36 protein-coding genes and 1 pseudogene (1 of these 37 cut by a window edge) are annotated in these 56,052 nt (G+C 74.0%); 16 read left to right on the top strand and 21 right to left on the bottom strand.

The window, feature by feature from the left end; genetic code table 11:
• Positions 1 to 299, bottom strand: a pseudogene (locus tag E4U92_RS05685) (2-oxoacid:ferredoxin oxidoreductase subunit beta); the annotation flags it as partial.
• A complete protein-coding gene (locus tag E4U92_RS05680) occupies positions 289 to 2,154 on the bottom strand; it encodes a 2-oxoacid:acceptor oxidoreductase subunit alpha (RefSeq protein ID WP_137299137.1) in 1,866 nt (621 codons plus the stop codon). The gene E4U92_RS05680 and the pseudogene E4U92_RS05685, both read right to left, overlap by 11 nt.
• Before the next feature lie 399 nt (positions 2,155 to 2,553).
• Here E4U92_RS05680 and E4U92_RS05675 point away from each other — a divergent pair, with 399 nt between their 5' ends.
• The 3 genes from E4U92_RS05675 to E4U92_RS35795 all read left to right on the top strand — a co-directional run bounded on the left by E4U92_RS05675 (position 2,554) and on the right by E4U92_RS35795 (position 6,444).
• Positions 2,554 to 3,123 carry a TetR/AcrR family transcriptional regulator gene (locus E4U92_RS05675; RefSeq protein WP_137299136.1) on the top strand — a complete coding sequence of 190 codons (570 nt, stop codon included), beginning with the start codon at positions 2,554 to 2,556 and terminating at the stop codon, positions 3,121 to 3,123.
• 305 nt (positions 3,124 to 3,428) lie between these two features.
• Complete coding sequence (locus E4U92_RS05670) at positions 3,429 to 5,174, top strand: MFS transporter (RefSeq protein WP_137299135.1); 1,746 nt, start codon at positions 3,429 to 3,431, stop codon at positions 5,172 to 5,174.
• A 247-nt stretch (positions 5,175 to 5,421) separates the two neighbouring features.
• Complete coding sequence (locus E4U92_RS35795) at positions 5,422 to 6,444, top strand: DMT family protein (protein ID WP_168725039.1); 1,023 nt, start codon at positions 5,422 to 5,424, stop codon at positions 6,442 to 6,444.
• A 161-nt stretch (positions 6,445 to 6,605) separates the two neighbouring features.
• Here E4U92_RS35795 and E4U92_RS05660 read toward each other — a convergent pair whose 3' ends face one another.
• The 7 genes from E4U92_RS05660 to E4U92_RS05630 all read right to left on the bottom strand — a co-directional run bounded on the left by E4U92_RS05660 (position 6,606) and on the right by E4U92_RS05630 (position 27,834).
• Positions 6,606 to 7,322: a TetR/AcrR family transcriptional regulator gene (locus tag E4U92_RS05660; RefSeq protein ID WP_137299134.1), complete on the bottom strand. Its 717-nt coding sequence runs from the start codon at positions 7,320 to 7,322 to the stop codon at positions 6,606 to 6,608.
• Positions 7,323 to 7,611: 289 nt separating this feature from the next.
• Entirely contained in the window at positions 7,612 to 9,687 is a 2,076-nt protein-coding gene (locus tag E4U92_RS05655; protein WP_137299133.1) for an NAD(P)/FAD-dependent oxidoreductase, read from the bottom strand.
• A gap of 350 nt (positions 9,688 to 10,037) precedes the next feature.
• Positions 10,038 to 11,705: an NAD(P)/FAD-dependent oxidoreductase gene (locus E4U92_RS05650; RefSeq protein WP_137299132.1), complete on the bottom strand. Its 1,668-nt coding sequence runs from the start codon at positions 11,703 to 11,705 to the stop codon at positions 10,038 to 10,040.
• Between the two features lie 108 nt (positions 11,706 to 11,813).
• Positions 11,814 to 17,237, bottom strand: a complete 5,424-nt coding sequence (locus tag E4U92_RS05645) for a type I polyketide synthase (protein WP_137299131.1) — start codon at positions 17,235 to 17,237, stop codon at positions 11,814 to 11,816.
• Positions 17,237 to 26,035: a type I polyketide synthase gene (locus E4U92_RS05640; protein ID WP_137299130.1), complete on the bottom strand. Its 8,799-nt coding sequence runs from the start codon at positions 26,033 to 26,035 to the stop codon at positions 17,237 to 17,239. Before E4U92_RS05640 ends, E4U92_RS05645 begins: the two co-directional genes overlap by 1 nt.
• A 126-nt stretch (positions 26,036 to 26,161) precedes the next feature.
• On the bottom strand, positions 26,162 to 27,523 hold the full coding sequence (locus E4U92_RS05635) for an NAD(P)/FAD-dependent oxidoreductase (RefSeq protein WP_137299129.1): 1,362 nt from the start codon (positions 27,521 to 27,523) through the stop codon (positions 26,162 to 26,164).
• 53 nt (positions 27,524 to 27,576) lie between these two features.
• Positions 27,577 to 27,834 carry an acyl carrier protein gene (locus tag E4U92_RS05630; RefSeq protein WP_067230218.1) on the bottom strand — a complete coding sequence of 86 codons (258 nt, stop codon included), beginning with the start codon at positions 27,832 to 27,834 and terminating at the stop codon, positions 27,577 to 27,579.
• 266 nt (positions 27,835 to 28,100) lie between these two features.
• Here E4U92_RS05630 and E4U92_RS05625 point away from each other — a divergent pair, with 266 nt between their 5' ends.
• Complete coding sequence (locus E4U92_RS05625) at positions 28,101 to 28,799, top strand: 4'-phosphopantetheinyl transferase family protein (protein WP_137299127.1); 699 nt, start codon at positions 28,101 to 28,103, stop codon at positions 28,797 to 28,799.
• A gap of 104 nt (positions 28,800 to 28,903) precedes the next feature.
• Entirely contained in the window at positions 28,904 to 29,626 is a 723-nt protein-coding gene (locus E4U92_RS05620) for a thioesterase II family protein (protein ID WP_137299126.1), read from the top strand.
• A gap of 57 nt (positions 29,627 to 29,683) precedes the next feature.
• On the opposite strand, the gene E4U92_RS05615 is transcribed toward E4U92_RS05620, so the two are convergent.
• Positions 29,684 to 30,697, bottom strand: a complete 1,014-nt coding sequence (locus tag E4U92_RS05615) for a LacI family DNA-binding transcriptional regulator (protein WP_137299125.1) — start codon at positions 30,695 to 30,697, stop codon at positions 29,684 to 29,686.
• Between the two features lie 325 nt (positions 30,698 to 31,022).
• Between E4U92_RS05615 and E4U92_RS05610 the strand changes: the two genes are divergently transcribed.
• The 4 genes from E4U92_RS05610 (at position 31,023) to E4U92_RS05595 (ending at position 35,894) form a co-directional block, all read left to right on the top strand.
• Positions 31,023 to 32,333, top strand: a complete 1,311-nt coding sequence (locus E4U92_RS05610) for an ABC transporter substrate-binding protein (RefSeq protein ID WP_137299124.1) — start codon at positions 31,023 to 31,025, stop codon at positions 32,331 to 32,333.
• Positions 32,334 to 32,421: 88 nt separating this feature from the next.
• Complete coding sequence (locus E4U92_RS05605; RefSeq protein WP_137299123.1) at positions 32,422 to 33,408, top strand: carbohydrate ABC transporter permease; 987 nt, start codon at positions 32,422 to 32,424, stop codon at positions 33,406 to 33,408.
• Between the two features lie 12 nt (positions 33,409 to 33,420).
• The gene (locus tag E4U92_RS05600; RefSeq protein WP_137299122.1) at positions 33,421 to 34,344 is read left to right on the top strand and encodes a carbohydrate ABC transporter permease; all 924 of its coding nucleotides are present in this window, start codon (positions 33,421 to 33,423) and stop codon (positions 34,342 to 34,344) included.
• A gap of 110 nt (positions 34,345 to 34,454) precedes the next feature.
• Positions 34,455 to 35,894 carry a GH1 family beta-glucosidase gene (locus tag E4U92_RS05595; RefSeq protein ID WP_137299121.1) on the top strand — a complete coding sequence of 480 codons (1,440 nt, stop codon included), beginning with the start codon at positions 34,455 to 34,457 and terminating at the stop codon, positions 35,892 to 35,894.
• A 60-nt stretch (positions 35,895 to 35,954) separates the two neighbouring features.
• Here E4U92_RS05595 and E4U92_RS05590 read toward each other — a convergent pair whose 3' ends face one another.
• The 5 genes from E4U92_RS05590 to E4U92_RS05570 all read right to left on the bottom strand — a co-directional run bounded on the left by E4U92_RS05590 (position 35,955) and on the right by E4U92_RS05570 (position 42,081).
• Entirely contained in the window at positions 35,955 to 36,479 is a 525-nt protein-coding gene (locus tag E4U92_RS05590) for a flavin reductase family protein (RefSeq protein WP_137299120.1), read from the bottom strand.
• A gap of 79 nt (positions 36,480 to 36,558) precedes the next feature.
• The gene (locus E4U92_RS05585) at positions 36,559 to 38,028 is read right to left on the bottom strand and encodes an amino acid adenylation domain-containing protein (protein ID WP_137299119.1); all 1,470 of its coding nucleotides are present in this window, start codon (positions 38,026 to 38,028) and stop codon (positions 36,559 to 36,561) included.
• The gene (locus tag E4U92_RS05580) at positions 38,025 to 39,158 is read right to left on the bottom strand and encodes an acyl-CoA dehydrogenase family protein (protein WP_137299118.1); all 1,134 of its coding nucleotides are present in this window, start codon (positions 39,156 to 39,158) and stop codon (positions 38,025 to 38,027) included. Before E4U92_RS05580 ends, E4U92_RS05585 begins: the two co-directional genes overlap by 4 nt.
• Positions 39,159 to 39,240: 82 nt before the next feature.
• A complete protein-coding gene (locus tag E4U92_RS05575) occupies positions 39,241 to 40,650 on the bottom strand; it encodes a citrate/2-methylcitrate synthase (protein WP_137299117.1) in 1,410 nt (469 codons plus the stop codon).
• Positions 40,651 to 40,749: 99 nt separating this feature from the next.
• On the bottom strand, positions 40,750 to 42,081 hold the full coding sequence (locus E4U92_RS05570) for a cation:proton antiporter domain-containing protein (RefSeq protein ID WP_137299116.1): 1,332 nt from the start codon (positions 42,079 to 42,081) through the stop codon (positions 40,750 to 40,752).
• A gap of 252 nt (positions 42,082 to 42,333) precedes the next feature.
• On the opposite strand from E4U92_RS05570, the gene ccrA reads away from it, so the two are divergent.
• The 5 genes from ccrA to E4U92_RS35790 all read left to right on the top strand — a co-directional run bounded on the left by ccrA (position 42,334) and on the right by E4U92_RS35790 (position 47,593).
• On the top strand, positions 42,334 to 43,707 hold the full coding sequence (ccrA, locus tag E4U92_RS05565; protein ID WP_137299115.1) for a crotonyl-CoA carboxylase/reductase: 1,374 nt from the start codon (positions 42,334 to 42,336) through the stop codon (positions 43,705 to 43,707).
• Between the two features lie 116 nt (positions 43,708 to 43,823).
• Positions 43,824 to 45,581, top strand: a complete 1,758-nt coding sequence (locus E4U92_RS05560) for a 3-hydroxyacyl-CoA dehydrogenase family protein (protein ID WP_229861973.1) — start codon at positions 43,824 to 43,826, stop codon at positions 45,579 to 45,581.
• Positions 45,582 to 45,677: 96 nt separating this feature from the next.
• Positions 45,678 to 45,917 carry a hypothetical protein gene (locus E4U92_RS05555; protein ID WP_137299114.1) on the top strand — a complete coding sequence of 80 codons (240 nt, stop codon included), beginning with the start codon at positions 45,678 to 45,680 and terminating at the stop codon, positions 45,915 to 45,917.
• Positions 45,914 to 47,416 carry a glutamate-5-semialdehyde dehydrogenase gene (locus tag E4U92_RS05550; protein ID WP_137299113.1) on the top strand — a complete coding sequence of 501 codons (1,503 nt, stop codon included), beginning with the start codon at positions 45,914 to 45,916 and terminating at the stop codon, positions 47,414 to 47,416. Before E4U92_RS05555 ends, E4U92_RS05550 begins: the two co-directional genes overlap by 4 nt.
• Positions 47,417 to 47,431: 15 nt before the next feature.
• Entirely contained in the window at positions 47,432 to 47,593 is a 162-nt protein-coding gene (locus E4U92_RS35790) for a hypothetical protein (RefSeq protein ID WP_168725038.1), read from the top strand.
• Between the two features lie 91 nt (positions 47,594 to 47,684).
• Here the strand turns inward: E4U92_RS35790 and E4U92_RS05545 are convergent, their stop codons facing one another.
• From E4U92_RS05545 to E4U92_RS37000, 4 genes are all read right to left on the bottom strand, one after another.
• Positions 47,685 to 48,401 (bottom strand): DUF4328 domain-containing protein, encoded by a 717-nt coding sequence (locus E4U92_RS05545; protein ID WP_137299112.1) that lies wholly within the window; start codon positions 48,399 to 48,401, stop codon positions 47,685 to 47,687.
• 313 nt (positions 48,402 to 48,714) lie between these two features.
• Positions 48,715 to 49,926 (bottom strand): glutamate 5-kinase, encoded by a 1,212-nt coding sequence (gene proB / locus E4U92_RS05540; protein WP_137299111.1) that lies wholly within the window; start codon positions 49,924 to 49,926, stop codon positions 48,715 to 48,717.
• The gene (locus E4U92_RS05535) at positions 49,923 to 51,248 is read right to left on the bottom strand and encodes an alpha/beta fold hydrolase (RefSeq protein WP_137299110.1); all 1,326 of its coding nucleotides are present in this window, start codon (positions 51,246 to 51,248) and stop codon (positions 49,923 to 49,925) included. Before E4U92_RS05535 ends, proB begins: the two co-directional genes overlap by 4 nt.
• Positions 51,245 to 51,802 carry a WhiB family transcriptional regulator gene (locus E4U92_RS37000; protein ID WP_179956561.1) on the bottom strand — a complete coding sequence of 186 codons (558 nt, stop codon included), beginning with the start codon at positions 51,800 to 51,802 and terminating at the stop codon, positions 51,245 to 51,247. The genes E4U92_RS05535 and E4U92_RS37000 overlap by 4 nt, the downstream gene beginning before the upstream one ends.
• Positions 51,803 to 52,370: 568 nt before the next feature.
• Between E4U92_RS37000 and E4U92_RS05525 the strand changes: the two genes are divergently transcribed.
• The gene (locus E4U92_RS05525) at positions 52,371 to 53,429 is read left to right on the top strand and encodes a beta-ketoacyl-[acyl-carrier-protein] synthase family protein (protein ID WP_168725037.1); all 1,059 of its coding nucleotides are present in this window, start codon (positions 52,371 to 52,373) and stop codon (positions 53,427 to 53,429) included.
• A gap of 309 nt (positions 53,430 to 53,738) precedes the next feature.
• Here E4U92_RS05525 and E4U92_RS05520 read toward each other — a convergent pair whose 3' ends face one another.
• Positions 53,739 to 54,464 (bottom strand): TetR/AcrR family transcriptional regulator, encoded by a 726-nt coding sequence (locus E4U92_RS05520; protein WP_137299108.1) that lies wholly within the window; start codon positions 54,462 to 54,464, stop codon positions 53,739 to 53,741.
• Between the two features lie 415 nt (positions 54,465 to 54,879).
• A complete protein-coding gene (locus tag E4U92_RS05515) occupies positions 54,880 to 55,506 on the bottom strand; it encodes a TetR/AcrR family transcriptional regulator (RefSeq protein WP_137299107.1) in 627 nt (208 codons plus the stop codon).
• A gap of 146 nt (positions 55,507 to 55,652) precedes the next feature.
• Here E4U92_RS05515 and E4U92_RS05510 point away from each other — a divergent pair, with 146 nt between their 5' ends.
• A protein-coding gene (locus E4U92_RS05510) for a 3-oxoacyl-ACP synthase III family protein (protein WP_229861975.1) crosses the window boundary here: on the top strand, positions 55,653 to 56,052 show its 5' end (the start). Its footprint extends 665 nt past the window's final position; only the first 400 of its 1,065 coding nucleotides appear in the window; its start codon is at positions 55,653 to 55,655; its stop codon lies off the right edge, out of view.

Genomic DNA, 56,052 nt, shown 5'->3' with positions numbered 1-56,052 from the left:
ACCGACAGGTCGGTTCGGGAGGTGGCCAGGCCGGTGGCGATGGCGGGGGCGCGGCCGTGGATGGAGTGCATGCCGTAGGTGTTCATGTAGTACGGGAAGCGGGAGGAGCAGCCGATGCCGGAGACGAAGACGATGTTCTCGCGGGCCAGGCCCAGTTCGGGCATGAAGCCCTGCACGGCGGCGAGGATTGCGTAGTCGCCGCAGCCGGGGCACCAGCGCACTTCCTGGTCGGACTTGAAGTCCTTCATCGACTGCCGGGCTTCCGCCTTCGGCACGAGGGTGAGTGCCTCAACGGGCATGGAGGGCCTCCTTGAGAACCTGCGCGAGCTGTTCCGCCTTGAACGGCATGCCGTTGACCTGTGTGTGCGACCGCGCGTCGACCAGGTACTTCGCCCGGATCAGCCCGGCGAGCTGGCCGAGGTTCATCTCGGGTACGACCACGCGCTCGTAGCGGGCGAGTACTTCGCCGAGGTTGTGCGGGAAGGGGTTGAGGTGGCGCAGGTGGGCCTGCGCGATGGATTCCCCGGCCGTGCGCAGCCGGCGTACCGCGGCGGTGATGGGCCCGTAGGTGGAGCCCCAGCCCAGGACCAGGGTGCGGGCGCCGTGCGGGTCGTCGACCTCGACGTCGGGTACGTCGATGCCGTCGATCTTGGCCTGGCGGGTGCGGACCATGAAGTCGTGGTTGGCGGGGTCGTAGGAGATGTTGCCGGTCCCGTCCTGCTTCTCGATCCCGCCGATGCGGTGTTCGAGGCCGGGGGTGCCGGGGATGGCCCAGGGGCGGGCCAGGGTGTGGGGGTCGCGCAGGTAGGGCCAGAAGACCTCGGTGCCGTCCTCCAGCGTGTGGTTCGGTCCCTGCGCGAACTGCACCCGCAGGTCCGGCAGTTCGTCCAGCTCCGGGATGCGCCAGGGTTCGGAGCCGTTGGCGAGGTAGCCGTCGGAGAGCAGGAAGACCGGCGTGCGGTAGGTCAGGGCGATGCGGGCGGCCTCCAGGGCCGCGTCGAAGCAGTCGGCCGGGGTCCTCGGCGCGACCACCGGGACCGGGGCCTCACCGTTGCGGCCGTACATCGCCTGCAGCAGGTCCGCCTGCTCGGTCTTCGTCGGCAGGCCCGTCGAGGGGCCGCCGCGCTGGATGTCCACGATCAGCAGCGGCAGTTCGAGGGACACAGCGAGGCCGATGGTCTCCTGCTTGATGGTGACGCCCGGGCCGGACGTCGTCGTGACCGCGAGCGACCCGCCGAACGCGGCGCCCAGGGCGGCACCCACCGCGGCGATCTCGTCCTCGGCCTGGAAGGTGCGCACGCCGAAGTTCTTGTGCCGGCTCAGCTCGTGCAGGATGTCCGAGGCCGGGGTGATCGGGTACGAGCCCAAAAACAGCGGCAGGTCGGCCTGGCGCGAGGCGGTGATCAGCCCGTATGCGAGGGCCAGGTTGCCGGAGATGTTGCGGTAGGTGCCGACCGGGAACGCCTGCGCGGCCGGCGCCACCTCGTAGGAGACCGCGAAGTCCTCCGTCGTCTCACCGAAGTTCCAGCCCGCGCGAAAGGCCGCGATGTTCGCCTCGGCGATCTCCGGCTTCTTCGCGAACTTCGTCCGCAGGAACCTCTCCGTGCCCTCCGTGGGGCGGTGGTAGAGCCAGCTCAGCAGCCCCAGCGCGAACATGTTCTTGCTGCGCTCGGCCTCCTTGCGGCTCAGCCCGAAGCTCTTGAGCGCCTCGACCGTCAGCGTCGTCAGCGGCACCCGGTGCAGGTGGTAGCCGTCCAGCGAGCCGTCCTCCAGCGGGGAGGCGGCGTAGCCGACCTTCTGCAGGGCCCGGTTCGTGAACTCGTCGGTGTTGACGATGACTTCGCCGCCGCGCGGGACGTCGGCGATGTTCGCCTTCAGCGCGGCGGGGTTCATGGCGACCAGGACGTTCGGCGCGTCCCCGGGGGTGAGGATGTCGTGGTCGGCGAAGTGCAGCTGGAAGGACGACACCCCGGGGAGGGTGCCGGCGGGGGCGCGGATCTCGGCGGGGAAGTTGGGGAGCGTGGCGAGGTCGTTGCCGAACGACGCCGTCTCCGAGGTGAACAGGTCTCCGGTCAGCTGCATGCCGTCGCCCGAGTCGCCCGAGAAGCGAATGACGACCCGGCCGAGCTGCTGTGTCTGATACGTCACCGGCAAGTGCCTCTCCCGTGGGCGGAATGCGTGGTGCGCGGTTCGGGTCGCGCGGTCGTCACGTGGACGAAGGGGCGGCGCCCGTCGGCGAGCGTAGGGCGATCCCGGCCGTATTTCAATGGGTGTTGAATTGCTCGGGTGAGGTGCGTCCGGGTTTGACCGTCCGGGCGGCGCGGCGTGGCCGGCTGCGGGTTTCGCCGACAACGCACCTGTTCAGGAGGGGTGTTCGGGGTGGCGGGGAAGTGTCTAAGCTTTGACCCCGGAAGTCACGGAGCGTAGAGTTCACGCCAAGGTGAATTCCTGTCTCGGAGGGGTCGCCGCGGGCGGTGCCACGCTGCGGCTCCTGGCCGATGCCGGGCGTGCACGCGTCCTGCGGGGGACTCGGGAACGAGAGGAAGTTCCGCTGTGGCAGAAGCGAAAGGCTTGTCCGACACCCGGCAGGCGATCATGAGGTCCGCCGCGGACCTGTTCGCCGAACTCGGCTACCGCAACACCTCGATCCGGGCCATCGCGGCGGACGCCGGCTGCGACCCGGCGCTCGTGCCGCACTACTTCGACTCCAAGGAGGCGCTCTACAGCGCCGTCATCGCCGACACCGTGCGGCCGGCCGAGGTCCTGCGGGAGGCGCTGCGCCGCGGGGACGCCGGGGCGGCGGAGTGGCTGCTGCGGCACGCGGTCGCCGACTGGGAGGACCCCGAGCAGGGACGGCGCATCCTCGGGGTGCTGCGCTCGGTGCTGGACCTGCCGGTCGCCAGGGAGCGGATGAGCCGAGCCCTGCTGCCCCGCGAGGTCGCCGACTCGGGCGCCGACGAGGTCCGGGTCTGGCTGGTCAGCAGCCTGTTCATCGGCATCATGACCTCCCGTCACATGGGGTTGCTGGACGAGACGTTGTTCAAGGAGGGCGGCGAGGGGGCCGTCGACGCCCTGGCGCCCGTGGTGGAGGCGCTGCTCGGTGCGGGCGAGCCCGACGTCTGAGGTGGCGCCGCCCGTTGGTCGGGCGTCGGTGTGGAACGTCCTGGCGGGCGGGGAGGGGCATCCTCCCCGCCCGTCGTGCGTCGTGCGTCGTGCTCCCGCGGTGTGTCGTCGGCCGGGCTCCGGTCCGGCTCCGCCTGCTCGGTCGGCTCAACTCAGGCCCACCCCGCTGATGTGAACGGACGTTCGGTGTCCGGATCGTGTCCTCATCGGCTTGCGGCGCATAATTCATTGCTCGTAGACTTCATTGGAGAGTGAAATAGCCGGACGGGCGCTGCCGAGAGGGGCAGCGGGCCCAAGGAGGAAACATGGAATCGATCGACGTGGGCGCCAAGGCGGCCGACCCGCCCGGCACTTCGCCCGGTCCGGCTGCGGCCTATGCCGCTCGCTGGGTCGTCCTCGCGGTCACACTGTCCGCGATCTTCATGCAGATGCTGGACACGACCATCACGATGGTCGCCCTGCCCTCGCTCCAGAGTGATCTCGGAGCCACCTTCGCCGAGATCCAGCTCGTCGTCGCCGTCTACTCGCTCGCCTTCGCCTGCACCCTGGTGACGGGCGGGCGGCTCGGCGACATCCACGGCCGCCGCAAGGTCTTCCTGATCGGCATGCTGGGCTTCACCACCGCCTCGGCGCTGTGCGGCGCGGCCCCGAACTCGACCTTCCTGATCGTCTCCCGGGTGTTCCAGGGCCTGTGCTCCGGCCTGATGTTCCCCCAGGTGCTGTCGATCCTTCAGGTCACCTTCTCCAAGGAGGAGCGCCCCAAGGCCCTGGCGATGTACGGCGCTTCGGTCGGCCTGGGCACCGTCCTCGGGCCCGTGCTCGGCGGCTGGCTGATCGACCTGGACATCATGGGCACCGACTGGCGGGCCATCTTCTACGTCAACCTGCCGGTCGGGCTGGTCGCCCTGGTGTTCGGCCTGGTCAAGATCCCCGAGTCATCGGCCGCCGGCGCCCGCCGGCTCGACGTCACCGGTGCGGGCATCCTCACCGCCGGCCTGTTCAGCCTGATCCTGCCCCTGGTCATCGGCCGGGAGCACGACTGGCCGGGGTGGAGCCTGGTGCTGCTGGTGCTCAGCCCGCTGCTGCTGGCCGAGTTCTTCGTCTACGAGAACAAGCTGTCCAAGCTGGCGGACCGCTCGCCCCTGGTGCCGACGAGCCTGTTCCGGGAGCGGTCGTTCACCGTGGGGCTCCTCATCAGCGTGGTGTTCTTCGCGGGCATCCCGTCGTTCTTCATGACGTTCATCATGAGCCTGCAGATCGGCTTCGGTTACACCCCGATCTCCGCCGGCCTGGTCAGCCTGGGCTTCGCCGCGCTCATCGCGATCGGCTCCGCCCGGTCCGCCGCGGTGGTCAAGAGGCTCGGCACCAAGACGCTCGCGCTCGGCACGGGCCTGCTGCTGGTCGGCATGTCCGGCGTCATCGCCACGGTGCACTGGGCCGGCACGGACCTGCACGGCTACCAGCTCGTGCCGTCGCTGATGGTGGCGGGACTGGGCGGCGGCTTCTTCCTCGCGCCGTGCACCGGGATCATCCTGGCCGGCATCCGCTCCCGCGAGGCCGGTTCGGCGTCCGGCATGGTGGCCACGGTGCAGCAGGTCGGCATCGCCATCGGCATCGCCGTCGCGGGCATCCTCTTCTACGGCCTGCTCGGCTCCAACGCCGACGGCGCCAGCGACACCGCGGTGCCCCGGCTCCGCTCCGACCTGGCGGCCGCCGGGGTGCCGCAGGACCAGCAGGGGCAGATCACGCAGGGGTTCCAGACCTGCTTCCACGACAAGATGAACCAGAAGGACCTCACCCGGACGCCGGCGAGCTGCGCGCGCATCAACAAGGAGCTCGCGACCAGTCCGATGCCGGCGGACGTCAAGCACAAGGTGCAGAACGCGGTGCTCGCCAAGGCCGTGCCCGAGGCCCGCAAGGCCAACTTCTCCGACAGTTTCGAGCAGGTCGTGTACTGGCAGATCGGCTGCTTCGGCCTGTCCTGCCTGCTCGTCCTCGCCCTGCCGAAGATCCGACCCGAGGACGTCCAGGACGTCCCGGGCGGGGCGTGAGCGCCGGCGGACCGTGCCCGCCCGCACGTGCCGGGGTGCCTCGTCGGCGGGGCACCCCGGCACGGGTGTGCGAGGGGTTGTGGGGCACCCGCAATACGGCGAGTCCGTCGGGCGCGGGTGCGCCGCGGCCCGTCGTGCACCGTCCCGGCCCGGCGTCCTGGCCGCCGTGCCGGCCGTCCCTGTTCCGCGCCCCCTTCCCTCCGGTGAACCGGTGAACCGGTGAACCGGTGAAAGGACGCTGAGGCCCGTGATGGCCGTTCTGCTGCTCGGTACGGTGTCGGCGCTCGTGTACGCCGCCGCGGCCGTCGCCCAACGCGGTGCCGCCGCGCGGACCGCGCTGCCCGGGGCGCGCGGATACCGGCGCTCGGGCATCTGGTGGACCTCCCTGCTGCTCAACGCCCTCGGCGCGCTGCTGCACACGACCGCCCTGCGCTACGGCAGCCTCGTCGCCGTGCAGATGCTCGGCGTGCTCACGCTGGTCGCGGCGCCGGTGCTGTCGGCCGCCCTGCTGCGCAGCCCGATGAGCGCGGAGCAGTGGCGGGGGACGGCGCTGACGGTGGCCGGGGTCGCCGGGCTGCTGGTGCTCACCCGCTCGGCCGGCTCCGACCGGGCGCCCGACACGGGCGCGCTGCTCGGTGCGGTCCTGCTGACCGCCGGTGTCCTCGGCGTGACCACGGCGGCGGCCGGGGTGACGCGGCGCGGTCCGGCGTCGAGCCTGTGGTACGCGGCGGCGGCCGGCGTCGCCTTCGCGGCGGCGTCCGCGCTGGCGCAGGTCGCCGTGCTGGAACTGGCCGACGGAGACGGGCTGTTGCGGCGGGCCGGTGGCGGTCTGCCGTGGCCGGCGGTGCTCGCCGGGGCGGGCGTCCTCTGCCTGGCACCCGCGGGACTGGCGCTGTGCCAACTCGGCTACCGGGGCGGGCTGGAGGCGCCGCTGGCCACCGTCACCCTGGTCAACCCGGTCTTCGCCACGCTCATCGGCGTGGTCTTCGGGGACCGCTACCCGACGGACCCGGGCACCGCCCTCGCCGCGCTCGTCGCGGCGGTCGCCGCGGGGCGCGGGGTGTGCGTCCTGGCCCGGGCGGAGGCCCGGGAGGGCGACCCGGGGGAGCCGCAGCAGCGGGAGTCGGGGCGAGTGCGGGGCGGTGGCCTCCGGGAGATCCCCGCGCCTGCTGCCGAGTCGGCCGCGGGTCACTTCACGGAGTCAGCCGCCGGCTCCCGTACGAGGGCGGGTTCGGGGGCCGACAGGGCGGCGGCGCCGGGCTCTTCCTGAGCGCCGGGCCGAGTACTCCTAGCGCAGGCCGGACACCCCCGTCCGCCCGTCCGCCCGTCCGACCGCCCGACCGCGCGTCCGCCGGGCTGCGTCGGCTGGGCCCGAGCCCCGTCGGCGCGTTGTGGCCGCCCAGTCGTCACGTCGCCCTGACGTCAGCCCCGTCAGCCCTCTTCCGTGCCCCGCGCCCCCTCCTCCTGGGCGGCCCGGTCGAAGTGGACCTCCAGGGACGGGGTGAGCCAGTCCATGAGTTCGTCGAAGTCCAGCGAGGCCAGCGGCTCCACCTGGAGCACGTAGCGGAGCATGACCAGGCCGGCGAGCTGGGCGGAGACCAGGGAGGCGAACGCCGGTGCCCGGTCGGCGTGTTGCGGGACGATGCGACGCAGGCACGTCGCGAAGGCGTCCTCGATGCGCTCGCGGAAGACGTGGGCCACGGCCTCGTCGGACAGTCCGGCACGGTAGACCGCCACCATGGCCGGCCGGGTCGTGGCGTCCTCCCAGTAGGACAGGAAGGTGCGCGCGACCCAGGCGCCGGGGCCCTTGGCAACGCTGTCGAGATTCTCCTCGCCGAGGGAGTCGAAGAGGGCGGCCATGTCGACGCGGGCGGCGACGGCGTCCTGGAAGACGCCCTCCTTGTTGCTGAAGAAGTGGTGGATGAGCGCCGGGTCGACGCGGGCCTGTTTGGCGATCCCGCGCATGGTGGTGCCCGAGTAGCCCTTGGTGGCGAAGAGTTCCAGCGCGGCGTTGAGGATCTGTTCCCGTGTGTCGCTCTGCCCCGGCCGGCGTCCGCCGCCACGCGTCGGCCGTCGCCCGCGACCCCGGGCGCCGCGGCCGCGCGGGGCGTCGCGGTGCGGGTCGGGGATCCCGCCTTCCGAGCTCATGGGGGCCCTCCGACATCTAGCTCCGACAGCTAATTCATGGTGCGCGGAAATCTACGCTATCAGCATCTCACATGCGGTGACTGCCAGGTAGGGAGCATTCCGGTGGGCCACGCGGGTGTCCAGGAGCGCGTCGGGGCGGCTGGCCGGATCCCGACCGCCCCCCGCGCCGTGGCGGGCGGAAACCGCCCCCGGACGCGGCCGGGGCCGCCGTCCCGCGCGTCCAGATGGTGACGCGCGCAACGGCGGCCCCGGTGCCCCGGCCGGCCCCTGTTCCGTGCCGACCGGTCGGTCAGCGTTCGACGCTGGGCAGCACGGTGGCGCCCGGGGTGAGGACCCGCTGCACCATGTGCGGTGCCCGCCGCTTCGCCCACAGCAGCACCTTGAGCCGCTTGAGGGGGGTGAAGTTGTAGTAACGGTCGGCCGGGTCGCCGAAGCCGAACAGCGGGGGGACGAACGAGGCCGTACGCAATTGGCCGAAGATCCGCTCCGCCGCGGCCCCCGGTGCCAGCCGCTGGTCGGCGACCTGGCGCAGCAGGCGGTCCGTGTCGTCGAACAGGGCGACGAAGCCGGCGTAGACCGGGAACCACAGGCCGGCGCCCCGGTGGCGGCCCAACTCCCGCCACTGGTCGGGGCGGTCGCCCGTCGCCAGGGCGTCGTTGCGGGCGCGCTTGAGGGACAGGGCCGCGAACATCGAGTGCAGCAGCCACACCCGGCAGAAGGCGTTCCACAGCCGGAAGTCGCCGGTCGCGGTGAGGGCGGAGCGCAGCAGCCGCTCGCCGTGCTCGATCAGCGTCGCCTGGAAGACCTCCAGCGGCCGGAACCGCTCCGTCGACCAGTCGCCGTCGCGGGCCGCCGCGATCAGGTGCGCGGCCGCCTCGTGGACGAGCTCCGCGGTCAGGGTCACGTCCCGGGAGAGCGTGAAGTCGCAGCGCACGGCGGAGCGGTCGAGGACGACGAAGCCGTCGCCGACGGCGCGGGTGGCCGCGTACTGCCAGGACTCGGCGCTCGCCCACGGGCGCACGGCGCTCGCCTCCGCGAACTGCCAGGCCAGGTCCGGGAACTGCCGGACCAGGTGCTGGAAGTCCTCCTCCGGCGAGGCCGACCGCTGCGGCCACTGCTTCGCGTCGAGGCTCACCGCGACGCTCGTCAGCGCGCCCTCCCCGGTGCGGTCCTCGCCGAACGGCACCAACTGCATCCAGCCGCCCGGGAAGACGACCTGCGTGGTGCCGCCCGTCCAGGGCGTGCCCCCCGCGCCCGGGTCCACGCGCCGCTCCAGCGGGCGTACGCCCCTGAGGTGCGCGGTCAGCACCCGCGAGGAGTGCCGCAGCGGACGCAGCGCCGGCTCGGGGCCGAGGCGGTCGAGGAGCGGGGCGTCGGGGCCGGACATGTCGACGACGAACTCGGCGCCCAAGGCGCTGCCGTCGGCCAGCTCGACGACGAAGTCGCCCGCCTCGCCGGTGACGTCGGTGAGGACCGGACGGTTCGGGGCCGCCTTCGCGCCGTGGCGCAGGGCCAGTCGGTGCACCCACGCGTCGACGTCGGGCCGGTACAGGTGCGACTCGCCGTGCTCGCTCGGCACGTTGAACTGCACGACCTGGTGCGGGCGCACCCGGCTGCCGGGGCGGGCGTAGACGAAGCCGATGCTGCGCTTCACGCCCGAGGTGCGGCGCACGTCGTCCGGCAGCTCGCCGAAGTGCCCGAGCGCCGACAGCTCGGGCACACCGTAGCGCCGGGCGAGCAGTTCGAAGACCTCCGCGGTGTACGGCACCGTCGTCTCGCCGGCCGGGACGTCGGCGTCGTGCGGCGAGTCGACGAGCACGGTGTCGATCCCGGCCCGGGCCAGGATCGCGGCCAGCATGCCTCCGCCGAGGTGCGCGCCGAGCACGGCGACCTTGTGCCGGGGCACGGACCGGGCGGTGCCGGGGGCCCGGTCCGGACGCGGGGCGCCTTCGGAGGCCGGTGCGGTACCGGTGGCCGGCGCGGACGCCCGCGCCCCGCCCGCCGGTGGTCGGGTGCCGTGAGCCTGTGGCTCGGGGGATTCCGTCGCCATCGGACGGGGTCCTTCCTGTGGTACGGGAGCGGTCGGGCGGTCCGGTGCGGGGCCCGGGCCGGACGCGGCGAGCGCAGCGGGGCGGTCGCCGTCGGGGTGTGCGGGCGTGGGGCCGTCGCCGTGGGGGCGCGCCGGGCTCTCCGGGTCCTCGGCCGGTTCGGGCGGCAGCGCCGACTCCGCGGCGCCGACCGTCTCCGCGCCCTCGTACCAGGCGGGGCCCGGGTCCGCGGGCCCGGGGGAGCGGGGTTCGGCCGGTGCCCGGCGGGTGAGCAGGTCCTTGGGCGTCACCCGGCGGCGACCGCGCTGCGCGGGCACGCCCACACGGGCCGGTGGGCTCGCGCCCGCGGCCGCGGCCTGGCCCGCGCCGGCCCCCGGGACCGCGTCCGGGCCACCCGCACCCCGCCCGGCACTCGCACTCCCGCCGACCGGACGCCGGCCCGAGCCGGTGTCCGGCCCGGGCGGTTCGCCCGTGCGTCGGGCCGGGCCGCTGTCCGGTGCGGGCGGTCGGCCCGGACGCCGGGCCGAGCCGGTGTCCGGCCCAGTGGCTGGGTGCGGACGTTGGATCGAGCCGCCGTCCGGCCCTGTCTGTTCTCCCGGGCCCGGGCGTCGGGACGAACCGCCGTCCGGCCCGGCCCCCTTGGTGTCCTCGGACATCGCCGCACCCCTCAGCCGGTGCGGTGGAGGCGGGAGCGGAGGAAGCCGCCGAGGGCTCCGGCGACGATGGGGCCGGTGTCGGGGGCGGCCGAGCCGTGGCGGGCCCAGCGCATGGTGCGCAGCATGCGCGGCGGACTGGGGTTGTAGAAGCGGTTGTCCGGGTCGTGCAGGCCGAACGGCGGCGGCGCGTAGCCGTCGTCCTGGAGGAGGTCGAACAGCTCGCCCGTCGCCCGGTCCGGTGTCATCAGGCCGGCTTCGACGTCGCGGCACGCCGCCCACGCGGCCTCGGTGACCTTGTTGAAGCCGACGCTCGCCGGGAACAGCGCCCCCGGGTGCGGCTGGGCCTCCAGCTCGCGCCAGATGAGGTGGTCCCCGCTGCGCTGGAAACGCACCAGCGCGTCCTGGGCGTTGAGCGTGCCGAGGACCGTGCCCAGCGCCCACATACGAAACGTCGCGTTCCACATGCCGTAGTCCCGGAAGGACGTGAACGAGGACGACACCACGTCGTCGTGGGCGCGCACCAGGCCCTGCTGGAGCGTCTCCACGTGGGCGAAGCGCTCCGCGGAGAAGTCGTCGTCCTTGACGGCGTCGATCAGCCGCCAGGCCAGGGAGTTGACCACGTCGGTGGTGTTGGTCAGGCCGCGCGAGTACAGCGCGTCGACGAAGCCGGCCGCGTGCGAGGTCAGGCACCAGCGGTCGCCGACCACCTTGCTGGAGGAGTACTGCAGGCGTCCGGTCGACACCCACGGCCGGGCCGCCCGCGCGTCCTGGAACTGCGGTGCGATGGCCGGGAACCGTTCCAGGAACTGCGCGAACTCCTTCTCCGGGGCGAGGTCGGTCTTCGGGTGCTTGCGCGGGTCCAGGGTGAGGCCCACGCTGCACAGCCGGTTGGTGGCGCCCCGGTGGTTGTCGAAGGGGATGACCCACACCCAGCCGCCGTCGAACACGTGGTGCAGGGTGCCCTGGTGCCAAGGGCTGGGGTTGTCGTGCTTCAGACCCGCGGGGCAGTCGTCGTACGGCCGTACCCCGATCATGTGGGTGAACAGGGTGCGGGAGTGGGTGCGTTGCTGCGGCACCTCGTCGCGCAGCCCGAAGGTGCGGGCCAGCGGCGAGTTGTGGCCGCCCGCGTCGACCAGGTAGCGGGCGCGGATCGCGGGGCCGTCCGCCACGCCGAGGGTGACGCCGGAGCCGTCGACGTCGACGTCGGTGACCCGGGTGTTGAGGCGGGGGGTCGCGCCGTAGCGCAGCGCCACGTTGAACATGTAGGCGTCGACGTCCTGGCGGAACATGTGCGACTCGGTGGACAGGGCCACCGGGATCACGAACTGGTTGATCTCGCGCGGGTCCTGGGCGCGGCCCTCGCGGTGGTAGACGAAGCCGAAGTTGCGCTTCTGTCCCGAGTTCGACGACACCTTCGAGCGCATCGTGGAGAAGTGGCTCAGGTGCGCGATCTCCGGCACGTCGTAGCGCGCGGCGAGGATGCGCAGCATCACGGAGGTGTAGGGGATCGTCGACTCGCCCACGGCGAAGCGCGGGTGGGTGCCCGCGTCGATCAGCACGGTCCGCACACCGTGGCGGGCCAGGATGGCGGCGAGGACGGAACCGGCGATGCCGGCGCCGAGGATGGCGACGTCGTGGTCCGCCGGACCGGGCGGGCCGGACGCGGGCGTCTGCTGCATGATGCTCGTTCCTCCAGAGTCGAGGCGGATCTGTGGTGCGCGTGTGGGGGGCCTTCTGGGCGTGGGGGAGGAGCGGGCCCCGGCGCGGTGGCCGGGACCCCGGGCCGGTCAGGCGGCCGGCTGGGCGGCGGGCGGTTCGGGGGAGCCGTGGGCCGCCCCCGGTGCGGCCTGTCGCGGTGCGCCGTCCGGCGAGGGGTGTTCCTTCTCGAACAGGTCGAGCAGGAAGGCGTCCCAGTGGATGCCGGGGCAGGCGAAGAAGTCGCGGCTGCTGATCTCCAGGCGCAGGTCGTCCCGGCAGCGGCTGATCAGCTCCATCACCATCAGGCTGTCCAGGCCCAGGTCGGCGAGGCGGGTGTCCTCGGTGAGCGGCTCCAGTTCCATGCGCAGGATCGAGGAGAGCTGCGCGCGCAGGTACTCGCTCAGCGTCGCCAGCCGGTCCGCCCGGCCCAGGCCGAGCAACTTGGCGCCCAGGACGCCCGGTTCACCGTCGGCGGGCGCGTCCGCCGGCGGCGCGGGACGGATCTCCCGCAGGATCGGCCGCTCCCGGCGGGCCTCCATCAGGTCGCGGAAGAGCGTCCAGTCCGCCGAGCACACCGTGCGGTGCGCGACGTCGTCGGCGATCGCCTCGCCGAGCAGCTCCAGCGCGTGCTCCGGGTTGAGCTGGTGCAGGCCGATGGACCGCAGGAACGCCATCACCTCGTCGTCGGCGAGCCCCGACCGGGCGCCCCACGGGCCCCAGCTCACCGTCGTCGCGGCCAGACCGCGCAGCCGGCGCCAGTGCGCGAAGGAATCCAGGAAGGCGTTGGCGGCCGAGTAGCCCGCCAGGTGCTGCGAGCCCCACACCGAGGCGATCGAGGAGAACGACACGAACAGGTCCAGCTCCGCGTCGGCGGTGGCGCTGTGCAGCGCCCAGGTGCCCTCCGCCTTGGGGTGCAGGCAGCGGTCGTACGTCTTCGGGTCGCACTCGCGCAGGAACTGCGGCTCGGACAGTCCCGCCGCGTGCACCACGCCCCGCAAGGGACGTCCTGCCAGGGCGAGTTGGTCGGTGAGGGCGCGTACGGCGGACTCGTCGGCGACGTCCAGCGCCACCACCCGGACGTCGGCGCCCTGTTCCTCGATGCGGCGTACGGCGGCGATGCGCGCGGCCGTCGTGTCGTCGAGGCCGGCCTCGTCCCAGCGGGCGCGCTCCGGCAGCCCGCGCCGGCCGGCCAGGACGACGGTGCCCGCGCCGGAACGCGCCAGCCACTCGCCGACCAGCAGACCGAGGCTGCCCAGGCCGCCGGTGACCAGGTAGCTGCCGAGGTCGCTCAGGCGCGGCGCCGGCCGCTCGCCGTCCGCGGCGGGCACCGCGGCCAGGCGCGGGACCAGGATGCGGCCGCCGCGCCGGGCGCTGAGGTCCTCCACGGTCTCGGTGGCGGGCAGGGCCGCGATCTGCGCGGCCTCGTCGGCGGACCCGGCCGGGTCCAGGTCGAGCAGCCCGCCCCACAGCTCGGGGTGTTCCAGCGCCGCCACCTTGCCCAGGCCCCACAGCGGGCCGGCCGGCAGGCACAGCGCGCGCTGCTCGGGGCCGGTCCACCGGGCGCCGCGGGTCACGGCCCACACCCGGGTCGTGGCCTCCGCGGCCGCGAGTCCCTTCACCAGGGCCAGGAACACGTGCTCGCCCTCCGCGCGGGCCTGCCGCACGGCCCGGGCGTCGCAGTCCCCGGCCGGCAGGTCGAGGGCGGACAGCAGCAGGACGTGGTCGTAGGACGCGGCGTCCGCCACGGACGCCACGGCGGCCTCCGCGAGCGTCACTCGCGCGCCCCGCAGTCCGAGGTGCTCGGCGGCGCCCGCGGCCGCGTCCGTGCCGCCCAGGAGCAGCACCCGCTGCCCGGTCAGGTCGCGCTCCTGGAAGCCGGCCGGGTCCACGGGCCGCCACTCCTCCTGCCAGACGGTCTCCTCGCGCACCGTGCGCGGCACCTCCGGCGCGGGCTGGGCCGAGGCGCGCAGCCGCACGTCGCGCATCGCGATGAGCACGCTGCCGTCGGCCCCCAGGATCTCCAGCCCGCCGCGCAGGCCACCGTCCTCGTCGGCCGGGTCAAGCCAGCCGTGGACGTAGCGGCGGGTGCCCGCGGGCACCGGGGTGGGCGAGGGTGCCGCACCGGGCCGGGGGGCGTGTTCGGACTGGCGCAGCAGACCCAGCGTGAGGTCCAGCAGGGCGCCGCGCGGCAGCCGTTCGGCGGCCTGGTTGACCTCGGCGAGCACCTCGCCGCGGCCCTGGTAGACCTCGGTGAGCACCGGCTCCGCCCAGTCGGGCACCCGGACCGCGGCCGGGTCGACCGGCGCGCAGCGGGCCCGTACGGCGTCCAGGTCGCCGCCCGCGTCCGCTGGCGGGCGGCGCACCAGGACACCGCGGGCGTGCAGCCGCCAGCTGCCGCTCTCGGCGGACTCCACGCCGTGCCGGGAGAAGCACAGGAACAGCGAGCGGCCCTCGTCGTCCTGCGGCAGCACGTACACCCGGATCCGCGCGGGCCGGTGGCCGGGGTCGACGCGCAGCGGCTCGCCCACCACGAACCGGTCCACCAGCCGCGGCTGGGCGCCGGGCAGCTTCGCGGCGCCGGTCAGCGCCCAGTTGCAGAAGCCGCCCGCCGAGACCTGCCGCCGCCCGTCCGGGCCGGTCAGCGTGAACACCTCGGGCAGCTCGTCGAGGTCGGGCGAGAAGGTCGGCGGCCCGGACAGCAGGTGCCCCTCGAACAGGGCGCCCGGGGCGTCGTCCGCGGGCAGCGCCGCGGGCAGGCCCGCCTGCTCGTCGTCGTTGAACCAGTACCGCTCGCGCTGCCACGGGTAGCTCGGCAGCGCGGTGCGGCGCGGCTGTTCGGCGGCGTGCACCGCGTTCCAGTCGACCGGGACCCCGCGGTGGTGCAGGGCGCCGAGGGCCTGGCCGACGATGTGCGCGTCGTCGTGGCCGCGGCGCAGCGAGGGGATCCACGCCACGCCCTCCTCCGGCAGGCAGCGCGCCCCGAGCCCCAGCAGCACGGGCGCCGGGCCCAGTTCGAGGAAGGTGCGGCAGCCCGTCTCGTACAGGGCGGTGACGCCGGCGTGGAACCGCACGGGCGCCAGGACGTGTTCGGACCAGTAGGCGGGGCGCAGTTGCTCCGGGCCCCACTCGCGGCCGGTGACGTTGGAGACGACGGGGTACTTCGGCTCGTGGAAGGCCAGCGTCTCGGTGACCGCCCGGAACTCCCGCAGCATCGGCGCCATGAGCGGGGAGTGGAAGGCGTGCGACACCGACAGCCGGCGGTGCTTGACGCCCCGCCCGGCGAGCAGGGCGACGGCCTTGTCGACCTCCTCCCGGGGGCCCGAGAGGACCACGTCCGTCGGCCCGTTGACCGCGGCGACCGACGTGCCCGGCAGCGGGCCCGCCTCGGCGAGCGCGGCGCGCACCGTGTCCTCGTCGCACACCAGGGTCTCCATCACGCCGCCCTCGGGCAGCGCCTCCATCAGCCGTGCCCGGGCCGTCACCAGCCGGGCCGCGTCCGCCAGGGAGTGCACGCCCGCCACGCAGGCGGCGGTGATCTCGCCGAGGCTGTGCCCGATCAGCGCGGCCGGGCGGACGCCCCACGCCTCCCACATCCGCGCCAGCGCGTACTCCACGGCGAACAGCGCGGGCTGGGTGAACCCGGTGCGGTCGATCCGCCCGTCGTCGGCGCCGCCCGCGAGGACCGGGCCGAGCGGTTCGGGCAGGTGCGCGTCCAGCGCGGCCACGCACTCGGCGAGCGCCTCGGCGAACACCGGCTCGGACGCGGTCAGTCCGGCCGCCATCCCGGCGTACTGCGAGCCCTGCCCGGTGAACATCCAGCCCACCCGGCGGGCCTTGGCGCCCGTCGGGCCGTGCACGCCCACCTGCTCGGCCCGCTCCCCGGCCGCGAACGCCCGCAGCCCCTCGGCGAGTTGCCCCGCGTCACCGGTCACGGACAGGCCGTGCCGCATCCGGGCGCGGCCGATGTGCGTCGAGTAGCAGATGTCCGACAGGGTCCGCGCGTCGGCACCGCGCACCGTCTCCTCATACGCCGTCGCCATCGCCCGCAGCGCCTGCGGGGTGTTGGCGCTGAGCGTCAGCAGGCCCACCGTGCGCGGCGTGCCCGCGCGCGGCGCCGGCTGCGGGGCCTCGGCGATCACGGTGTGCGCGTTGGTGCCGCTCGCGCCGAAGCTGCTCACCCCGGCGATGCGCGGCCCCGACGGCCAGCCGGTCTTCTCCGTGGTCACCTTCAGGTTGAGCCCGTCCCACGGGACCTGCGGGTTCGGCTCGTCGAGGTGCAGGTGCCGGGGCAGCTCGCCCTTCTGCAGGGCCAGCACCACCTTCAGCATGCCCGCCGCGCCCGCGGCCGGCTCCAGGTGCCCGATGTTGGTCTTCACCGAGCCCACCAGCAGCGGCCGGCCCTGCGGGCGGCCCGGGCCCGTCACGGCGTTGAGGGCGGTCAGCTCGATCGGGTCGCCCAACTGGGTGCCGGTGCCGTGCGCCTCGACGTACGACAGCTCGGCGGGGGAGACCCCGGCGTCCTTCAGCGCGGAGGTGATGACGTTCTGCTGGGCGGCCGGGTTGGGCACGGTCAGGCCGCTGCTGCGCCCGTCGTGCTCGGTGGCCACCCCGCGCACCACCGCGAGGACGCGGTCCCCGGCGGCCTCGGCGTCCGCCAGCCGCTTCAGCACGAAGACCGCGCCGCCCTCGCCGCGCGCGTACCCGTCCGCCGAGGCGTCGAAGGTCTTGCAGCGACCGTCGGGCGACAGCGCCCGCAACTTGCTGACCAGCACGAAGCCGTACGGCGACAGCATCAGGTTGACCCCGCCGACCAGTGCCATGTCGCAGGCCCGCGAGCGCAGCGACAGCACCGCCTGCTCCAGCGCCACCAGCGACGACGAGCACGCCGTGTCGATGACCATGCTGGGCCCCTGGAAGCCGAAGGTGTACGACACCCGTCCGGCCAGGAAGCTCGGTTCGCCGATCAACTGGTAGGCGTCGACGTCGGCCATCGAGCCCTTCTGCTGCCGCATCCGCACGTAGTCGCTGGTGCTCGCGCCGAGGAACACGCCGACGCGGCTGCCCTCCAGCTCGGTGGGCGGCAGGCAGGCGCTCTCCATGGCCTCCCAGGCCAGTTCCAGCACCAGGCGCTGCTGCGGGTCCATGCCGGCCGCCTCGCGCGGCGAGATGCCGAACACCGTCGGGTCGAAGGTGTCGACCGGGCCGTCGAGGAAGTGCCCCGCCAGCGTGTACGCGGTGCCCGGATGGTCGGGGTCGGGGTGGTAGAAGCCCTCCACGGGGTGGCGTTCCTCGGGGAAGGGCGCGGTGGAGTCGTGGCCGTCGGCCAGTGACTGCCAGAACTCCTCGGGGCTCGCGCCGCCCGGCAGCCGGCAGGAGAGCCCGATCACCGCGAGCGGCTGTGGGCGCTGCAACTCCTCGACCCGCGCCCGCAGGGTGCGGATGGTGCCGAGGGAGTCCTTCAGCCGGCCGCGCAGGACGTCCTGGCTCGGCTGCTCGGCGTGGCTCTTGGTCATCAGCTCTCCTCAAGACCGAAGTTCTGTGCGTCGGAGATCTCCGCCTCCAACTGGCGCAGCAGTTCGTCGTCGTCCAGTTCGTCGAGTGCGTCGTGCGCGGCGTGCGCGACCGGGGCGTCCTCCGGTGCGGCGGTCTCCTCGGACGCCCGCACCGGGAAGCCGAGCCGTTCCAGCAGGTGCGCGGTGAGCGTCTCGGCGGTGGGGTGCTCGAAGGCGACCGTCGAGGACAGCTCCACGTCCAGCGCCCGCACCAGCCGCAGCCGCAGCGTCAGCGACATCACCGAGTCCACGCCGAGCTCGAAGAAGCCCTGGTCGGAGCGGAGTTCGTCCTCCGCGAGGCCGAGCACGGCGGCCACCTGGGAGCACACCCAGTCCAGCGTGCGGTCCCGGCGCAGCTCCGGGTCCAGGCCCTCCAGCGAGGCCACGAACTCGGTGCCGTCGACCTGGGCCGCCCCGCCCAGCACCGCCGCGAACAGCTCGCGGTGCGGGGCGTCGCCCAGCGCCGTGCGGAACAGCCCCCAGTCGATGTCGGCGACCGCCGTGTGCACGGTGTGGTCCCAGGCCAGCCGGTCCAGCGCGGCCACCAGGTCCTGCTCGGTCAGCGGGGCGATGCCGCTCGACTTCAGCAGTAACGTCGTCCGCTCGTCCAGGAGTTCACCGCCGGTGAGCGGCATCAGCTCCAGGTGGGCCACCGGCAGCCCGCCCGCCCGGCGCCGGGCCGCGAGCGCGCGCAGCGCCCAGTCGGAGGGCGCGGTCGCCCCGGTCACGGCGCCGCCCCAGGTGCCGGGCACCGAGCCCAGCAGCACGAACAGCCCCAGCGGGTCCTTCGCGGTGAGCCGGTGCAGCAGTTCGGCGGTCGCGGCCCGGTCCAGCGCCGCGTGCAGCACCTCGGTGGTCGTCTCCTCCAGCGGTACGGCCGCCCCCGGGGCGCCCGCGCACACCACGCCCGCGATGCCGGTGTCCGCGCGCAACTCCTCGACCAGTGCGGTGAGTTCCTCGCGGGTGCCGTGGGTGGCGGCTGCCCGGACCGTCAGGCCGGCGGCGCGCCAGGCGGTGAGCCGGTCGGGTCCGGGGGCCGGCTCGGGCCGCGTGTCCACCAGGACGATCCGCCGGGCCCCGGCCGCGGCCAGCCAGTCCACGACCGCGGGGGCCAGCGGGCCGTCCGCGCCGGTCACCAGGTGCCAGCGGTCCCCGGGCAGCGCCCGCCGGGTCGTCGCGGCGGGCGCCTCGGCCCGCACCAGGGCGCCGGTCCAGGCCCGCGCGTGCTCGATGCGCACGTGCTCGTCGCCGGGCGCGCCCAGCAACCGGTCGGTGAGGGTGCGCAGTTCCTCCGCGCTGCCGTGGGTGAGGTCGACGTGGCCGCCCCAGGCGTCCGGCCGGGTCATGGCCAGGGTGCGGCCGAGCCCCGCGTGGCCGCCCTGGGCACCGTCCGGGTAGCCGGTGTGCCCGGTGGGCAGCAGGGCGTTGCGGGTCACCAGCCACAGCCGCGGCACGCTGCCCCCGGCGTCGGCCAGGGCCGCGGTGAGCGCGACCGTGGCCTGCCAGCCCTCCGGGCGCGAGTCCAGGTCCTCCAGCGGCCACAGGTCCACCAGCGCGCTGGTCGGTTCGTTGGCGTGCACGGCGAGCAGCGTGTCCCAGGCGTCGCGGTCGGCCGGGTCGACCACCAGGTCGTGCGGCCCGCCGGCGGTGCCCGCCGCCGTGGAGCGCACCCGCCGTACGTCACAGCCCGCCGCGCGCAGGTGCTCCGCGACCGCGCCGGCCAGGTGGTCGGTGTCGCCGCACACCAGCCAGCGGCGGGCCGCGGCCGGGGAGTCGTCGCGCGGCGGCGCGTGGCGCTCGGCCGGCCGCCACACCATGCGGTAGAGCATGCTCTCCAGCCGGTCCGCCCCCGCATCGGCCGCGCGCGGCGGCTCGACGGGGGCCAGCCGCAGCCCGGCCAGCTCCACCACGGCCCGCCCGGCCGCGTCCAGCACCACGAGGTCCGCCTCGACCGTGCCGTCGCCGTCCGCGCGCAGCGCACCGCGCCGCACGCGCACGGTCCCGTCGACCGCCGCCCGCACCCGCACCGAGGCGAGGGCGACCGGCCGCGTCCGGGTGCCGTCGGCCGTCAACCACACGGCCAGATTGAGGAGTTGCTCGGGAAGCCGGTGGCGCGAGGCGCCGTCGGGGAGGCGTACGGCCGCCTCGGCCTCGCCCCGGCCGCTGCCCGCGGACTCGACCACCGTGCCCGGGAGCGCCTCGGACAGCTCGGCGCGCAGGGGCTCGTCGTCGGCCAGGTCCGCCCGGGCGGTGCGGGACGGCTCGCGCGGCAGCCCCTGGGCGAAGCCGTCGTCCAACTCGGCCGTCAGCGCGGCCTCGTGGGGCGCGTTCTCGGCCGTCGCCCGCAGCACCAGGCTGCCCCGCCGGGTGTCGACCACCGCCTGCAGCGCCGTCCGGCCGTCGCCGTCGGTGTCCGGGGCCGGGCCGAACCGCACCCCGCCGAGGGCGGGCGCCGCCGATCCCGTGGCGGCCGCCGCGGCGAGCGCCGCCTCCAGCAGCGCCGCCGCCGACACCGTCGTACGGGAGCCGTCGGACACCGTCTGCCACGGGCTGCGGGTGCCGTCCACCGTCACCGGAAGCAGCGCCGTCCAGGGCGCGTGCGCCGGGCGGACCGGCGCCCCGACCAGACCGGAACGGGCGTCCGGGCGGTCCGCCGGGGCCTCGGGCAGCCAGTGCTCCTTGCGCTGCCACGGGTACGGCGGCAGGTCCACGACCCGGCGCCCCGGGCCCGCGAACGCCGCCCAGTCGACCGGCACCCCGTGCGCGTGCAGCGCCCCCAGGGTGGTCAGCAGCGCGCCCACCTCGTCCTCGTCGCGCACCAGCGACGGCAGCACCAGCGGGCGCCCGGCGCCCGCCGCCGCCAGGGACTCCTCGGCGCCCGACACCAGCAGCGGGTGCGGCGAGATCTCCAGGAACGCCCGCTCGTCGGCGTCCTCGACCGCGCCCACCGCGTCCTGGAACCACACGGTGTCGCGCAGGTTGCGGCCCCAGTAGGCGGCCGTCAGCTCGGTGCCGGCCAGCTCGCCGCCGGTGACGGACGAGTAGAAGGGGATCCGCGCCGGGCCCGGCACCAGGTGGGCCAGGCCCGCCTCCAGCCGTACCCGCAGCGGGTCCATCAGCGGCGAGTGCGGCGCGACCGGCACCTTCACCCGGCGCACGAACACGTTGGCCTCGGTGAGTTCCTCGGTCAGCTCCTCCAGCGCCTCCACGTCCCCGGCGACGACCGTCGTACGGGGGCCGTTGACCGTGGCGATGCCCAGCTTGTCCTCGTACAGCACCAGGTAGGGCGCCAGTTCCTCGCGGCCCAGCCCGACGACCACCGAACCGCCCGTGCCGACCAGCGTGTCCAGCAGCCGCGAGCGCAGGCACAGGATCTCCGCGGCCTGCCCCAGCGTCAGCGCCCCGGCCGCCCAGGCCGCGGCCACCTCGCCCATGCTGTGCCCGACCACCGCCGACGGCTCCACGCCCCAGCTCCGCCACAGTGCGACCAGCCCCACCTGCACGGCGAAGATCAGCTCCTGCGGGATGCCCTCGTCGAAGGGCCGGCTGTCCGGTTCCCCGCGCAGCGACGCCAGCGGCGACCAGCCGATCCGGGTGCGCATCTCCTCCTCGCAGGCCAGCACCGCGTCCCGGAAGACCGGCTCGCTCTCCAGCAGGGCGCGGCCCATCCCGGCCCACTGGGAGCCGAAGCCGGAGAAGACGAACACACAGCCCCGGGCGGTGTCCGCGGTGCCGGTGAGCACCCCGGGGTGCTCCTCGCCGCGGGCCAGGGCGCGCAGGGCCGAACGGACCGCGACGACGTCCCGTCCCACGGCTACCGCGCGCTGCTCCAGGTGGCTGCGGCGCGCCCCGGCGGTGTACGCCAGGTCGGCGAGGTCCCGCGCGCCCGCCGTCTCCAGCAGCGTCAGGTACTGCCGGGCGGCGGCGGGCAGCGCGGAGTCGTGGGCGGCGGACAGCGGCAGCGCGAAACGCTCCGGCGGCTCGGCGGGTGCGGGGGCGGCCGGCGGGAGGGCGGCGGGCGCGGGCGGCTCGGCGACCAGGACGTGCGCGTTGGTGCCGGTGAAGCCGAAGGAGCTGACACCGGCGATCCGGCGACGGTCGGGCTCGGGCCAGGACCCGCTGCCCGCCGCGATCCGCAGGCCCAGCCGGTCCCAGTCGACCTGGCCGGTGGGCCGGGTGGTGACGCCCACGTGCGGGGCGATCCGCCCGTGGTGCACCGACAGCACCGCCTTGATCAGCCCGGCCATGCCGGCCGACGCCTCCAGGTGCCCGATGTTCGGCTTGGCCGAACCGACCACCAGCGGTGCCCCGTCGGCGCCGCCCGGGCGCAACGCGGCGGCCAGCGCCCGCAGTTCGATCGGGTCGCCCAGCGGGGTGCCGGTGCCGTGCGCCTCTGCGTAGCCCACCTCACGGCTCGTCAGCCCTGCCTGGTGCAGCGCCTGTTCGATCAGCGCCTTCTGCGCGGTGCCGTTCGGCACGGTCAGCCCGCTGCTCCCGCCGTCCTGGTTGACCGCGCTGCCGGGCAGCACCGCGTACACCCGGTCGCCGTCCGCCAGGGCGGCCGACAGCCGCTTCAGGACGACGGCGCCCGACCCCTCGCCGCGCAGGTAGCCGTCGGCCGCCTCGTCGAAGGTGCGGCAGTGCCCGGACGGCGACAGCGCGCCGCCCGCCGACACCGACACCGGGATGACCGGGCTGAGGATCACGTTGACCCCGCCGGCCACCGCCAGGTCGCTCTCCCCGGAGCGCAGGCTCTGCACGGCCAGGTGCACCGCGGTCAGCGAGGAGGAGCAGGCGGTGTCCACGGCCATGCTGGGACCGGTCAGCCCCAGGAAGTACGACAGCCGTCCGGCCGCCCCCGCGAAGGAGTTGCCCGTGCCGTAGTACAGGTCGACCTCCTCCAGCCGGCTGCCGACGTGCTGGGAGTGGTCGTTGCTGTTCATCCCGACGAACACGCCGGTGGCCGAGCCGCGCAGCTTCTCCCGGGTGGCGCCCGCGTCCTCCAGCGCCTCGTAGGCGACCTCCAGGAACAGCCGGTGCTGCGGGTCGAGGCTGCGGGCCTCGCGCGGAGAGACCCGGAAGAACGCCGCGTCGAAGCCGCGCACGTCATCGAGGTAGCCGCCGCGCAGCGAGGTCATCGTGCCGGGCGTCCAGGCACCGTCGGCGAGGAACGCCTTGCCGTCCCACCGGTCGGCCGGGACGTCGCGGATGACCTCGCGGCCGTCGGTCAGCAACTGCCAGTAGGCGTCCACGGAGGGGCTGCCGGGGAAGCGGCAGCTCATGCCGACGACGGCGATGGGGTCGTCGGCGGGCGCGGGGGCCGCGGCAGGGGCGGGGGAGAGGATGACGTCGGCGGCCGCTGCCGCCTCGGCGGTGGCGTCCTCCGGGACCGCGTCCGCCTCGGCCGCCCGCGCCTCGCGCTCCGGCACCGACGGCAGCAGGTGGTCGACGAGTTCGTCCAGGCAGGGCCGCTCGAACGGGGTCGACAGCGGAATGTCCAGGCCGAGTTCGAGACCGAGGCGGTCCACGAACTCCACGATGGTCAGCGAGTCCAGGCCCAGGTCGGCGAAACCGCGCCGGGGCGGGATGCGCCTGGCGGGGTCCTGGCCGAGGACCGAGGCGAGCACCTCGGAGGTGCGTCGCATCAGCGCACGGCGCCGCCGCTCGGGCGACACCGGGGCGGACCCGGTGCCGGTGGACGAGGCGTCCGGCCCCGGTCCGGTGGGTGTGGAGGCGGCAGCCGCGAGGGGTCCGGCACCCGCGGGGGAGCCGTCCGTTCGGGGTCCGCCGGCCGTGGGGGAGGCGTCCGCCGCGACCCCGCTCCGCCTCCCGGCGGGGTCGGCGGCGGACGCGTCGACGTCCCGGCCGGCCCCGTCGGGGGCCGGGGCCGCGGCCGGGAGGTCACCGGCGGCGAAGGGGGTGTCCGCCGGTGTCGTGGGGCCGCCCGGGAGCGGCCCGTCGATGGGGGAGCCGGTGAGGTCCACCTGCCGGGCGGGCCCCACCGGACGCCCCTCGGGGTCGAGGAGCTGGAAGGCGAGCCGGGCCGCGGGCACCGCGCCGTCGGGCACGGCGCCCGGCGCGTACTGGGTGCCGGGCGTGATGCCGGGCAGCCAGAACGACTCGTGCTGCCAGGGGTGGCGGGGCAGCTCGGTGAGCCGGCCGGGCACCAGGTCGTCCCAGCGGACCTCGGCGCCCGCGCAGTGCAGTGCGGCGAGCGAGGCGAGCAGCGCCGCCGGGCCGTCCGCGTCCCGGCGCAGCGAGCCCACGGCGACGCCCTGGCGGCGCAGCCGGCCCAGCCCGTCGTTCAGGGGCCGCACCAGGGTGGGGTGCGGGCCGATCTCCACGAAGTCGGCGCCCCGGTCGGCCAGCAGGCCCGCCACGGCCGGCCAGAACCGCACCGGGCGCAGCACGTTGGCCGCCCAGTAGTCGGCGTCCAGCACGGCGGGCGGGTCCTCGGGCGAGACCGTGGAGACGAACGACGCGGGGCGCGCAACCGGCGGCAGGTCGGCCAGCTCGGCGCGCAGCCGCTCGGCGTACGGGGCCATGGCCGGGCTGTGGAAGGCGTGGTCGCCGGGGACGAAGCGGGCGGACACCGAGCGTTCGCGCAGCAGGTCGGCGATCGCGGTCAGGTCCTCCTCGCGGCCCGCGAGGACGGTCGCGGCCGGGCCGTTGACGGCGGCGACGGTGACCGGGCGTCCGGTGCCCCCGGCGGTGTGCAGGGCCTCGTCCTCGGGCAGCGCCACGGCCAGCATCCGTCCGGTGCCCGCGGCGGCGGCCATGATCCGGCCGCGCACCACGGCCAGCCGCAGCGCGGTGCGCTGGTCGAGGGCACCGGCGCAGGCGGCGGCGGAGATCTCGCCCAGGCTGTGCCCGATCACCTCGGTCGGGGCCGGGCCGCGGGCCCGCCACACGTCGGCGAGCGCCAACTGGACGGCCACCACGGCCGGCTGGGCGAGCTCGGTGGCGGTCAGGTCGCCCTCGGCGAGCAGGTCGCGCAGCGGGGGCAGGCCGGCGTCGCGCAGGACGGCGTCGCTGCGCTCCAGCGAGGCCGCGGCGACCGGGTCGCGGTCCCACAGGTCCAGGCCCATGCCCTGCCACTGGGTGCCCTGTCCGGAGAAGACGAAGACGGTGCGGTGGCGGCGGCGCGGCTCGGCGGTGCCGGTGACGGTCCGCTCGTCGGGTTCGCCCTCGGCCAGGGCCCGCAGGGAGGCGCGCAGTTCCCCGGCGTCGGCGCCGACGACCGTGGCGCGGGTCTCGTGGTGGGTGCGCCGGACCGCGGCGGTGTGCAGCACGTCGGCCAGCGGCTCCTCGCCCTCCAGGGTGTCCGCGAGGTCGCGGGCCCGCTCGCGCAGCGCGGTCTCGGTGGAGCCCGACAGCAGCAGCACCCGGGGGCTCTCCCCGGTGGCGGCGTCGGGGGTGCCGCCGGCGGGGCTGTCGGCGGGGCCGGGGGGCGCCGGGGACAGCAGGACGTGCGCGTTGGTGCCGCTCAGGCCGAAGGCGCTGACCCCGAACAGGGTGTCCTCGCCCGCCTCGACGGGCACGGCCTCGGCGGAGATGCTCAGGCCGCCGTCCTGCCAGGCGATCGCCGGGTTGGGCGTGCCGAGGTGCAACTGGGGCGGCACCAGCCGGTGCTGGGCGGTCAGGGCGGTCTTGATGAGTGCGGCGACCCCGGCGGCGGCGTCCGTGTGACCGAAGTTGGCCTTGTGCGAGCCGATGCGCAGCGGCCGGTCGGCGGGCCGGCCGGGGCCGAACACCTGCTGGAGCGCGTACGCCTCGATCGGGTCGCCGAGCGGGGTGCCGGTGCCGTGGGTCTCGACGAACGCGACCTGCTCGGGGCTCGCCCCGGCCCGGGTCAGCGCGTCGCGCAGCAGGGCCTCCTGCGCGGAGGCGTTCGGCACGGTCAGGCCCGCGCTGCGGCCGTCGTGGTTGAAGGCGCTGGACCGGATCACGGCGAGCACCCGGTCGCCGTCGGCGAGCGCGTCGTCCAGGCGCTTGAGGACCACCACACCGCAGCCCTCGCCGCGCACGATGCCGTCGGCGGCGGCCGAGAACGGCTTGCAGCGGCCGGTCGGCGACAGCGCCTGGACCTTGCTCATGAACACCGACAGCTCGGGGCTGGCGAGGACGTTGACGCCGCCGGCCAGCGCGGTGTCGGCCTCGCCGCTCGCCAGGCTGCGGCAGGCCAGGTGCACGGCGACCAGCGACGAGGAGCAGGCGGTGTTCACCGCGAGCGCCGGCCCGTGCAGGCCCAGGGTGTAGGCGACGCGGCCGGCGGCGAAGCTGAACTCCTTGCCGCTCGCGTAGTACGGGTCGATCGTCCGGATGCCCCGGGTCTTGGAGTGCAGCAGGGTGTAGTCCATGCCGAGCAGGCCGAAGAACACCCCGGTACGGGACCCGGCCAGCCGCGGCTTGGTCTGTCCGGCGTGCTCCAGGGCCTCCCAGGACACCTCGAGCAGCAGCCGCTGCTGCGGGTCCATCTCGCGGGCCTCGCGGAAGGAGATGCCGAAGAAGTCCGCGTCGAACGCGTCGAGTCCGGGCAGGACGCCGGCCCAGCGGCAGTAGCCGGTGCCGGGCGCCGAGCCGTCCTCGCTGACGTACTCCGGTCCCCAGCGCTCGGGCGGGATCTCGCCGATGACGTCGACGCCGTCGCGCAGGACGCGCCAGAACGACTCGGGGTCGACCACCCCGCCCGGGTAACGGCAGCCGATGCCGACGAGGGCGATGGCCGGGTCGGTGCTGGTTGCGCTGCGGGCGGGCATGGGTCCCCCTTGGTGGAGTGCGACGGGCGGGTGCGTGGGTGCCGGCGGGACGGGCCGCGGCGGGCGGCCCGGGTGACGGGAGGGGCGTCCGCGTCACCCGGGACCGTCATCAGGGGACGGTGGTCCCTAGAACTTGGCCGCCGCCGAGGGGGCCTTGAGGGTGCCCAGGTACTTGTGCCAGAGGTGGTTGGGGTCGTTCTCCACCACCTCGACGATCTCCCGCATCTTGGCCAGCGCCGCGGGTTCGCCGTCGTACACGTCGCCCTGGAGCATCTTCAGCACGTCCAGGCGGTAGCGCGGGTCCTGGACGAACGCCGTGAACAGGATGTTCAGGCGGTAGTAGATCTGGATGAACTCGTACCAGTTGTTCACCGCGCCGCGCAGCGTCTTGACGTAGGTGTCGAAGCGCTCCTTGCGGAAGTCGCCGGCCTCGTGGGCGGCGATGATGTCGGCGGTGGCGAGGCGGGCGCTGTTGAGCGCGACGCTGACGCCGCTGGAGAAGATCGGGTCGACGAACCGGGCGGCGTCGCCGATCATCACCAGGGAGTCGTCGGCGATCTTGGTGAGGGCGTAGCTGTAGTCGCCCTCGGCCTTGAACGGCTTGACGCGGCGGGAGTTCTTCAGGGCGTCCTGCAGCGCCGGGCGGCTGCCGATGGTGTCCCAGAAGAAGGTCTCCAGGTCGTCCTTGGCGGCCTTGAAGCGGGCCTTCTGGGTCACCACGCCGATCGAGGTGATCGTGTCGGTGATCGGGATCTGCCAGACCCAGGTGTCCTCGAGCGGCAGGAAGTGGATGAAGATGTAGTCCGCCTGGTCCTTGTTGACGGCCAGCGCCTTGCGGTCGAAGTCGTCGAACCAGGTGTGCACCGCGTACTGGTTGAAGACCGGGTCCGGCTCCTTGACCTTGAGCTGGCCGCCCATCATCGTGCGGCGGCCGCTGGCGTCGATCACCATGCGGACCGGGACGCCGACCTGCTGGCTGCCGACCTTCGCCTGGATGACGGGGCGGTCGCGGTCGGTGAAGTCGACGCGGTTGACGCGGATGCCGTGGTAGACCTTCGCGCCGAGGCTCTCGGCGTGCTGGAGCAGGATCTGGTCGAACTTGCCGCGGTCCACGTGGAAGGTGTGGTCGCGGTCGACGCCGGCCTGGTCGCGCTCGCTGAAGAGGACCTCGGCGGCGCGGAAGTCGTGGTCGAGCCCCTGGAAGCCCAGGTGGTCGATGTCGCGGTCCTCGGCGGAGGTCCACGCGGCGCCGTACTTCTTCGGGAAGCCGGCGGCCTCCACCTTCTCCATCGCGCCGATCTCCAGCAGCACCGGGGTGGTGGCCGGCACGAGGGACTCGCCGACGTGTTCGCGCGGAAAGGTCTCGGCCTCGAACACCGCCACGGACAGGCCCGCCTTGGCGAGGTAGGAGGCGGCCGTCGAGCCGGCCGGGCCGCCGCCGATGATGCCGATGTCGTAGTCGTAGGTGGTCTCGGTTGCCTCGGACAACGTGGTCTCCTGGGTCGTGGTGGTGGGGTGGGGCGGGCGCGGCCGGCTGCGGGTCAGCGCAGGCTCAGCAGCAGATCCGTGATGGCGTTGAGGTTCTGGAAGTTGGTCCCGGTCAGCTCGGTCGGCGGGACGTTGATGCCCAGCTCGTCGCGGATGTGCGTGAGCAACTGGGCGGTGTTGATCGAGGTGAGGATCCCCCACTCGAGCAGCGGTGTGTCCGGCTTGATCTCCGTGCTGCCGGGGTCCGCCAGCAGGCGCTCCTGGACGAACTCGGTGAGCTGTTCGAGCAGTTCTTCGCGGTCACTGGCCACGGCGTACCTCCGGGGAGGGCGTTGAGGGAGGGGCCGGCGGAGAGCCCGGCACTCGTGGATTTCAACGCCTGATGATGTCATTGCCCGATGAACTCTACTAGTGTTGAATTACTCGTCAAGGGGCCAAGGCGGGGCAGCAGACGGGTGGTTGACCTCCGGGGAAGCCGGGGGAGACCGAGGGAGGCGCCCCGGAAGCCGGCCGGACCGGTCGTCGCGGGCCGGCGAGCGGCCTCACGGGGCCGGCGGACGACGACGGGAGGACCCCCATGGGCCGGGAGCGACACGGACCCCCGCCGGGCGAGGTGCACGTCCGGGTCGTACGGGAGCCGGCGGACAACGACGAACTCCACTACTGCCTGGCCCTGTTGACCGACGGCGAACGGGAACGCCGACGCCACCTCGTGCCGTCCCAGCGCGCGCTGTACGCCGCCGCCCACGCCGCCCTGCGCACCACGACGGCCGCCTGCTCGGGCCGGCCCGTCGGGCAGGTCTCCTTCCGCCGGGGTGCGTCCGGCAAGCCCTACGTCGCCGGCGATCCCGGACTGCGCGTGAGCCTGTCGCACACCGACGGGCTCGCCCTGGTCGCGGTGAGCCGGGACGGCCCCGTGGGCGTGGACGTCGAACGCCTGGTGCGGCCGGTGGACCCCAGGGGCCTGCGCCGGCAGGTGCTGTCCGACGAGGAGGCCGCGCGGTGGCCCGCGGAGCGCGACGGCCCCCTGTGCGAGGGCCTGCTGACCCACTGGACCTGCAAGGAAGCCGTCCTCAAGGCGCTGGGCACCGGCCTGGCCGGCGACCCGACCGCCGTGCGCGTCACCCCGGGCGCCCGCCGCTCCGGCCCCGTACGGCTCCACCACGCCCCCGGCCCGCCCCGGCGCTGGCGGCTGCACCTGCTCGACGTGGGCCCCGGCTACCGGGCCGCGGTGGCGGTCGCGGGCGGCGGCGACGTCGTACGGCTGCTGCCGTGACCGGCGACCGGCGCGAACCGTCCGTCGCCAGAGGGCGGGCCGCCGGGGCGGCGGGACCGCCGGCCCCGCACCCGCGCCCCCCTCACGCCCCGAAGGAGACCCTCATGAGCACACCCTCGCCCACCGCACCCACCCTCCTGTGCGTCCCCCACGCCGCCGGCGTCGCCCGCGCCTTCGCCGGGCTCGGCCAGGCGCTCGCGCCCCCCACGCGCACCGTGGCACTGGAGTTGCCCGGCCACGGGACCCGGATGCGCGAACCGGTGCGGGACGACTTCGCCGGGGTGCTGGAGGACCTGGTGCGCGCCACCGGCACCCACACCGCGCGGCCGTACGTCCTGCTCGGGCACAGCATGGGCGCCGCCTTCGCCTACGAACTGGGCCGCCACTGGAGCGCGCTGGGCCGCCCGCCGCGTGCCGTGCTGCTCGTCGGCCGCAACGGCCCCACCGCCCGGTCGCTCCTGCCCGACCTGCACGGACTGCCCGACGACGCCTTCCTGGACGGCGTACGCCGGCTCGGCGGCACCCCGCCGCAGTTGTTCGACCACCCCGAGCTGGTCGCCCTGTTCACCCCCGTGCTGCGCGCCGACTTCACCCTCTCGGAGACCTACACCCCGCTGCCCGGGCCGCCGCTCGGCTGCCCGCTGTTCGTGAGCGCGGGCACCGACGACCCGATGGTCGACGACGCCGGCCTGCGGGACTGGGAGAACCACGCCGACGGCGACGTGCACGTGGAGTGGCTGCCGGGCGGCCACTTCCTGCTGGACGACCCGGTCTTCCAGAACTACGTCGCCGGGGTGCTGCGCAGGCTGCCGCAGCCTGTCGTGTGAGGTCGCGACGCCTGGGTCCTGTCCCGGTCGGCCCCGGATCAGGATCCCGGCCAGGTCTCAGGACGACGCCCGCACCACCAGCTCCGTCGGCAGCGTGATCTGCTGCCGGTCCGCGCCGTGCCGGGTGATGTCGGCCAGGACGCGGGCCATGGTCCGGCCGAGCTCCTCCACGGGCTGGCGCACGGTCGTCAGCGGCGGGTCGGTGTGGCGGGCCAGGACGGAGTCCTCGAAGCCGACGACGGCGACGTCCTCCGGCACCCGCCTCCTCCAGCGGCGCAGTTCGGTCAGGGCGCCGACCGCCATGAGGTCGGACGCGGCGAAGACGGCGTCCAGGTCGGGGGCGCGTTCGAGGAGCGAACGCATGGCGTGCGCACCCCCCTCCTCGGTGAAGTCGGCCGTCTCGACGAGGAGGTCCGGGGCGGTGACGCCGGCTTCGCGGTGTGCGGCGTGCCAGCCCTCGAGCCGGCTGCGGCCGACGTCCATGTCCAGGGGGCCGGTGATCGTCGCCACCCGCCGCCGTCCGCGGGCCAGCAGGTGCCGTACGGCCGCGGCGGCGCCGCCGGCGTTGTCGGCGATCACGTAACTCAACTGCTCGTCCGCGCCGCGGCGTCCGGCCAGGACGGTGGGCAGGCCCATCTCCTCCAGCATCCCCGGCAGCCGGTCCCCGGAGTGCACGGAGAGCAGCAGCACCCCGTCCACCCGGCGGGTCGCCACCGACTCGGTGAGCTGGTCGCGTTCGGCCTCGTCACGGACGAGCATGAGCTGGAGCTGGGTGCGGCTCTCCGCGCACGCGCCGCTGACGCCGCGGATGATCGCGGCGAAGAACGGCTCCGAGCCGAGCCGGCTCTCCGACTCGGGGATCACCAGCGCCACGGCGTCGGTGCGGTTGGTCACCAGCCCGCGGGCGACGGAGTTGGGGACGTAGTTGAGTTCCTTGATCGCCGCGAGCACCCGGGCGCGCGCCTCGGCACTGACCAGGTCCGAGCCGTTGACGACACGGGAGACCGTCGTGCGGCCCACTCCGGCGTGGGCGGCGACCGTTTTGATCGTCGGACGGCGGTTGCCGGTCATGTGCTCCCCCCTCGCGCCGCGGCGGCAGGTCCCGCCGCGCAGGTGACCTGCGCAATTCTTGCAGATCGGCCCCCGTCGGGCGCTGTCCGGCCCAAGGGGCCGGGCCGCGCCGTGTCACGGGCGGAGCGATGAGTTGTGCGCGAGTCATTGACAGACCGGGTCCGCCCCCAGGAGTCTTCGATGCGCCGGTGGGAACGTGCCCACCCACAAGTGGGCACGTTCCCACCACCGCAAACCATCCCATAACTCATCACCACGGCTCTGCCGTGGCCCGTGCGGGACCCGTCGCCGTCGGCGGTTCGGTGCCGTCGCTAGGAGGAGACCCATGACCACATCCGGTTCGTTGCGCAGGAGGGCGGTGGCGGCGGCCGCGGCGGTCGGCGCGCTGGCGCTCGTGGTCGGCTGCGGCGGCAGCGACGACTCCGCCACCGGCGGCGGCAAGAAGGACGGCAAGGTCACCATCACCATGGGCCTGTACGGAGTGATGGGCCTGAAGGAGACCGGCCTCCTCGAGCAGTACGAGAAGGAGAACCCCGGGGTCGACATCAAGGCCGAGATCGCCGGCGACGAGCAGACGTACTACACCGCCCTGCAGACCAGACTCGCCGCCGGCAAGGGCCTGAAGGACATCCAGGGCATCGAGGTCGGCCGGGCCAAGGAGATCACCGACACCCAGGCGGACAAGTTCGCCGACTTCAGCGACGTACCGGGCCTCGACCACTTCCTGCCGTGGAAGGAGTCCCAGATCACCACCGCCGACGGCAAGGTGCTCGGCCTGGGCACCGACATCGGGCCGATGGCCGTCTGCTACCGCAAGGACTACTTCGCGCAGGCCGGCCTGCCCACCGAGCGCGACCAGGTCGCGAAGCTCTGGGAGGGCGACTGGAAGAAGTACGTCGAGGTCGGCCGCACCTTCAAGAAGGACTTCAAGGGCAAGAACGTCGCCTACATGGACGCGGCCAGCGGCCTGTTCAACGCCATGATCTACGGCAGCCCCGAGCAGTTCTACGACGAGAAGGGCGAGCTGATCTACGACAGCAACCCGGTCGTCAAGCAGGCGTGGGGTCTCGCCGCCGACGCGGCGGAGGGCGGCCTGACGGCCAAGCTCCGTCAGTTCCAGCCGGGTTGGGACCCCGGCCTGGCCAACGGCACGTTCGCCACGGCCGTGTGCCCCGCCTGGATGCTCAGCCACATCAGTGAGAAGGCCGGGCCGGCGAACAAGGGCAAGTGGGACGTGGCCAAGGCGCCCAAGGGCGCGAACTGGGGCGGGTCCTTCCTCGGCGTCGTCGAGCAGAGCCCGGTCAAGGAGGAGGCCAAGAAGCTCGTCGCCTGGCTGACCGCCCCCGAGCAGCAGGCGCACGTCTTCCAGGAGATCGGCAACATCCCGTCCTCGCGCCAGGCGCTGGACAGCCCCGAGGTCAAGAACGCCACGTCCGCGTACTTCAGCGGCGCGCCCATCGGCCGGATCTTCGGCGCGGCGGCCCAGGAGATACCCGACAAGCAGGTGCTCGGCCGCAAGGACGGCACGATCAAGGACACGTTCTCCCAGGGACTGACGCTGATCGAACAGCAGGGCACGGCCCGGGACAAGGCGTGGAACACCACCGCGGAGCGCATCGAGAAGGCGGTCGGCTGACCCCCGGCCCTCCCCGGTCTCCGGGCCCGCCCTCCGCGGGCGGGCCCGGACGGCCGGCTCACCCGTCCGCTCCCAGGAAGGAACTCCGGTGGCCACCTCCACCACCCCAGCCCTGACCGGCGACGAGCCCACCGGGCCGCCCCCGGCGGGAAGCACCCCCCGCCGGCGCGGCGCGCTCCTGCACCGGCTCGACCTCAAGGGCGCCCCGTACGCCTTCGTCGCGCCGTTCTTCGTGGTCTTCGCCGCGTTCAGCTTCTACCCGCTCGTCTACACCTTCTGGATCTCCCTGCACGACGTCGAGCTGGCCACCCTCGACGTCATGCAGTGGGTGGCCTTCGACAACTACGTCGAACTCTGGAACGATTCCCGCTTCTGGAACGCACTGCAGAACACCATCACCATCGGTGTCATCTCCACCGTGCCGCAGTTGCTGATGGCCCTCGGACTGGCCCACCTGCTCAACTACCGCATGCGCGGCTCGCTGTTCTTCCGCGTCGCCTCGCTCGTGCCCTACGCGACCTCGGTCGCCGCGGCCGCCCTCGTCTTCACGATGATCTTCGAGCGCGACTTCGGCATGATCAACTGGGCGCTCGGCTCGGTCGGGATCGACCCGGTGGACTGGGAGGCGGACAAGTGGCCCGCCCAGGTGGCCATCTCGACCATCGTGATCTGGCGCTGGACCGGCTACAACGCCCTGCTCTACCTCGCCGCCATGCAGGCCATCCCGGCCGACCGCTACGAGGCCGCCTCACTCGACGGCGCCTCCCGGTGGCAGCAGTTCACCCACGTCACGGTCCCCGGGATCCGCTCCACGATCGTCTTCACCATCGTGCTGTCCACGATCGGCGCCACGCAGCTGTTCGGTGAGCCGCTGATCTTCGGCCAGGGACCCAACGGCGTGACCGGCGGCGCGGACAACCAGTACCAGACGTTGGGACTGCTGCTCTACGAGGAGGGCTGGAAGAACTACCAGATGGGCCGCTCGGCGACCGTCGCCTGGGCCATGTTCCTGCTCCTCCTGATCGTCTTCCTCGTGCAGCGCGTCGTCCAGCGCGTCCGCTCCCGTACGTCCTGACCCGGAGTCCCCATGACCCTGCACAGTCTCCCGGCACAGAACGCCACCGCGGGCCCGGCCTCACCGGGGAAGGCGGCCCCCAGGGGCGGCCGCCGGCTGCTGCGCCAGCGCGCCGGACGCCAGCACCACGCCGGCCCCCTCACCTACGTCCTGCTCGTCGTCATGGCGGTGCTGTCGATCTTCCCGCTGTACTGGACCATGGTGGCCGCCTCGACCGACAACACCCGCGTCAGCCAGACCCCGCCGCCGTTCCTGCCGGGCCCGAACCTGTTCAGCAATTTGGCCCGCGCCTGGGACGAGGCGGCGATGGGCAAGGCGATGGTCAACAGCCTCATCGTGGCCGGGGTGATCGCCCTGTCCACCGTGCTGTTCGCGACGCTCGCCGGGTTCGCCTTCGCCAAACTGCGCTTCAAGGGGCGCAACGCCCTGCTCACACTGGTCATCGGCACCATGCTCGTGCCGCCGCAGCTCGGCGTCGTACCGCTGTTCATGATGATGGCCGAACTCGGCTGGTCCCAGCAGCTGCCCGCCGTCATCTTCCCGACCCTGGTGAGCGCGGTGGGCGTGTTCTTCATGCGGCAGTACCTGTCCGAGGCGCTGCCGGACGAACTGGTCGAGGCCGGACGCGTGGACGGGGCGCACTCGCTGCGGATCTTCTTCAGCATCGTGCTGCCCGTCGCCCGCCCCGCCATGGCCGTCCTGTTCATGATCACGTTCGTGCACGCCTGGAACGACTTCTTCTGGCCGTTCGTGGTGCTCGACATGACCAACCCGACCGTCCCCGTCGCCCTCACCCAGCTCAGCGCGGGGTACGTCCGCGACCAGTCGCTGATCATGGCCGGGGCCCTGCTCGGCACCCTGCCGCTGCTGGCGATGTTCGTCGTCTTCGGCCGCCAGATCGTCAGCGGCATCATGGCGGGAGCCGTCAAGGGCTGACCGACCCGCCACCCAAGTCGGTTCGCGCGGGGCCCTGTTGGGCCGTCCGAAGCCCTTCCCCACCGGATCGCCCGCGCCCCGTCGCACACCACCACCTCGAAAGGACTCACGTGGTCACCGCAGCACAGCAGACCGCGCCCGCCCCGGACGCCGCCCGCGCTTTCCCCAAGGGCTTCCTCTGGGGCTCCGCCACCGCCTCCTACCAGATCGAGGGGGCGGCCGCCGAGGACGGCAGGACGCCCTCCATCTGGGACACCTACGCCCGCACCCCGGGCCGGGTCCGCAACGGCGACACCGGCGACATCGCCACCGACCACTACCACCGGCGGCGCGAGGATGTCGCCCTCATGGCCGAACTCGGCCTGGGCGCCTACCGCTTCTCCCTCGCCTGGCCCCGCATCCGGCCCACCGGCCGCGGGCCCGCCGCACAGAAGGGCCTGGACTTCTACCGGCGCCTCGTCGACGACCTGCTCGACCACGGCATCCAGCCCGTCGCCACCCTCTACCACTGGGACCTCCCGCAGGAACTGGAGGACGCGGGCGGCTGGCCCGAGCGCGCCACGGCCGAACGCTTCGCCGAGTACGCGGCCCTCGCGGCGGACGCCCTCGGCGACCGGGTGAAGACCTGGACCACGCTCAACGAACCCTGGTGCAGCGCCTTCCTCGGCTACGGCTCCGGCGTGCACGCCCCCGGCCGCACCGACCCGGTGGCAGCCCTGCGCGCGGCCCACCACCTCAACCTCGCCCACGGCCTGGCCACCCGGGGGCTGCGCGACCGCCTCGGCGCCGACGCCCAGGTCTCGGTCACCCTCAACGTCCACCACGTCCGCCCGCTCACCGCGTCGGAGGGCGACGCGGACGCGGTCCGCCGGATCGACGCGCTCGCCAACCGGGTCTTCACCGGCCCGATGCTGGCCGGCGCCTACCCGGAGGACCTGTTCAAGGACACCGCCGGGCTGACCGACTGGTCCTTCGTCCAGGACGGCGACCTGGCGCTCATCCACCAGCCGCTGGACTTCCTCGGCGTCAACTACTACACGCCGACCGTGGTCTCCGAGGCCGACGGCAGCGGCACCCACACCTCCGACGGACACGGCAACAGCGCCCACAGCCCCTGGCCGGGAGCCGACCGGGTGGCCTTCCACCAGCCGCCCGGTGACACCACCGCGATGGGCTGGGCCGTCGACCCCAGCGGCCTGTACGACCTGCTGCGCCGGCTCACCGCCGACTTCCCGGGCCTGCCGCTGGTCATCACCGAGAACGGCGCCGCGTTCGACGACTACGCCGACCCCGAGGGCCGGGTCAACGACCCCGCCCGGATCGCCTACCTCCGCGGGCACCTCGCCGCCGTCCACCGGGCGATCCAGGACGGGTCGGACGTGCGCGGCTACTTCCTGTGGTCCCTGCTGGACAACTTCGAGTGGGCCCACGGCTACAGCAAGCGTTTCGGCGCGGTGTACGTCGACTACCCGACCGGCACGCGCATCCCCAAGGCCAGCGCCCGCTGGTACTCCGAGGTGGCCCGCACCGGCGTGCTCCCGGGCGCCTGAGACACCGGTACGGCTCACCCTCCGACCCGCGCGACGTCGGAGGGTGGGCCGGCGGGGCGTTCAGGCCGCCGGCTGCACCTCGGAGAACTGGGCCCGCCAGTACGCCAGCGGCGTGCGGGCCGCACTCACGTCGCCGTGGACCAGGCGGCCGACCAGGATCTGGTGGTCGCCCGCCAGGTGACTGCTCGTCAGCACGCACTCGGCGTGGGCGACGGTGGCGGGCAGGATCGGCGCACCCGTCCGCTTGCCGGGGCTCCACGGCACGTCCGAGAAGCGCTCGGGAACCGGCGAGGCGAAGGTGCGGGCGGTGTCCTCCATGCCGGAGGACAGGAAGTTCACCGCGAAGGCCGAACTCTCGTGGATGGCCTCCAGGGTGGCGCTGGGGTGCTTGACGCAGACCAGCAGCAGCGGCGGCGACGCCGAGACGCTGCACACCGCGCTGCACGTCAGACCGCGCGGCTGGCCGTCGGCCGTCACGCTGGTGACGACGCTCACCCCGGTGGGCAGCGAGCCCATCACGGAGCGGAACGTCGACAGGTCCACCTGGTCCAACAGGGTTTCGACGGGCTGGTGTCGGTCGGACATCACAGGATCCTCACGGGTCAGGCCGAGTCGGGCCAGGGGGTCGCGGACGGAGAGGGCGGGCGCCGTGGGCACGGCACGCTCACCCGACGCTCGTGATGCGTTCGACGAGGGCCGGACGGTCCGTCTTGCCGTTGGCCGTCAGCGGCAGCTCGGGGACGGTGTGCACCGCGTCGACCACCATGTACAGCGGCAGCCGGTCCGCGCAGTCCCGCTTGAGCTCCAGCAGCCCCGGGCCGCTCGGGCCCTCGGGCACCACCACCGCGTGGATCTTGGCGTCGAGGCCGCTGCCGACGACCACGCAGGCGGCGGCGGCGACCTTCGGGTGGGCGCTCACCACGGCCTCGATGTCGCCGAGTTCGATGCGGTGGCCGCGCACCTTGACCATGTGGTCGCGCCGGCCGACGTACTCCAGCATCCCGTCGGGGCCCATCCGGCCGATGTCGCCGGTGAAGTAGGCGCCCTGCTGCGGCTCACGGCCCCAGTAGCCGAGCATCACGGTCGGACCGCTCACCACGATCTCGCCCTCGCGGGCGCGCGGTGGGTGCAGCCGTATCCGGTCGCCGGAGGCCGGGGCGCCGATCGGCAGCGGGCGGGTGCTGCCGAGGTCGCGGTCGGTGACCTCGTAACTGGTGCACACATTGGTCTCGGTGGGCCCGTACCAGTTGAACATCCGCACGTCCGGCCACGCCTTGCGCAGCTCGTGCACCTGCTGGACCGGGAACGGCTCCCCGGCGAAGACGCACACCCGCAGCGCCTCGGGCGGATCGCCGGCCAGCAGGTCACCGCGCTGCATCATCAGGATCAGCGCGGACGGCACCGAGTACCAGACGCTGATCCGCTCCCGCTGCAACAGCGCGACGAGCTGCGGCGGGTCGTAGGCCAGGCCCTCGGGGACCAGCACCACCGACGCGCCCGCGTGGAAGGCGGCGTACAGGTCGAAGACGGACAGGTCGAAGTTGAACGGGGCGTGGTTGGACAGCCGGTCCGCGGCCGTCACGCCCACCTCGGCGACCGCCCAGGTGACGAAGGCGAGCGCGTTGCGGTGGCTGATGCACACGCCCTTCGGCTCCCCGGTCGAACCGGAGGTGTAGAGGATGTACGCCGGGTCGTCGGGCTCGTTGGCGTGCACGGGCGGCGCCGCCGAGGCGGGTGCCTCCTCGCGTACCGCGTCGAACGCGGCCAGCGGCAGGTCCGCCTCCCAGCCGGACGCCTCGGCCCGCCGGATGCCGTCGGCGTCGGCGACGACCAGCGTCGGAGAGCAGCCCGCCGCGATCCGGCGCACCCGCGCCGCGGGGTTGTTGGCGCTGACCGGGACGTACACCGCGCCGACGCGCAGCGCGCCCTGCATGAGGGCGATGGCGTCGAGCGTCTTGTGCGTCCACAGCACGACCCGGTCGCCGGGGCGGACCCCGCGGCGGTGCAGGGCGGCGGCGTAGCGGTCGGCGAGTTCGTCCAGCTCCCGGTAGCTGGCGACGCCCTGGGCCGAGCGGACGGCCGGCGCGTCCGGGGCACGCCGGGCGGAGTCGATGACGAGCTGGTGGAGCCTCACAGTCCCATCTCCTTCACGATGAGTTGGCGTTGGATGTCGGAGGTCCCGGAGAAGATCGTGCTGGGCACGGCGTCGCGCAGGGCGGCCTCGATGCCGTCCTCGCGCAGGTAGCCCCGCCCGCCGAAGATCCGTACGGCGTCGGTGGCCGAGGCCAGCACGCCCTCGGAGACGGCGAGCTTCGACAGGGCGACCTCGAGCACGGACGGCTCGCCCCGGTCCATCGACCAGCAGGCCCGGTACAGCAGCAGCCGGGCGCTCTCCAGGCGCAGGGTGATGTCGGCGATCCGGTGCGAGACCGCCTGGAAGTCGCCGATGCGCCGCCCGAACTGCCTGCGGGAGCGGGCGTGTTCGACGCACTGCCCGAGCAGCCGGTCCAGCAGGCCGACGTAGAGGGCGAACAGACAGGCCCGTTCCCAGCCCATGGAGTGCTGGAAGATCGCGGCGCCGCCGCCGACGGCGCCGAGCACCTGCTCGTCGGGGACGAAGCAGTCCTCGAAGGTGACCGCCCCGGCGGGCACGGAGTGCATGCCCATCTTCTCGTAGGGGCGGCCCACGACGACGCCCTGGGCCGTCCGGTCGACGACGAAGCCGGTGACGCCGAGGAACCCAGCCCTGGGGTTGACGGTGGCGTAGGTGACGTAGACGTCGGAGGCGGGCCCGTTGGTGACGAAGCTCTTGGTGCCGTTGAGCAGCCAGCCGCCGTCCGTGCGGGTCGCGGCCGTCGACAGCGCGGAGGAGTCGGAGCCGGCCTCCGGCTCGGTCATCGCGTTGCCCGCGATCAGCCGGCCCGAGGCCAGGTCCGGCAGCAGGCGCCGGCGTACGGCGTCCGTGCCGAAGGCGACGACCGGCATGGCGCAGGCGAAGGTGTGCGCCCCGGCGGCGAACACCAGGCCGGTGTCGGGGCAGCCGCGGCCCACCGCCTCCACGACGCGTGCGGTGTCCAGGGCGCCCAGGCCCCCGCCCCCGTACTCCTTCGGCAGGGGCGCGCCGAGCACGCCGATCTCGCCGAGCGCCAGCCAGTCCTTGCGGTCGTAGAAGCCGGTGCCGGGCGGGTCCGGGAAGGCCGCCCGCGTCGCCTCCAACACCTCGTCGTAGCGGGCCTGCTGCCCGTCGCTCCAGCCGAACTCCACGTGTGCTCCTGGGATACGGGGAAGGGGACGCCCTCCCGGGTCGGGCGGTGCGCGGGGGCCGTCCCCGCCTCACCTCAACGGGTCAGTGCTGCTCGGGCACGTGGCGCAGGTTGCGCGGGCCGACGTAGCGCAGCCGGGGGTGGATGCGGCCCTGCTGGGCGCGCTGCTCCTCGGCGTGCGCGAGCCAGCCGGCCACCCGGGCCGCCGCGAACATGGGGACGAACAGGTCGGAGGGCATGCCGAGCATGTGGTAGATCGCGGCCGCGTAGCAGTCCACGGTCAGGTAGGGGCGGGGCCCCTTCGAGGGGTGGGCGGCGGTCCGTACGGCGTCCAGCACCTGCAGCACGTGGTCGCTGCCGGGGTCGCCGCGGAAGCGCCGGGCCGCGTCGCGCAGCGGCCGCACCCGGGGGTCCTCCTCGGCGTAGGGCACCGGGCGGCGGGCCGCGGCGGCGTCGGCCCGGCCGCGCAGGTAGGCGGCCGCCGTCCGGGGGTCGGTGTCGCCGCCCACCAGGTCGATCACCTGGTGGGCGGCGCCGCCGTGCAGCGGCCCGGTGAACGTGGCGAGCGCGACGGTGATCGTGGCGAAGGTGTCCGCGCCGGTGCCGGCCGCGACGCGGGCCGCGAACGCCGAGGCGTTGCAGCCGTGTTCGGCCTGCAGGATCAGGCACAGGTCGACCAGCCGCACCCGTTCCGGGTCCCGGGGCAGGCCCAGCAGGTGCAGGATGTTCTCGGCGTGGCTGAGGTCGGGGCGGGGCCGGGGCAGCGGGCGCCGGGTGCGGGCCGCCTGCTGGGTGGCGAAGATCGTGGGGACGCGGGCGATTAGCCGTTCCCCGAGGCCGATGTGGGCGGCCGGGTCGGCGTCGGCCTCGGCGGCCACGGCGAGTGCGGAGACGGCGGTGCGCAGCACCGACGAGGGGGAGGAGGCCGCGTTCGCGGTGAGGTTGGCGGCGACCGCGACGGGCAGGTCGCGGGCCGCGGCGAGCCGGGCCCGGAAGGCGGCCAGTTCCTCGGCGTCCGGCAGCCAGCCGCGCAGCAGCAGGTGGACGACCTCCTCGTAGGTGGTGCGGCCGAGCAACTCCTCGATGGGGTAGCCCCGGTAGGCGAGCCGGCCGCGCACGGGGTCGACCTCGGAGATGCCCGTCTCGCCGACCACCAGCTCCGACACGGCCTCGGGCGGTCCGGTCGGCGGATCGGCGGGCGGCGCGGACAGCGCGGGGACCAGCGCGGAGGCGTTGTCGGGGGCCTTCAGCCCGGAGAGTTCGGCGAGGCGTTCGTCGTAGAACGCGCGTAGTTGGCCCACGGACTCGATGCGCTCGATCAGCCGGTCGTCGAGCGTGGTCCCCAGCTCGTGCTCCAGGTGGACCTGGAGTTCCACGGCCGTGAGGTCGTCCCAGCTGTTGACGGTGCGTAGCTGCAACTCGTCCCCGATGAACTCCGAGGGCATGTCGAAGACTCGGGACAACGTGCTGATGACGGGGTGCACCTGGGCCATCTCCTTGTCTGTACGTCGCTTCCCGCGCCGGGTCGCGGGTGGCGGGAAGCGGGAGTGGGGGACCGGCCGGCCGGCCGGCGGGCCCCGCCCCGGCCGGCGTCAGCCGGCGAGGTCGGGCGCCTGGTCCGGGGCCTTGCCGGCAAACCGGACGACGGGCTTGTCCTGGGCGGGCGCCTGCACCAGGTCGATGCGCGCCCGCGGGAACAGGTGGGGCAGCAGGGGCCCGGTCATCGCCGTGGTGATCAGGGCCATCAGGACCATCTCGGTGAACAGGCTGTCGTCGAGCACGCCGAGATTCAGTCCGACGCCCAGGATGATCAGTTCGGTCAGGCCCCGGGTGTTCATCAGCACGCCCACGCCGGTCGACTCGCGCCAGGTCAGCCCGAACGAGCGGGCCGGCAGCCCGGCGCCCAGGATCTTGCCGAGGATGGACGCGGCCAGGATCAGGGCCAGTTCGAGCCAGCCGGTCGCGGAGACGCCGGCGACGTCCACGGACAGGCCGGTGATGATGAAGTACACCGGCAGCAGCAGCTCCCCGGCGTGCTCCAGCGGGCGCAGCATGCGTTCCTGGAGCATCGCCTGCGGCCTGCGCGGCATCACCAGGCCGAAGGCGAACGCGCCGAAGATGGGATGGATGCCGATCCTCGAGGTGGTGTAGGCGGACAGCAGCAGTCCGGCGGTGACCAGCGCGGCCAGTTGGGCGCCGGAGCCCCGGCGGGCGATCCAGGTGACGGCCCGGGCGAGCAGCGGCCGTACCACGCAGATCATCGCCGCGCCGTACCCGGCGGACATCCAGAGGGTGTCGGTGAACCCGGAGGGCCCGGACGCGGTGACGATGGCGACCACCCCGGCCAGCAGGCACCAGGCGAGCACGTCGCCGAACGCGGCGCTGGTGAGCGCGAGCGCGCCGATCTTCGTGCGGCTGAGGTTGTTGTCCTTCAGGATGCGGGCCAGCACCGGGAACGCGGTGATGGACATGCTGACGCCCAGGTACAGGACGAAGGAGAACCAGGGCACCTTGTCGCCGCCGACCACGGAGTGGTTGTGGTACAGCAGCGCGGCGACGCCCATGCCGAGGGCCAGCGGGGTGAGGATGCTGCCCGCGGTGACCCCGGCCACCGAGCGCTTGTTGCGCCCCATGGTGGCGCCGTCCAGTTCCCAGCCGATGGTGAACATGAACAGCAGCAGACCGATCTGGGCCACCGTCGACAGCAAGGGCCGTACGGCGTCGGGGAAGAGATGGTGTGTCAGGTCGCCCGGCAGCAGTCCGAGCAGACTCGGCCCGAGCAGGATGCCCGCGGTGATCTCGCCGATCACGGCGGGCTGGCGTATCCGCCGCGAGAGCCGGGCGAGCAGGGTGCCCGTGACCAGGATGACGGCGATCCCGGCGAAGGCGGTGGCCTGTAAGGATTCCAGCTGGTGCGGGGTCACGGCAGCTCCTAGAGCGTTGAGCGTTGAATTAATTCACCGAGCAAAGAACTCAACTGCTGATGAGTTTTGCACGGGGATCGATACGTGAACAAGGGGCCTCCCGCGCCGGGCCGGCCCCTCGCGCGGGCGTCGGGGCGCCCGGGAGTACCGCTGCCTGGGGGCTTGCCCGGTGTCCGGACGCGTGAAAAACTCACCCACTGTTGAGTTCACTGGATGTTGAGTTCCTGTCCGAGCAGAAGGTGGTGCCCGACCATGCGTGAACTGGTGGAGGCGATCGAGTCCCCGGACGCGGCGCCGGCCGACCTGGCGGCCCTCGGGGTGCCGCACTCCTACCGGGCCGCCGTCCTGCACAAGGCGGACGCCGGCCTGTTCGACGGCGTACCGCTGCGCGAGCGGCGCCCGGCCGACTCGCTGCACGTCGAGGAGGTGCCCACGCCCGAACCCGGTCCCGGCGAGGTGCTGGTCGCGGTCATGGCGAGCGCGGTGAACTACAACACCGTCTGGAGCGCCCTGTTCACCCCCGTGTCGACCTTCGCCTCCCTGGAGCGCTACGGCCGCCTCGGCGGCCTCGCCGCCCGCCACGACCTGCCCTACCACGTCATCGGCTCCGACCTCGCCGGCGTCGTGCTCAAGTGCGGCCAGGGCGTGCGCCGTTGGCGGACCGGCGACCGGGTCGTCGCGCACTGCGTCTCCGTCGAGCTGGAGGACCCCGAGGGCCACGGCGACCCCATGCTCGACCCGGAACAGCGCATCTGGGGCTACGAGACCAACTTCGGCGGCCTCGCCGACCTCGCCCTCGTCAAGGCCACCCAGCTGCTGCCCAAGGCGGCCCACCTCACCTGGGAGGAGGCCGCCTCACCCGGACTGGTCAACTCCACCGCCTACCGCCAGCTCGTCACCCCTCAGGGCGCCGGCATGAAGCAGGGCGACAACGTCCTCATCTGGGGCGCCGTCGGCGGCCTCGGCTCCTACGCCACCCAGCTCGCCCTGGCCGGCGGCGCCAACCCCATCTGCGTCGTCTCCTCACCCGAGAAGGCCGCGCTCGCCCGCTCGCTCGGCGCCGAGCTGGTCATCGACCGCAACGCCGAGGGCTACCGCTTCTGGAGCGACCCCCACACCCAGGACCCCACGGAGTGGAAGCGCTTCGGCCGGCGCATCCGCGACCTGACCGGCGGCGAGGACGTCGACATCGTCTTCGAGCACCCCGGCCGCGAGACGTTCGGCGCGTCGGTCTACGTCACCCGCAAGGGCGGCACCGTCGTCACCTGCGCCTCCACGGCCGGCTACGTCCACGAGTACGACAACCGCTACCTGTGGATGTCCCTCAAGCGGATCATCGGCACCCACTGCGCGAACTACCGCGAGGCGTGGCTGGCCAACCGGCTCATCGTCCAGGGCAGGATCCACCCCACGCTCTCGCGCACCTACCCGCTGACGGACGTGGCCGGCGCCGTCGACTCCGTCCACCGCAACGAGCACCACGGCAAGATCGGCGTCCTGTGCCTGTCCCCGACGGAGGGCCTCGGCGTCACCGACCCGGAGCTGCGCGCCCGCCACGAGGGAGCCATCAACCGGTTCCGCACGGCCGCGGTCACGGACCGCGTGGTGACGGGGGTGGCGGCGTGAGCGGGGGAGCGGGGCGGGTCGCCGGCACCGATGGGATGGGCGGGGGAGCGGAGGGCCGGGCCCTCGGCGCCGGCGCCTTGAGCGGGGGAGCGGATCGGACCTCCGGTACCGGCGGCGTGAGCGGAGAAGTGGGACCGGCTCCCGGCACCGGTGGTGCTCCCGGCGGCGAACTGCCCAGCGTCCCGGGCGTCCTCGGAGTCGTCGGGCTCGGGGCTGTCGGCTGCGCACTCGTCCGGCGGGCCGCGCTCGCCGGGTACGACGTGGTCGTCCTCGACCCGCACCCGGACGCGGCCGCCCGCCTCGACGGACTCGTGCAGGACACGGTGCCCACCGGCCGCCTCAGACTGACCGACGACTGGGCCGCGTTCGCGTCCGCCGACGTCGTCGTGGAAGCCGTGCCGGAGCGCCGCGAGGCCAAGACCGAGGTGCTGCGCGCCCTCGACCGGGTCTGCCCGCCCGCCACCGTGCTGGCCACCACGGCGTCCGCGCTGTCGCTCACCGACCTCGCCACCGCCTGCGGCCGCCCCGGCCGTGTCGTCGGGCTGCACCTGGCCCTGCCCACTGCCGAGGTCGCCGAGGTCGGCCGTACGGTCGTCGCGGACGCCGAGGCCGTCGAGTGGGTCCGCGACCTCGCCCGCGACCTCGGCCTGGACCCCGTCACCGTCGGGGACCGGGCCGGACTGGTCTCCGCCTCCCTGCTGTTCGGGTACCTCAACCACGCGGTCGCCCTGTACGACCAGGGCGTCGTCGCCCGCGACGACATCGACGCGGCCATGCGGTACGGCTGCGGACTGCCGCTCGGCCCGCTCGAACTCCTCGACGTGATCGGCGCCGACACCGCCTGCGACGTCCTGGCCGCGCTCGCCGACCGCCTGGACGAGCCCTCCCTGCAACCGGCCCGCCGGCTCCGGCACATGGCACTCGCGGGCCTGCTCGGCCGCAAGACCGGCCGCGGCTTCTACGCCTACCCGGCACCGCCCGCCGGGGCCGGTACCGACGCCGGCCCGGACGTCCTCCGCCCGCTGCCCGTGACCCGGGCGGGCGTCGTCGGGACCGGCACCATGGCCGCCGGCATCGCCGAGGTCCTCGCCCGCAACGGCATCACCACCCTGCTCGTGGGCCGCAGCGACGAGCGCGCCAAGAGCGCCTGGGAGGCGGTCGCCGCCTCCACCGGCCGCGCCGTACGCCGGGGCAGGATGACCGAGGCCGAACAGTCCGCGCTGCTGGGCCGGTTGGAGCCGGGCAGCGATCTCGGCCGGCTCGCCGGCTGCGACCTCGTCGTCGAGGCCGTCGCCGAGGACCTGGCCGTCAAGAAGCCCCTCTTCGCCCGGCTCGGCGCCCTGTGCGGCCCGGACACGCTGCTCGCGACCACCACCTCCAGCCTGCCGGTCATCGAGTGCGGCCTCGCCTCCGGGCGCCCCCGCGACGTGGTCGGACTGCACTTCTTCAACCCGGCCCCGGTGATGAAGCTGGTCGAGGTGATCCCCTCGCTGGAGACCGCGCCCCACCACCTCGCCACCGCACGGGAGTTGTGCCGGCGCATCGGCAAGCACCCGGTGCAGTGCCTGGACCGGCCGGGCTTCGTCGTCAACGCGCTGCTCTTCCCCTACCTCAACGGCGCCGTCCGCCTCGCCGAGAGCCACTACGCGAGCGCCGACGCCATCGACCAGGTCATGAAGGGCGGCTGCGGTTTCCCACTCGGCCCCTTCGAACTCCTCGACGTCATCGGCCTGGACGTCTCCCTGAGCATCCAGCAGGTCCTGCACACCGCCGACCGCCGCCCCGCCTCGGCACCGGCCCCGCTCCTCGGCCACCTCGTGGCGGCCGGCCGGGTGGGCCGCAAGGCGGGCGCCGGCTTCCGGGTGTACGGCTGAGACGACCGCGCCGGTCCCGCCGGACTGCCCGTCGCCGTTCACCCCGCGCCCCGTTCCCGAGCGCCACCCCCCCTCGCCGCCCCGAAGGACCCGCCGATGAACCACCAGGCCTGTGAGAACCCGACGCCCACCGCATCCCCCACCACCGCCCCGGCCCCCGTCCTCTCCGAGGAGTCCGCCGACGCCTTCGCCTGGTCGATGCTGATCGACCTCATCGGCCACGGTCTCGCGGGCCGCGCCTCCCACCCCCCGCACTCCACCGACCCGGGCTCCGCCCACTCCGCTGCCGCCGACCCGGCTTCCGCCGACCCGGAGGGGAAGGTGAGCGAGCGATGAGCACCCCGCAGGCCGCGGAGGCCACGGAGGCCACGAAAGCTCCGCTGGCCCCGCTGGCCCCGCTGGCCCCGCAGGCCGCGGGGGCCACGGACACCACTGAGGCCCCGCGGGCCGCGAAGACCACGGCCGTCGTGGACACCACGGCCGCCGTTCCCGCCGCCCCGGGCGAGACCCGCGAGCCCCGCGAGACCGGCGAGACCGGCGAGATCCGCGAGACCGACGCGGAGGTGTCCGCCGCCGTCCGTGCCGTCGCCGAAGCCGCCCGGCGGGCCGCGCGGCGGCTCGCCCTGAGTACCGGCGCGGAGCGCGCCACCGCGCTGCGCCTGATCGCCGGCCGGCTGTCCGCGCACGCCGGGGGCGTCCTCGCCGCCAACGCCGAGGACCTGGCCGCCGCCCGCGCCGCGGGCCGGGACGCGGCCGTCCTGGACCGCCTCGCCCTCGACCGCGCCCGGCTCGACGCCCTCGCGGCGACCGTGCGGAGCGTCGCCGACGAGCCCGACCCGGTGGGCGGCGTCGACGGGGGCGGGGTGATGCCCAACGGCCTGGAGGTGCGCCGCGTCCGGGTCCCGCTGGGCGTGGTCGGCATGATCTACGAGGGGCGCCCCAACGTCACCGTGGACGCGGCCGCTCTGTGCCTCAAGAGTGCCAACGCCGTGCTGCTGCGCGGCAGTTCCACCGCCCGTCGCACCAACGCCGCACTGGTCGCCGTGATCCGCTCGGCCCTCGCCGACACCAGCCTGCCGGTGGACTCCGTGTGCCTGGTGCCCGGCGCCACCCACGCCTCCGTACACGCCCTGATGGCGCTGCGCGGCCTGGTGGACGTCCTGGTGCCGCGCGGCGGCCACGACCTCATCCGGGCGACGGTCCGCGACTCGGCCGTCCCCGTCATCGAGACCGGCGTGGGCAACTGCCACGTCTACGTCGACGAGCACGCCGACCTCGACAAGGCCCTGGCCGTCCTGCTCGACGCCAAGACGCGGCGCCCCTCGGTCTGCAACGCGGCCGAGTCGCTCCTCGTGCACACGGCCGTCGCGGACGCCTTCCTGCCCCGCGCGCTCACGGCGCTCGCCGCGCACGGGGTGCTGGTGCACGGGGACGCGCGGGTCCGGTCGTACGACCCGGCGGTGGTGCCCGCCACCGAGGAGGACTGGGGCCGCGAGTACCTCGCCCCGGAGCTGTCCGCGGCCGTCGTCGGCTCGCTGGACGAGGCGGTCGAGCACATCCGCCGGTACGGCACCGGGCACACGGAGGCCGTCGTCAGCGACTCCCAGTCCGCCGTACGGCGCTTCGTGGCCCTGATGGACACCGCGGTCGTCGCGGTGAACGCCTCCACGCGGTTCGCTGACGGCGGCCAGATCGGACTGGGCACCGAACTCGGCATCTCCACGCAGAAACTACACGCGCGCGGCCCGATGGGACTGGCCGCGCTGACCACCACCACCCACGTCCTGGTGGGTGACGGACACGTCCGGGACGGAGCCGCCGTACCGGAGACGTGAACAGGAGGACCGGCCATGTACGTGCGCATCATCACCGAGACCCGGCCGTCGGGCTGGCTGCTGTACGCGGAGGAGACGCCGCCCGAACGGCGCCGACCGCCGCTGCCCGTGCCGTTGGGACTCGCCGGCGTCGAGGACGACCCCGCCGAGCCGCACATCGTGCGCGGCATCGACTGAACGCCCGTACGCGCTACGGCCCGACGCGCCCCCACGGCCCTGGCAGGCCCGCGTCCACGGCGCCCCCGCTCACCGCCGGGCGGGACAGTCGTCAGCGATGGGCGGGAGCGGGAAACGGCGCCGGCAGCTCGCCGGAGAGGACCTTGCGCTCCTGCAGCCCGGTCAGCCGGACGACCACCACGACGGCGAGGACCGCGGCCGCGATGTCGAGGCCGTCGGAGAACAGCATCGTCGCGGCGGCCCCGTGCACTTCGTCCGCCGTCCCGGCCTGACGCCAGCCACCGTCGGCGAACCGGCTCACGGCGAGGCCGGCGAGCCACAGGGTCCACCAGGCGTTGACCGGCCCGTGCCCGGACCGCGAGCCCCACGGAGCGCTGGCGTCCCAGCAGTCCGCGACGATCCGGCGCGGGAACCACAGGTTCACCACCGGGCAGAACCAGGCGCCGATGGTCCACCCCCGGCGCATGCGGTGCCGGGAGGCGTCGAACACCTCGGCGTTGCCCCGGATCCGCCACAGCCAGCACAGGAAGACGACGGCCGTGGCCACCATCGCGACACCGTGCGCGATGGCGGAGGCGGAGATGAGGGTGTCCGCGTGGTCCGCCCGGTGGATCACGCCGGCGCCGGTGACGCCGTCGGCCAGGTCGCCGGTGACGTCCATCTCCAGCAGGTCCGCGTAGCAGGCGAACAGATCGGTGGCGACGACGAGGCCGAGCAGCACCACGGTGGCGCGGCCGAGCGCGGCGGGCGAGCGCAGCCAGGGGCCGGGCGGGGCGGCGTACGGCGGAGCCGGCATGGGCGTGGTCATGAAGAAGTCCCCCGGGAAGACGAGATCCGAACCGGCGCCCGGTCCTCCCCGAACCGGCGCGGGCACGCTGATGCCCGCGCACGTGCGAAGACGTGCGCGGACACTGGAACATACGGTCGGACACCGCCCCGCGTCCACTGGCTTCCCGGACCGACCAGGATCGCCGACGGTTTGGAACGTATCCCCGACGAACGCCGGCCCGCCCGGGGCCCTGCCCCGACCGCGGCTCGTGCCACCCGGGCCAGGACCGGAGTGCACCCCGACCACGACCGAAGCGCACTCCGGGCCCAGGACCGACGCGTCGCCGCACGTCTTACGACAAGCCCGGCACCGCCGAGGCCGGCAGGACGCGGACGCGGACCCCGGTCCGTCGCCGGTCGGTTGTTCCGTCGCCCCGCGACGGCCGTTCGACCGCGCGCGTCGCGCCCGCCACCGGCACCAGGTCGTCCGGGTGGACCACTTCCCGCGGCGGGCACGAACGGCTCCGCAGCAGCGCGCGGGCGTCCACCCCGGCCAGCCCGCGAGCGACCACGCGCCCGTCCTCGTCGAGCAGTTCCACGGGGTCGCCCGCCGCGAAGTGGCCCTCGACGCCGGTGACGTCCGCGGCGAGGAGCGGGCGGTTGTCCCGGACGACGGCGCGGGCCGCGTCCGCGGTGAGCCGTACGGCACCGCGCGGCGTACTGGCGTGCTCCAGCCACAACAGGTGGTCCGCGGCGCGCTCGCCGGTGCGGTGGAAGAGGGTGCCGGTCTCCCGGCCGGCGAGGGCGTCGGCGGCGTGCCGGGCGGCCGTCAGCACGACCGGGATGCCCGCGTCGGTGGCGATCCGCGCCGCCTCCACCTTGGTGACCATGCCGCCGGTGCCCACACCGGCCCGGCCGGCGCTGCCGAGTTCGACGTCCCGCAGGTCGTCCGGCCCGCGCACCTCGGCCAGCCGGCGCGCGCCGGGACGGCCCGGGTCGCCGTCGTACAGGCCGTCCACGTCGGACAGCAGGACCAGCAGGTCGGCACGGACGAGGTGGGCGACGAGGGCGGCGAGGCGGTCGTTGTCGCCGAAGCGGATCTCGGCGGTGGCGACCGTGTCGTTCTCGTTGACGACGGGCACCGCGCCCATCGCGAGGACCTGGCTCAGCGCCCGGTGGGCATTGCGGTACTGGGTGCGGCGGCCCACGTCGTCGGCGGTCAGCAGCACCTGCCCGACGCGCAGTCCGTGGCGGGCGAAGGAGGCGGTGTAACGGGCCACCAGCAGGCCCTGGCCCACACAGGCGGCCGCCTGCTGGCGGGCGAGGTCACTCGGACGCTCGGCGAGGCCCAGCGGCGCCAGGCCCGCGGCGATGGCGCCGGAGGAGACCAGGACGATCTCGGTACCGGTCGCCCTGGCCCGTGCGAGCACGTCGACCAGCGCGTCCACCCGGTCCGAGTCCAGCCCTCCGACAGCGGTCGTCAGGGAGGAGGACCCCACCTTCACCACGATCCGACGGGCCGTCAGAACATCGGCGCGCAGCACGGTGTCGAGCCGCGCGGTCATCGCAGGGCCGCCAGCGGATCCACGGTGCGCGACGGGCCGGCGACGACGGGACGGGGGCTGACGGTGTCCCTGGCTGCGCGGCCCTCCGGGCGGCTGGGGACGGGGTCGCCGGGCGCGGCGCTCTTCTCCGCGGGGCGTGTTCCAGAGGTGTCGTGCACGGCTTCGGGGTCCTCCGGAGGGCTGGGGACGGAATCCACGGGCGCGGCGCTCTTCTCCGCGGGGTGCGCCGCACAGGTGCCGTGCGCGGCCACAGGGCCTTCCTCGCGGGCGGTGTCACCGACGGCGCGTTGCGCGATCGGCTGGTCGCCGGCATCCCCGGCCGTCCCCGTGCCGAGCGCGCGCACCTCGTGCAGCAGTGCGTGCACCGTCTCCACGACGAGCACCGGTCGCTCGTACGGCAGGTCGTGTCCCTGTCCCGGGACGAGCTGCAGGACCGCTCCCGGGACGGCACGGGCGAGCCGACGGGCCTGGTCCGGCGGGGTGTAGCGGTCGCGGGCGCCGACCAGGACCCGGGTGGGCACCCGGGCCAGGGCGGCCAGGCGCCCGGCGCAGTCGTGGGTGGTGAGCGCGGCGAGGAACTCCGCGAGGATCAGCACCGGTACGTGCCGCAGCGCCCGCGCGTCGGCGCGCGCGGCCGCGCCCCGCCCGTCCCCGCCGAGCAGCGCCCGCCACAGCGGGGCCGTCGTCGGGTGGGAGAGGGGGCCGGTCAGCAGCCGGTGCACGGCGCGCGCGCAGCGGGGCGAACGCAGCAGTGCGTCGGTGGTGCGCCGCCGGGCCAGCGCCTGGCGGCGGTCGAGGCGGTCGGCCGACGCGGGCGGCACGTCGCCGACGCCGTCCAGGCAGGTGGAGACGAGCGCGACGGCCGCGACCCTGGTCCCGAACAGGCCGGGGTGCCGCGCCGCGAGCTGCTGGATCGCCATGCCGCCCATCGAGTGCCCGACGAGCAGGACCGGACCGCCGTACGACGTCGTCGTCGCGTCGAGGACCCGGGCGAGGTCGTCGCCGAGCAGGGCCATGTCGAGCCGGGCGGTGCCGCGGCCGGAGGCGCCGTGGCCGCGCTGGTCGTAGGTGACCGTGCGCAGCGCCGGGAAGCCGGGCCGGGGCCGGGCCAGCGCGTCGACGTGGGGCCGCCAGTCGCGCGCGGACATGGTCCAGCCGTGCGACAGCAGCACGGTCGCCTCGGCGTCGGCAGGACCGTGAACGCGTACCGCGAGGTCCGTGCCGTCGTCGGTGCGCACGGTACGGCGCCCCCCGTCCGTGCCGTCGTCGGTGCGCACGGTGCGGTGCGTCCGGCCGGGGCGGGCCGGGGCGGGCGCCGTCACGACGCCGGTCCGGGGTCGGCGCCGCCGACGCGGGCACGACGCCCCCGGGGGCGCGGCGGCCGTTCGGCGCGGGGGGTCCGGCCGTGGGCGCAGAGGGAGGCGAACTCGGCGAGCTGCCAAGCCTGTTCGACCTGGTGGCAGGTCATGCCCAGCGCTCCAGCGATGCGCCGTGGACCCCAGCCGTGGTGGCGCAGGAACCATACGTACGCCGGACGCTCCCGCTGCTGGGGGCGCAGCCGGCGGCGGTCGTCCGCGAGGAGGGCGTCGAGCTCGGGGTCGGAGGCGCCCAACGACGCGGCGACGCGCAGCAGTTCGCGGCGTTCGCGGACGTTGAGGCCGCCCCAGATGCCGGTGCTCTCCTCGTGCCGCAGGGCCTCGCGCAGACAGTCGCGGGAGACCGGGCAGCGGGCGCAGACCTGTTTGGCGGGGGCCTCGGGGTCGTGGTCGCCCGACCTGCCGGCGGACGGGAAGAAGATCTCGGGGTCGGTGTCACGACAGGCCGCGCGCTCCACCCAGGGGTCGGTGCCCACGCGCTGTGGTGCCGGTGCGTACATGGCGGTCGGCCCTTTCTCGGCGGAAGGCGGCCGTATCTGACCCCCACGGTAAACTCAACAAGCGATGATTTCAATGCTTGTTGAGTTCCCTCCCGGTTGCGTCCAGATGTCCGGGGCGTGTGCCCGGCGGTGTGGTTGAGATTTGGACGATCGGTGCAGGTCCGGTGGATTCCACGAGCGTTGAAATTCACTCTTGATGAGTCAAGTCCCGTGTCGTACCGTCGCTCTCGTAAGCCACCGCCGAAGCCCGCGAGGGCGTCGGGGCGCCCACATGCCCGGCACCGGCCCGCGCAGCCGCGGCCTGCTGAGAGCGCCCCCGGCGGAAGTGTCACGTCCGTGCCCGCGCTCATCGCACCGCCGGGCCGACGTTCTTGTTCGCGCCGTCAACGGCGCTCGCAACGGGGGAGCACGGCCGTACGCCGGGGGGTGTTCGGCATGCCACGACTTCCGGAGTGAGGGCTGCTCGTCGCCGCGCGGTGCCCGCCGTCCGGGCACGCGACGGCCGGTTCCGCCCGCCGGGCGCGGGCTCGTGATCGCACGTCACCGTCACAGAGTCCTTGGAGACCCCATGCCCGTCGTCAGTGCACCCGTGGTCGTCCTGCCGCGTCACCAGGTCACGACCGAGGAGATACTCGAGCGGATCGCGAAGGACTACCCGGACCACCCGCGCCTCGCCCACCTCGGGCGCTTCATCCGCGCCACCACCGTACGGACCCGCTGGTACACCCGGCCGCTGGCCGAGCAGTGGCACACGGACGGCTCCGCGGCCGAACGCACCCGCCGGCACCTGCAGGACTCACTCGAACTGGCCGAGTCGGCGGCGCGCGGCTCCCTTCTGGAGGCGGGACTGGGGCCCGAGGACGTCGACGCCGTCGTGGTGGCCAGTGCCACCGGCCACACCATGCCGGGACTCGACGTCCTGCTGCTGCAAAGACTCGGCCTGCGCCCCTCGGTGCGCCGCATCCCCGTCAACCAACTCGGCTGCAACGGCGGTCTCTTCAGTCTCTCGACGGCCGCCGAACTGGTCGCCGCGCGCGGCAGCACCGTGCTCGTGGTGTGCGCCGACGTGTTCAGCCACTACCTGCACCGGCGGGACACCGGCCTGGACGGGATGATCTTCAAGGGGATCATCGGGGACGCGGCCGGCGCGTGCGTCGTCGGTCCCTCCGCGCGCGGTCCGCGCCTGGAACTGCGGGAGTCCTGGGAGTGGTTGCACCGTGGCAGCGCGGACGTCGTGGGGTCCTTCACCGACGACGACGGGCTGCACACGTTCAACTCCCGGCGCCTGCTCACCACGATCGCGGAGGTCATGCCCCAGGTGAAGGAGTGGCTCCGGCGCACGGGGACCGCCGGCGAGGGCGCCGGACCCGAGTTCGTGGTCTCCCACACGGGGAGCTCCAAGGTGCTCGACGCCGTCGTGGCCGGCCTCGACGCCGACCCCGAACTCTTCGGCCTGGCCCGCGACTCCCTGCGCGAGGTGGGCAACGTCGGCTCGGTCTCCGTGCTGGAGGTCATGGAGCGCACGTTCCGCAAGCCGCCGCAGGACGGCGCCCAGGGCCTCGTGGTCGCGGTCGGCCCCGGCGTGTCGGTGATGGCGCTGCGAGGCGTGTGGCACGGCTGCGGCTGAGGGCGCGCGGGCGTGGGTGCTCGGGTGGGAGTGCGGTGGACGGGCCGAGGGGCGGACCGGCGGGGCCGTGAGACATGCGGGCCGCTGTGAAGGAGGTGTCCCGCAGTGGCCGTTCACCGGGCGGGCGGACGCCTCCTCCGGACCCGCGCCTCCGGATCGACTGCCTGGGATTCCGCACCGGTTGTCAGCAACCCTCGGCCGGCGGCCGGGAGTGATCGTTGGCCGGTGCCGGGCGTCCCGGTCGGCCACCGGGTGCCCCCGGCTGACTGCCAGGTGCCCCGGTGGGCCGGGGGACGCCCCCGGCCCGGATCAGTCCGTCGCGGGGTCGTGCGGTCGGCGCGGCTCCAGCGTGGCGGACAGGCGCAGCTCCAGGGCCGGCACCACCCAGTCGATGAACTCCTCGAAGTCCATCGAGGCGAGCGGCTGGATCTGGAGCACGTAACGCATCAGCGCCAGTCCCGCGAGGTGGCCGGAGGCCAGGGCCGCGCGGGTCGTGGCGTCGGGGCGCTCCCGGTAGCCGGACGCCTGCGACCAGGCCTTGGTGCTGGCCTCGATGCGCTCGCGCAGGATATCCGAGGTGGCGCTGTCGGCGAGGCCCGCCCGGTAGATGGCGGTCATCGCGTAGCGGGTGCTCTCGTGCTCCCAGAAGGAGAAGTACGTCTGGGCGATCCACGTCGCCTCGCTGGCGTCCGTACCGGTGCTCGGCATGTTGTCGAAGCTCGCCGAGACGCTGAACGAGGAGTTGATGGCGGCGTCGAAGACGCCTTCCTTGTTGCCGAAGAAGTGGTGGACGAGTGCCGGGTCCACTTCCGCGTCCTCGGCGATGGCGCGGATGGTGGTGCGCGCGTATCCCCGGTCGGCGAAGAGGTGGAGCGCCGATTCGAGGATCTGCTCGCGGGTACCGCTGTCCCCGGGGCGGCGTCCACTGCGGGCGCGCCGCGGGCGCGTGTCCTTGGCGGACGCCGAGGCGGTCCGGCTGCCCGACCCGGACTTGCGGGGGGCACTCGTCGAGTCGTATGTCTGCCTGGATGTCATGGAATCACTGCACTTCGCGGGGGGTACGAGCGATTAATTCACCGCATAGTGAAAACATCCTAGCAGGCGCACCGGAGAGCGTCCATCCGCAGCGGCCCAGGAGGATCGCCCGCCTGCGGTGGCTCGTTGGCCGAGGGGAAGACTTCCCGTCCCGGGAAGAAAGATACTGCGCAAGCGGAATGCGGCCGGAAGTCGGCAGGGGGCCCGGGGCGGCGCGAAGCCGGAGTCGGCGGGGGAGCGCCCCCTCGGCGGGGTGCGGGGTGCGCCTCAAGTGGAAGTGGGGCGCGCGTCACGGTGGCTGAGCGTCACCCGAGCCCTGGGGCCCCGAAGTTCAAGAGCCCGAAGCCCAGGAGTCCAGGGAGCCCGGATTCCCGCAGTACCGAAGTCCGAGCCGCACCCCGCTGCCCCTGCCACCTCACGCCGCCCCCTCCGTCCCTTCAATCCCTTCAACCCCGAGCAACGTCCGCCGCAGTCCGGGCGCGATCGCCGCGATCAGGGTCTCCACGTCCAGCGCGGACACCGCCCGGACCCCGATCAGGTGGCGGACGAGGGCGACGCCGCTGAGCTGGGCGCCGAACAGCGCCGTGCGGATCTCCGCGTCCTCGCCCGGGAGTTCGTGGTCGACCATGGCGTTGAGCGCCTCGGCCGTGCGGCCGCGCAGCACGCGGGAGGCCTCCGCGTCGGACAGGGCGATCCGGTACAGCTCGACCAGCGGGGACTCCTCCTCCTCGCCCGGCTCCCACAGGGCGAGGTAGATCCGTGCCAGCCGGGCCGGCAGGTCCTCGTCGACGCCTTCGGCGACCGCCGGGCGCAGCAACCCCGCCACTTTGACGGTGCGTTCGATGAGGGCGCCGAGCACGGCGGCCTTGTCGGGGAGGAGTTCGCGGGCCTGTGCCAGGTCCAGGCCTGCCTCCTCGGCGAGTTCGGCGAAGTCGGTCTGGCGGTACCCCTTGCGGGTGAACAGGGTGCGGCCCGCGGAGACCAGGGCCTCGGTGGCCTCGATGCGCGCCTCTGCCGCGTCCACTGCGCTGGTGACGGTCATGGTGGGCAACTCCCCGTGAGTGCTCGGCGGATCCGGCAGTGAATTCACTCTCCAGTGAAGTCTGTCTCTGTTGAATTAGTCAAGCGGCTCTGCGATGATTTCAACACTCGATGAGTTATTCGGCGCTCGCCGCCCGAGGAGGAATCGTGCAGTCCATCGGCATCACCGGAGTGGGCTCGTACCTGCCCGAGGCCATCGTCAGCAACGCGGAGATCGGGCACGGGGCCGGCGTGACCGACGAATGGATCGTCCGCAAGACCGGCATACGTGAGCGGCGCCGGGCCGCACCCCACCAGGCCACCTCCGACCTCGCCGCGGAGGCGGCCGAACGCGCGCTGCACCGGGCCGGGCTGACGGCCGACGAGCTGGCGTACGTGGTGGTCGCCACCTCCACCCCCGACCACCCGCAGCCCGCCACCGCGGCGCTCGTGCAGGACCGCATCGGCGCCCGCGCGGCCGCCGCCTTCGACGTCAACGCGGTGTGCAGCGGCTTCGTCTACGCCCTGAAGACCGTGGAGAAGCTGCTGGCCGCCGCCGCGCCCGGCG

The organism is Streptomyces galbus (genome assembly GCF_005280195.1).
Taxonomy (GTDB): domain Bacteria; phylum Actinomycetota; class Actinomycetes; order Streptomycetales; family Streptomycetaceae; genus Streptomyces; species Streptomyces galbus.
The sequence above is the reverse complement of the archived record's forward strand: the minus strand, read 5'-3'. Positions and strand labels throughout refer to the sequence as shown.

Coding starts and splice junctions, on each gene's coding strand:
- E4U92_RS05520 (WP_137299108.1), bottom strand. CDS start 54,464: ATGACATCCAGGCAGACATACGACTCGACGAGTGCCCCCCGCAAGTCC.
- E4U92_RS05650 (WP_137299132.1), bottom strand. CDS start 11,705: ATGCAGCAGACGCCCGCGTCCGGCCCGCCCGGTCCGGCGGACCACGAC.
- E4U92_RS05615 (WP_137299125.1), bottom strand. CDS start 30,697: ATGACCGGCAACCGCCGTCCGACGATCAAAACGGTCGCCGCCCACGCC.
- E4U92_RS05525 (WP_168725037.1), top strand. CDS start 52,371: ATGCCCGTCGTCAGTGCACCCGTGGTCGTCCTGCCGCGTCACCAGGTC.
- E4U92_RS05620 (WP_137299126.1), top strand. CDS start 28,904: ATGAGCACACCCTCGCCCACCGCACCCACCCTCCTGTGCGTCCCCCAC.
- E4U92_RS35790 (WP_168725038.1), top strand. CDS start 47,432: ATGTACGTGCGCATCATCACCGAGACCCGGCCGTCGGGCTGGCTGCTG.
- E4U92_RS37000 (WP_179956561.1), bottom strand. CDS start 51,802: ATGTACGCACCGGCACCACAGCGCGTGGGCACCGACCCCTGGGTGGAG.
- E4U92_RS05575 (WP_137299117.1), bottom strand. CDS start 40,650: ATGGCCCAGGTGCACCCCGTCATCAGCACGTTGTCCCGAGTCTTCGAC.
- E4U92_RS05545 (WP_137299112.1), bottom strand. CDS start 48,401: ATGACCACGCCCATGCCGGCTCCGCCGTACGCCGCCCCGCCCGGCCCC.
- E4U92_RS05640 (WP_137299130.1), bottom strand. CDS start 26,035: ATGCCCGCCCGCAGCGCAACCAGCACCGACCCGGCCATCGCCCTCGTC.
- E4U92_RS05555 (WP_137299114.1), top strand. CDS start 45,678: ATGAACCACCAGGCCTGTGAGAACCCGACGCCCACCGCATCCCCCACC.
- E4U92_RS05660 (WP_137299134.1), bottom strand. CDS start 7,322: ATGAGCTCGGAAGGCGGGATCCCCGACCCGCACCGCGACGCCCCGCGC.
- proB (WP_137299111.1), bottom strand. CDS start 49,926: ATGACCGCGCGGCTCGACACCGTGCTGCGCGCCGATGTTCTGACGGCC.
- E4U92_RS05515 (WP_137299107.1), bottom strand. CDS start 55,506: ATGACCGTCACCAGCGCAGTGGACGCGGCAGAGGCGCGCATCGAGGCC.
- E4U92_RS05600 (WP_137299122.1), top strand. CDS start 33,421: ATGACCCTGCACAGTCTCCCGGCACAGAACGCCACCGCGGGCCCGGCC.
- ccrA (WP_137299115.1), top strand. CDS start 42,334: ATGCGTGAACTGGTGGAGGCGATCGAGTCCCCGGACGCGGCGCCGGCC.
- E4U92_RS05625 (WP_137299127.1), top strand. CDS start 28,101: ATGGGCCGGGAGCGACACGGACCCCCGCCGGGCGAGGTGCACGTCCGG.
- E4U92_RS05645 (WP_137299131.1), bottom strand. CDS start 17,237: ATGACCAAGAGCCACGCCGAGCAGCCGAGCCAGGACGTCCTGCGCGGC.
- E4U92_RS05550 (WP_137299113.1), top strand. CDS start 45,914: ATGAGCACCCCGCAGGCCGCGGAGGCCACGGAGGCCACGAAAGCTCCG.
- E4U92_RS05590 (WP_137299120.1), bottom strand. CDS start 36,479: ATGTCCGACCGACACCAGCCCGTCGAAACCCTGTTGGACCAGGTGGAC.
- E4U92_RS05670 (WP_137299135.1), top strand. CDS start 3,429: ATGGAATCGATCGACGTGGGCGCCAAGGCGGCCGACCCGCCCGGCACT.
- E4U92_RS05610 (WP_137299124.1), top strand. CDS start 31,023: ATGACCACATCCGGTTCGTTGCGCAGGAGGGCGGTGGCGGCGGCCGCG.